Raw genomic sequence first — 57,671 nt, forward strand, 5'->3', positions numbered from 1 at the left:
TTGTTCCATTTTAGAGATTTGTTTAAGATAAGATATAACTCATTGAGATGTGTCATAGTATTCGTCGTTAGAAAACAATTATTGTGACATTATTTCAATGAGTTATCTATTTTTGTCGTGTACAGAGAAAATTTTTATTAGATTCAATATTGCCTTTGATGTGGTTGTCATGCAGTTCAACACTGGCGCCATTTTCTAAAATCACATTGCCATGAACAATTAAACCTTCAAGCTGACAATTTTTTTTGACTTTAATATCTTCACGAATACTTTGGTATTTAATTTCACCATCGCAATTCACGGCAGCAAAAGTCGTAAACGAACATAAAATTAAACTGATCGAGACGAAAAATTTTTTCATGGGCTTACATCTTCCTGAAATAAGCAATTGACCTAAAATTCATGTTAAAAATACTGAAATACAGGCAAAGATGTAAGCCTAGATAATCAGGTTTGCGGCGCATTTTTATTATATTTGTGTAAGTTCTAACTTGATGAATATCTACAGATATGTGGAAAGTGCTAGGGCGTTATAGCTGTATGAATAAAGTGTGAACTACGTAGGGTGCAAAGAGGTACTTGCTCGCCAATAATAGGCACAAAAAAACCACGCTAAAAGCGTGGTTTTTGAATCAGTTCAATCTAATCTGTATTAGATTTTACCAACTAGGTCGATTGAAGGAGCAAGAGTTGCGTCGCCTTCTTTCCATTTAGCTGGGCAAACTTCGCCTGGGTGAGCGTGTACGTATTGAGCTGCTTTAACTTTACGAAGAAGTTCTTGAGCATCACGACCGATACCACCAGCGTTGATTTCAACGATTTGGATTTTACCTTCTGGATCGATAACGAAAGTACCACGATCAGCAAGACCGTCAGCTTCGATTAATACGTCAAAGTTTTTAGCAAGAGTCCAGTTCGCATCACCAACCATTACGTATTGGATTTTTTTGATTTCTTCTGAAGAATCGTGCCAAGCTTTGTGAGTGAAATGAGTGTCAGTAGAAACTGAGTAGATTTCAACACCTAGTTTTTGGAATTCTGCATAGTTGTCAGCAAGGTCACCAAGTTCAGTTGGGCAAACGAAAGTGAAGTCAGCTGGGTAGAAGAATACAACAGACCATTTACCTTTAAGATCAGCTTCAGTTACTTCGATGAATTGACCATTTTGGAATGCTTGTGCTTTAAACGGTTTAACTTCAGTATTAATTAAGCTCATCATTGTCTCCATGATTGAGGTTTGTTTTTGATTTCCAATAGGGTACAGAAATTTTTCTTATTGCTGAAATAGTATTTTTACATAACTAATATCGGAAAATCCGAATTAGTACACTCCAGAACTATTTCAGCAATAACGATTATTTATCATTATTTCATTCGATATAAGCCATATCAATGCCATATAAAGTTGAAAGTAAAATGACAAAATCATCTTTTTAAAGTCTGTAACCAACATGATGCTTGTTGCATAAGATTTCAAGGGTGATCTCTAAAAAAGTTATAAAAAATATTTCAAATTATAGAATTTGTTCATATAAGATGGCATGAACAAAAAATGATTCCAGATTTGATCAGGTGCTCAGTCAATTTTTTCGTATCATTGCCATTCTCAGTCTTGCACTTGCATCACTATGTATTCTTAAAGTTGAAGACACAGGTACAAATTTATGTATCTATGAATACTTGCAACCTCAAAAAGCGACCTACTTTAATGAACTATTTGGAACTTCATCAGATGATCCTATGCTATTGAGTACCATGGGAATCGTTGGAATCTTCTTTTTTTTCCCACTGTTGCTATCATTTAGACGTGCTTGGTATGTGGTTATATTATGGCTATATGCGATTTTTCAATTCATCATCATTTTAATGATAGAAACTGCTTCAATTTCAAAAATTATCTATGACAGTATTGTTTATTGTCATAATGGTTGGTTGTTCGCATGGGTGATCGGGCAGAGTATATTTATTGTTTTTAGTATCATTTATATTTTCTATGGGACTGAAACCTAATGGATAAAGCATCCAAATGGATAAGCTTGAGTTGCCTATTCTAGTCAGCATGTGGGTTTATTTTTCTGTACTGGATGAATCAAGAATGTGCTTTCAATTCAAGGTGCTAGCCCGAATCAAATTATTTATTAAGCTGAAATGAATGGTTTTTCATCGGATGAACCTCTTTTATTTATTTTTATTGCGTTGATTTGCTTTTTATTCTCAATTTTTTGTGCTTAGCAAAATCTGTTCATCATTTCTTGATCATCACTTTATTGATGTTTTTAATTGTGCCATTGAGTATATTTTATACAGTGCCATTTTATCAGCCATTACATGGCAGTATTGAAGCATGTGGCAATTATTGGTTATTGGTCGCAATTTGAGTTTTTTATCATTTTATTCTGTTCGGCTTTACCTATTGGTTTCAGGCACGCAAAAAATAGATTCATCTTTCACTATTTTTACATACAGCGTAAAATATTCGGTTCTATTTTTAATTATTAGGATAATGCATCTGTGCCAAGTCAGTTAAATGTCGATCAATTGGTCATGGTTCGTGATCGCCATCGCTTAAGTCGGCTGAAAAAAGGCAAAGAAGCCAATCCTGAAAAATTTCAAGATTTGTTTGAAAAGTCGAATGCGAAAGTGCGCGAACGGATTGCCCGCATTCCAAATATTAAATTAAATCAAGACTTACCTGTTACGCAGTATGCAGACAAACTGATTGACGCGATTCAAAAGCATCAAGTGATTATTGTGGCAGGTGAAACCGGTTCGGGTAAAACCACGCAGTTACCGCAAATTGCAATGCTTGCAGGTCGTGGTTTAACGGGTTTGATTGGTCATACTCAACCCCGTCGACTGGCTGCACGTAGCGTTTCGCAACGTATTGCAGAAGAAGTGGGCGAAAAGCTAGGAGAGTCGATCTCCTTTAAAGTTCGTTTCAATGAACAAGGTTCACAAGATTCAATCGTTCGTTTGATGACCGACGGTATTTTATTGGCAGAACTGGCCAATGACCGATTCTTAAATAAATACGACACGATTATTATCGATGAAGCGCATGAGCGTTCGCTAAATATTGACTTCATCATGGGCTATCTCAAACAGCTCTTGCCACGTCGTAAAGATCTCAAAGTTATTATTACCTCAGCGACATTAGACGTAAATCGCTTCTCGAATTACTTTAATGGGGCACCTATTTTTGAGGTGGAAGGTCGAAGCTTCCCTGTAGAATTGCGTTATCGTCCGATTTCAGAGCTGAGCATTGTCGGTAGTGATGATGATGAATTTGACGATTTTGAAGAAAATTTACCCCGTGCCGTGGTTTCGGCAGTAGAAGAATGTTTTCAAGATGCGCAGGAAAAAGGTCATCCTGAACATGCCGACATTTTGATTTTTGCCAGCACTGAACAAGAAATACGTGAGTTACAGGAAACACTGCAAAAGTTTGGGCCACGACATACCGAAGTTTTACCTTTATATGCTCGATTGGCTTTGGCAGAACAGCAAAAGATTTTCAATCCATCAGGCGGTGGGCGACGGATTATTATTGCCACCAACGTGGCAGAAACTGCCTTAACTGTGCCAAATATTCGCTATGTAATTGATAGTGGCTTTGCACGGATATCCCGTTATAACTATCGCTCACGTGTACAGCGTCTACCAATTGAGGCTGTATCACAGGCGGCAGCAAATCAGCGTAAAGGTCGTTGTGGTCGTATTGCACCGGGCGTGTGTATTCGACTGTATTCAGAAGAAGACTTTATGAGTCGTCCTGAATTTACCGAACCGGAGATTAAACGAACCAACTTGGCCTCGGTTATTTTGCAAATGCAAAGTTTGGGCTTTGGTGAATTAGAAGACTTCGATTTTATTGAGCCGCCAGATCATCGTTTGGTGAATGATGGTCGTAAGCTTTTGATTGAGCTTGGGGCGATGGTTGAGAAAGGGAAAGCCCCTCTTTCGCAAAGAGGGGTTGGGGGAGATTCTATTGAAAGTAATCCCCCTAAATCCCCCTTTACAAAAGGGGGACTTCCTCCGGCGAAGGGTGGTGGTTTAACCAAAATTGGTCAGCAAATGGCAAAAATGCCAATCGACCCGCGTCTTGCACGGATGATTTTGGGTGGAGCGCATTTTGGCGTATTAAATGAAGTCTTGATTATTGTCGCTGCTTTAGCGGTACAAGATCCACGTGAACGTCCTGCGGATAAACAAATGCAGGCCGATCAGAAACATGCTTTGTTCCGTGAAGCTGACTCGGATTTCTTGTTCTATATCAAATTATGGGAAGCTTTGGTTGCTAACCGTGACATGAGTGAGAATAAGCGTCGAACCTTTGCACGCAACCATTTCCTTAGTTGGTTACGCCTCCGTGAGTGGAAAAAAACCCATGAGCAATTGGTGGATTTGGCTCAAGGCTTAAAACTGTCCTTTAATGAAAAGAAGGCCAATTATGAAAATCTGCACCGTGCGCTATTAACGGGTTTACTTTCATTTATTGCCAACAAAACCGATGAACGTAACGTGTTCATGGCGGTGCGTCAGCAAAAGGCACGTATTTTCCCTGCATCAACCTTGCATAAAACCAATACACCTTGGGTCATGGCTTTTGAGATGGTTGAGACCTCTCAGGTATATATTCGAACGTTGGCGAAAATTGAACCTGAATGGATTCTATTGGCTGCAGGCGATTTATTGAAGCATCATTATTTTGAACCGCATTGGTCAAAAAAATCTGGTGTAGTCAATGCCTATGATCAAATTTCTTTGTTTGGTTTGATTATTGAGCCACGTCGTCAAATAAATTATGAAAAAGTGGATCATCCTGCGGCGCATGAAATTTTCCTACGAGATGCGTTGACGACGGGACATTTGGGTATTACGCCACCGTTCTTAAAACACAATTTATTAAAACTCGAAGAAGTTGAGCGCGTTGAAGATAAACTGCGTCGTCGTGATTTGGTGGTGGATGAGGAAACCATCTACCAGTTCTATGCTGCTAAAGTGCCTGAAGAGGTGGCAAGTCGTCGTAGTTTTGAAGACTGGCGTGCAACGGTAGAACCGCAAAATCCGCGTCATTTATTTATCGATGATGATTCGCTTTGGATGAATGACCGTCCAACGACTCAGCAATTTCCAGACTACCTACGCAATGGTGAGCTGCGTTTGGCTGCAAGTTATCGTTTTGACCCAAGTCATGATGAAGATGGCGCAACGGTTAAAATTCCAGTTCAAGCTTTGCCGCAAGTGGATGAAAATATTTGGTCATGGGGCATACCCGGTTGGCGACAAGACCTGATTGAGGCCTTGCTTAAAGCATTGCCAAAAGATAAGCGCCGTCACTTGGTGCCAATACCTGATACAGCGCGTAAATTGATGGATCGTGTCGATGCCGTGCATTTGCGCGAGCATATTTTTAGTTTCTTGGCGTTCCAACTGCGTGGTGAGCAAATCACAGATAAGGACTTTTCTTGGGAACGCGTTGAGCAATATCTGCTGCCTTTAATCAAAGTCATTGATGAAAAAGGCCGTGTGATTGAGCAAGGTCGTGACCTAGATGAACTCAAAGCTCGCTGTCGTACTGAAACTCATAGCCCAGTCAAACAGTTAAAAGGTGAGTTTAAAACCTTCCCTGATAATTTTGTGTTCGAAGCATCACAAAAAGTCACGGGTGTGCTGGTGAAACAATACCAAGCGCTTGTTCCAGTCAAAGGCTTTGCGGAGTTGGATGCCAAAGACGAATCTGGTGTGGTGATTCAGACTTTCAATGACCAATTTGAAGCAGTCAAACAACACCGCGAAGGGATCATTCGTTTGGTTCATATGCAGCTGGGGGACTTAGTTCGTCAGTTGAAAAAACAGATTTCTAAACCCTTGGCATTGGCTTATTCACCGCTAGGTGACAAAGCAAAACTAGAGCAAATGTTAGTTTATGCCACACTTCAGCTTGCAATAAATGAGCTACCTGTCAATGTGCAGGAGTACCAAAACCTAATTTTAAATGTAAAGAAATCTTTCTTAACCCATGGGCAGCAAGCGTTAGCCGTTTTAACTGAAACCTATATTCAATGGCAGGATATACGTCGGAAATTGTTGGTTTTAGATGATTCTGTGTTTGGAAAGAACATTGATGACATTGAAGATCAACTCGATTTGATGCAACTTTCAGATTTTGTTTATGGCAAAACTTCCGATGTGTGGCTCGAATTTCCAAGATATTTGAAGGCATTAGTCTTGCGTTTAGACCGCTTGCCAAATAACCTACAAAGGGACAATTCTGCCATTGATCAAGTTGACCCATGGATGGAAAAATTATTTAAGTTTAAAAATGACACTCGCCTTAAAGAATTGTATTTCATGGTTGAGGAGTTACGCATCTCTATTTTCTCTCAACCAATGAAGACCAAGATGCCAATTTCTCCATCCCGCTTGCAAAAAGTATGGGATAAGCTCGGAATCAGTTAAGATATAGGTAATTTCTAAAAGGAGTTTTACATGGGCATCCGCATTACGGGTACAGGTCTTTATCATCCAGAAGACGTAATTACTAACGAAGAGTTAGTTGAAGCTTTAAATGCTTATGTGGAACAGTACAACAGCGACAATGCTGAAAAAATTGAAGCCGGTGAGCTAGAAGCGCGCCGTGGTTCAAGTGCAGAATTTATCGAAAAAGCGTCTGGCGTGAAAGCACGTTATGTTGCTGAAAAAAGCGGTATTTTAGATCCAAAACGTTTACGCCCAGTGTTACATGAGCGTCCAAATGATGAAATTTCGCTACAAGCGGAATGGGGCGTAGCTGCTGCAAAGCAAGCGATGGAAAATGCGGGTGTGACTGCTGAAGACATCGATGTTGTGATCTTGTCATGCTCTAACATTCAACGTGCATATCCAGCCGTTTCAATTGAAATTCAAACTGCGTTGGGTATTCAGGGTTATGCCTATGACATGAACGTTGCATGTTCAGCTGCAACTTTTGGTATCAAGCAAGCCTATGACGCGATCAAATCAGGCGCTCGTCGCGTGTTATTGGTAAACGTTGAGATTACATCTGGGCATACAGATTTCCGTATGCGTGACTGTCACTTTATCTTTGGTGACGTTGCAACGGCTTCGATCATTGAAGAAACTGAAACCAAAGCTGGTTTTGAAGTGTTGGATATTGACCTGTTTACACAGTTCTCAAACAATATTCGTAACAACTTCGGTTACTTAAATATGAGTGAAGTCGATGCTGACATCGACAACAACCGTTTCCGTCAAGACGGTCGTAAAGTATTTAAAGAAGTGTGTCCATTAGTGGCGAAAATGATCACCAAGCAATTGGATGACAATAAAATTGCGGCAACAGATGTAAAACGCTTCTGGTTACACCAAGCAAATGCCAGCATGAATGAATTGATTCTGAAACTGGTTGTGGGTAAAGAACATGCTCAGCCAGACCTTGTACCAATCATTCTTGATGAATTTGCCAATACTTCATCAGCAGGTGTCATTATTGCGTTGCACCGTACAGCAAATGAAGTAAACCATGGCGAATACGGTGTGCTTTGCTCATTTGGTGCAGGCTACTCAGTAGGTTCTGTACTTGTTCAAAAACATGATGCTGCCTAAGGTCAGCACATTTGCAGGTTGAACATGATGCAAAATGGATAAAGCGTTTAAGCGCTTTATCCCGCATGTATTTCACGCCGACCTTTTTTGGCGCTGAATATATTGATGCATCAAAACCTGCAATGTATGTAGGGAATCATACAATTTACGGTGTACTCGATTCACCGTTGATTATTGATTATCTCTACAATGAACATAAAGTGGCTGTGGTCAGTATCGCTGATCATAGCCATTTTTATGTGCCCGGTTGGCGTGGCATGGTCAAAAAGTTCGGTGCAGTCCAAGGTATTCAGGACTATGTCAGAACTGTGATGCAACAAGGTTATTCCATTTTAGTTTTTCCCGGTGGTGGTCGAGAGGTTTTGAAGCGAAAAGGCGAAGCCTATCAACTGATTTGGAAGCAACGTTATGGCTTTTTAAAACTGGCGCAAGAATTTAATTATGATATCGTGCCTTTTGCCGCTTTAGGTGGAGATGAAGTCTTTGAACTGGGTTTTGATGCCAGTGTGATTGTTGAACATCGTTGGTTTAAACAACTATTAAAAATACAAAAAATCGATAAATTATTACGTCATGGTGATGTGATTCCGTCTTTACCCAAGCGTATTATCCCCAAGCGCATTCCATTCTATTTTCAATTTTTACCCCGTCAAAGTTTGAGTCATATTCAGAGTGTGGAGGATTTAAAGCTCTATCGAGAGGCACTACAACAAGATATTTACAATGCGATAGAACAGCTTAAGAAAATCCGTTCAGAACAATATTCTACAGATCAATAATAGTGACTACTCTTCAACTTCATTCATTTTTATTCGTCACAGCTCAAAATTATGGTGAATTTTGTCACAACAATAGCTTTTAGATTTTTTTATTGAACGCCTTTGTATTGACCTTTTGTACAGTTATTCGGCTGATTAATGGCAGTAGTCGGAGCATTAAACTTTGACTATAGTGAAGGTTGAAAAATAATCAACGATCGTTAGGGCGGAAGATGGAAAAGAAAAGCTTGACCCCGCAGCTTGAGCATATTGCTCGGCAACTTATTCGAATATCTCCAAGTTTAAAGCAGTTGTATCAAGAGCAAATGGATCTTGCTACAGCACTCAATTCACAAAATATCTTTAAAATTGAACAAGAGCAGCACCGCATTCAACTGTGTAATGGACTGTGGACCTTACAGCTACAAAGTCGTGAATCGATTGGCTATCAGTTTCCTAGAAGTCCATTTAGACCCATCAAAATTGCTGAATTGCATACGACAGTGCCATGTATTGAAGTAGTAGAAGATTTCTTATTTCATGAATTGTATTTTTTTACTGGCGACCTAAAGCCGCAACATTCACTCTTGCTCAGAGAAAAAGCACAGCAATTTAGACAATTGATCTTACAGTCGATTTTTCAACATCTAAATGGGCCAGCGCGTGTTCAGCAGTTTTTAGCACAGATGACAGCAGTTGAAGCGCAAATTTTTGATCAGCTAATGCAAGAGCAGCAGATTTATCAGACACCGCTATTACAAACCTATATCGAATGCCAAATCTGTCTACCACATTGGTTGATGCAAAAGATTGAGCAGATGTTTGCGCTTCATTCACTTACAGAAGCTGAAATATTGCCGATACAACTGTTAATGGATAGTTTGGACGAGATTTGTTTTGCTACGGCACAATTTTTAGATCCGACGATTTATCGGATCATGAGTTTGAGTTATGAAGATCGGTTCAATTTACAAGAATTAAATGAACATATAGAAGATATTATTTTGTTGCTCGACCATGCATATGAGCGTCCCAATTTGTTGGGTTTTATTCGTTTGATGCATCGGGATGTTTGGGCAGAGCAGGACATATTAAGCCACAGTAATTTTGTGCAAGCTACAGCAATTTGGCAAAAAAAATGTGGAAAACTCCCTTTACTCGATAACAACCGTGCAGTGCGATGGATGTTCAAGCAGTCAGTCGAAGTGTTGGATTGGCTGAGTCGTAATTTTCAACACAGTAATGTACGAGTGGCTGTGACGGCATTAAGTTTTGTCGATACGCAGCATATTCATCCCGCATTGATTCTTACAACCTTACAACATTTTCAATTTGTTGCAGCGCGCTTATTTATTCAAAATTGTCATACGATTGCGCATGAACATGATTGGTTTAATCATGAAAAAAATCTACAGTTTGTTTTACAGCGAAAATATCAGCCGCACGATGATCATCGCGTTGTCATTAGCCCATCAATTTTGTATTTAGATGAGTGGTTGATCTTAATGCGACAGGTTTTGGGTGCAGAGGATCAGGCCATAAAAAAAGTCTATCTACCCTTGAGCCGTATTATGCAGGCGTATCTGCAGCATTTATTACGTTGTACGCAGCATTTACCACAGGCTTTGATGGATTTTATTCGTCCAGAAACCCAAGAAAATCGCCAGTTTTTAAATGTTTTACGACAACATAAAATTCAACTGCAGGATTTTCGAAATTTATTTTATTTAAAACATGCCAATTTAAGAGTATCTGTATTTGATGCCTATGTGCGTGACTATGTCAGTGCGACTTATTCTACAGGTCATACAGTGCCTAAAAATATTACGTGGAATGGGGTCTTTCATCAGGCAGTGCATTGGCATGCTAAGCAACAAAAGCAAGAAGTGTTAACTCAATTAAAGCGTAAATTTGAGACAACAGTCTGGCAGCCATTTACAACAGAAGACGAAATCTATTTTCAAGAGTGGGTCTTTGAAGAATTAAAAACCATCGATCGAATTATTGATGAATCTATTCACTTTAAACATTGTTTGGCATCAAGTTATAGCGCCAGTATTATGGTAGGGGCGTATGTGGCTTTTCATATGTACCATCCCATTTTGCATGTATCGATGACTTTGGGCTGTCATGTGCAAAACCACATTTTGGTTTTTGATCAACTCGAGTATTCAAATAATACCCAAGCAGAAATAGAAAAAGTAAATATCGCCAAAGAATTTTTAAATAGGTTCAATAGCTTAAAGTAAGATTGGCGAAATACGGATTTAGTAAACTGTGTTGTGCGCTTAACTTTTGAGTCAAAAATCGTTAGGCTATAGCCGTTCTTTTACGGTATAGGTCTTATGAAACAGGAAACTGCACTCAAGCTGCTCAAAGCAGGCGAAAATGTGTTTTTAACAGGTTCGGCTGGTGCAGGTAAAACTTATACTTTAAATCAGTACATCAATTATCTAAAAGCGCGCAAAGTGCCGGTGGCAATTACGGCTTCTACAGGGATTGCTGCAACCCATATGAATGGCATGACAATTCATACATGGGCAGGGATTGGGATTAAAGATGCGATTTCCGAAGATGAGTTAAAGCGCTTAAAAGAACGTAAATATTTAAAAGAGCATTTGGAAAATGCCCAAGTTTTAATCATCGATGAAATTTCGATGTTGCATGCCAAGCAATTAAACTTGGTGAATAAAGTTTTAAAATTTTTTAAAGACAGTGAAGATGCTTTTGGGGGGATTCAAGTCATTGTTGCAGGTGACTTCTTCCAGTTACCCCCTGTGGGACGCAAAGGTGAATTAAACCGTGACAAGTTTTGCTTTATGTCTGAGGCATGGGTAGAAGCGAAGTTTCGCGTGTGTTATTTGACCGAACAACATCGTCAGGGTAATGACTATCTCAATGATATTCTAAATGCGATTCGTGCTCAGCAAATTACGGGCGATCATTTGCATGCTTTAAGGCAGACAAGTTCACAAAATATAGGTGAAACCTTTACGCGCTTGTATACCCATAATATGGATGTAGATAGTATTAACTATAAACATCTAAATGAAATTGAACAGGAATCTCGCCAGTTTGATGCTCAATGCGATGGTAATGACAAACTGATTGAAACCTTAAAATCTTCAGTGCGTGCGCCGGAAACTTTGACCTTAAAGAAAAATGCCAAAGTGATGTTTGTAAAAAACAACTTTGACGTGGGCTATATCAATGGCAGCCTCGGTGAAGTGATAGGTTTTGAAGAAGATGATGAATATGGCATCTTGCCTAAAGTAAAACTCACTGATGGCACGACCTTGGTGGTAGAACCTGAAACATGGTCTGTCGATAATGATGATGGTAAAACCATTGCCAGTTTCCAACAAATTCCACTGCGTTTGGCTTGGGCGATCACCATTCACAAATCTCAAGGGATGACCCTGGCAGCGGCTGAAATTAACTTGACGCATACTTTTGAGAAAGGTCAGGGTTATGTGGCATTGTCGCGTTTAAAAACATTAGATGGTTTGCGTTTACTTGGTTTTAATGAACAAGCCTTAGAACTCGACAGTTTGGCCATTAAAGCTGATCGACGCTTTCAGGAACTCTCTGATGAAGCGGAAACCAATTTTGCAGAGGCTGATTTAACCGTACAACATAAAGCCTTTATTCGTCATTGTGGTGGAACGCTGAATGAAGTGGAAATCGAGCGCAATGAAAAGAAAATAGCCAAAACTGGTGCAAAACAAAGCTTTGCCACAGCGACTTTAGATCAAACTCGGGAGTTGTTTGAGGAAGGTTATGAAATTCAGGATATTGCTGTGGAGCGTGGTTTAACACCAGCTACGATTATTAACCATTTGGCTCGTCTGCAAAAAGAGCAAGGTTTAGATATCTCGGTGGCACATCCGGGAGAAGACGTGGTTGAGCAGGTGCGTAAAATCTATAAACGTTTGGCGAAACGACAAGACCCAGCACATTATAATGATGACGGCACGGTTAAGTTGCGTCCAATTGTGGAGTTAACCAGTCCACGCATGGGATATGACCAAGTTCGTTTGGCTTTATTATTTGTGGAATAATGGATATATGGTGCATACGAAAAATACTGATGAATAAAGTGTGGTTAATATCGTTCAATAGATTTAACAGTAGACTGTCTAAAGGATTCGTATTTTTCCTAAGCGATGGTTTACACTGTAGCAAGTTAATTTGCTAACGATTTGAATTATGACTTTTAGTGCATGGTATTCACTGCGTAAATTTGTCTATAACAATTTACATAATGATGATTATGAAACTAAATTTAGTCATTTTCTCAACTATGCTTTGATATTGCTGATTTTAGGTAATGCTGCTGCGGTTTTACTCGAATCGGTCAATGATATTTATTTGTCTTATCAAGTTTACTTTGATTTTTTTGAAAATTTTTCAATCATTGTATTTAGTGTTGAATACGTATTGAGGCTTTGGTCGATTGCAGATAAAGACCCATTTTACTCCGCTTGGCGTAATCGTTTGAATTGGGTAAAAAGTGGTGGCGCAATTATTGATTTATTGGCAATTTTACCTGCATATCTAAATTTCTTTGTCCATTTTGATTTGCGTTTTTTACGTATTTTACGATTACTGCGTTTATTAAAATTAACTCGATATTTTGTGTCGTTGCAAATTTTGTTACGTGTCATTGAACGTGAAAAAGGTTCATTTCAAGCTGTTGTTTTTATTTTATTTATTATGATTATTATGGCCGCAGCTGGGGTGTATTTAGTTGAGAGTAAAGCACAGCCAGAGGTCTTTAGTTCTATTCCTGCGTCCATGTGGTGGGCTGTTGTTACTTTAACGACGGTCGGTTATGGCGATGTAACACCGATAACCCCTGTTGGGCGGATATTAGGTGCAATGATTACGATATTAGGGGTTGGCTTGGCAGCATTGCCAGCAGGTATTTTAGCCAATGGTTTGGCACATGAATTGGAGCAACGCAAACAACAATTAGAACTCAGTTTTCGTGAGTTGATTCAAAATCGTGAAATTGATTTTGTACTTGAGCCTGAAAAAATCGAAGAAATCCGAAAAACAGTGGGTTTAACCCGTGAGCAAACACAGGATATTATTTGGCAATTGTTACGTGAGCAAAAAGAGGAATCATTAAAGCAGGAGCGTGAGCAGTATGCATATTGCCCGCATTGTGGAAAAAAATTACCTGATTTGTAATGTGAAAAAAACACATTAGCTAAAGATGATTCAGTAAAACTTGATGAAGTATATTCATGTGAATAAAAAATAGTTAAATAAAATTTATGATGAATATGATTCATAAATATCATGATATGATAAATATAATTTAAAAATACTGATTTTCAGCTCATTCAGTATGTCGTTTGTGGAACTCATTATGTTGGAATTACGCCATCTCAAAACCTTATTGGCACTCAGAGAACACGGTTCTTTGGTCGCTGCATCTAATGATCTGTGTTTAACGCCTTCTGCACTTTCACACCAGTTGAAAGAGCTAGATCATTGGTATGGGGTAGAGGTGGTGAACCGACGCACACGTCCTGTGACCTTTTCGAATGTTGGGCAACGTTTACTACGCCTTGCTGATGATATTTTGCCGCAAGTTCAAATTGCGCAATCGGACATTACACGTATTGTGCATGGTCAAACCGGCCGAATTATTTTTTCTTCTGAATGTCATAGTTGTTTTGATTGGCTGATGCCGTTATTGAATGTCTACCGTCAGCAATACCCCGATGTAGATTTGGACTTTGCCTCTGGCTTTGAAGCCAATCCGCATGAACTATTACAAACAGGCGAGTTTGATCTTCTGATTACGGCAGACCCAATCAATTTAAAAGGTGTGGAATATTTCCCTATCTTTGAATATGAGTCTCGTTTGGTATTGTCCAATACACATCCATTGGTTCGTGCGACAAATGTGACTGTTCAAGAATTAGCAGAAGAAACGCTGATTACCTATCCGGTCGATAAACATCGTTTAGATATCATGGCGAAATTATTTTTACCGGCCAATATTCAGCCTAAACACGTCCGTACCACAGATTTGACCCAGATGCTGATTCAGTTGGTTGCAAGCGGTCGTGGCATTGCGGCATTACCAGATTGGGTGGTAAATGAATATGAACAAAAAGGTTGGGTGACCTCTCGACGTTTAGATTGTGTTTCACCTGAAGGTTTAAGACGAACTTTGTACGCCGGTTATCGTACCGAAGAGGCTGAAAAAAGCTATTTTGAAGGCTTCCTAAAACAGTTGGCCAAATTCTCACAAAAACGCAATCAATATTATTCCAACTAAGGAGGAGCTATGACTCAGAGTCTTTTTGTATACGGGACATGACGTCTAGGTCAGCCCAATGCTCACGTGATGGATCGCATTGGTGGCGAGTGGAAGAAAGGTGTGGTGTGGGGTGAATTAGAAGATAAAGGCTGGGGTGCGGCGATGGGCAGTCCGGGCATTCGTTTATCGAAGGCAGGTCAAGCCATTGAAGGCTATGTTTTTATCTCTGAAAACTTAGCAGCTCATTGGGCTGCTTTAGATGAATTTGAAGGTACTGAATATCAACGTGTTGCTGTCGATGTACAACTGGAAGGCGGAGAATGGATGCAGAGTGAAATTTATGCCTTGAAATAATATCGTGAGGGAGAGTCGTAAAATACGTGGGCCATCCATACATCATGACTTTCCCCAACCTTCGATATATGTATCGATGATTCTGCTTGCTCTGTTGTTTCCTTGAGTGCATTTTCTTTCGAAGACCAGTATTTGAAAGAGTTGTATCTAAAGTGCTTGAATGCACAGAAATCACTTTAAGATTGCTATACAAGTGGATGAATAATTTTTAGAATTGAGCTGTATCTCACATTGAACCCTGTTTGAACTCAATCATGCCGAATACTATAGAACCTTCACCAACTCAACTCATGTCTGTGATTCAAACGCAGACAGCTATTGCCAAACTGGGTTTAGATCTAAATGCAGTGATGACCGTGGTCGCAGAACAGGCGCAGCAGATTACACACGCTAAAGGTGCAGTTGTAGAGTTGGCTGAAGATGGTGATATGGTCTATCGTGCAGTGTCTGGCGGGGCGAGCCATTTACTGGGTTTAAGACTTCATATTGAAAACAGCTTATCAGGTCTATGTATTGCACAAAAACAAACACTGTATTGCCAAGATTCGGAAACAGATGCACGGGTAGATCGCGTGGCATGTCAACGTGTTGGATTGCGTTCGATGGCAGTAGTGCCATTGATTCATTGTGATGAAGGTGTCGGTGTTTTAAAGATTTACTCTGACCAAGTCGATGCCTTTCAGGAAGCCGACTTGCATATATTAAGTTTGATGTCTGAGTTGATCGCTGCGGCGATGTACCATGCGACACATTTCGGTACGACAGAGCTATATAAATTGGCGACGCAAGATAGCTTAACCGGCTTAGCTAATCGGGCTTTGTTTGTCGACTTTTTACGCCAAGGGATAGAAAAAGCACGTGCGCAGAAAAAAGTGTTGGGTATCTTGATGATTGATATGGATGGTCTGAAGCCGATTAATGATCAGTTTGGACATCGCATTGGGGATGCTGCACTGAAAGAAATCGCGCAGCGCATTTTGCGTGAAACGCGTCAAGATGACTTGGTTGCACGCTTGGGTGGTGATGAATTTGCTGTGATTTTAACCAATATTGCCAACTTAGAGCGTGCGCAAACGGCGATGAATCGAATCGCAGAAAGTTGCGGACTGCCATTTGCATTCGAGCAAATGAGCTTGAAAATTGGTGCCAGTATTGGCATGGCTTTATTTCCAGAGGATGCCGAATCCATCGATCAATTGGTCGAAATGGCTGATTTGAAAATGTACGCCAATAAGCGTGAACGGAAACAAGTAAATATTGAATAACTCACTGCTTAAATAATTCACTAATTGTTATGCAGGTGAATTCCTTCACTACCGCCAAATTATTGAAAGTATCAGAAAAAACATTTTTGATGGGAATACGTGTTGTCTCAAACAATTGCAGATGACATCACGGAATATCATTGTTTAATTTAAATCAAAGTGCGCTTAGCATGTGACGGTGCAAGATGATTAAATAATTGAAAAATCATCTAAGGTCATTTGTTTTTTGACTCAAAATAATATTTTGAATTGTTAAGCTGTGCACTATTGCATGGCGAAAAGAGCATGACAATTCAATGAAAGGGATGTCAAAAGATTTATTCATTATTGCGGCAGGTTTTATTGCTGCAATGCATATCGGGAAACTACCGCCCGCAATACCTGTATTACAACAGCAACTCGGCATTAGCTTTATTCAGTCTGGTTTATTGCTCTCACTAGTACAGGGTGCAGGAATGTGCTTTGCATTGTTGATTGGTAGTTATATCCAAAAAATTGGATTTAAACTGTGTATCTTATTGGGCTTAAGTCTATTGACGATAGCAAGTGCATGGGGGAGCTTTGCACAAAGCTTTGATGTCTTGTTGCTACTGCGTGTCATAGAAGGATTTGGCTTCTTATTGGTGACACTCACAGGGCCTGCATTTATCCGTCAGCTTGTACCGCTACAGCACATCAGCGCAAAGATGGGACTGTGGAGTGCTTATATGGGCGGAGGTATGGGCATAGCCTTATTGGTTGCGCCATTTCTAATTGCTCAATATGGTTGGAGTGTGGTTTGGCTCAGTTTCGCTATGATTACTGCAGCATTACTACTCTGTATCGCTATGTTTATTCCTCAGCCTAATGTGGCGCTGAATACAACACCTGTTATCGGTCTCATTCGGGATACCTTGAAACATCCTGCAGCATGGCTTTTGGCGCTCATTTTTGGGACATATGCAGGGCAATGGTTTGCATTGGTGGGTTTCTTACCGATGATTTATGCGCAAAATCAAATTTCAGCCGAATTGGCAGGTGCTTTAACAGCCAGTGTTGCCGTTGCGAATGCAGTGGGCACTTGGGGGTGTGGACTGCTATTACAGCGTGGTTTTCAAGCTAAAACTTTAGTCCAACTGGGTTTTGCTGTTTTGATCATTTGCTCCTTAGGTTTTTATCTCTCTAAAGATGCGTTACCGTTTTTACTGCAATATTTAACGGTGTTTAGTTTTTCGCTTTTTGGAGGCTTGGTTGCTGCGACGGTCTTTGCGCAATCACTGCATTTTGCACCTTATCCTGCGGCAATCAGTACGACGGTCGGCATGATTTTACAATGCTCTGCCATTTCACAATTTGTTCTGCCTCCCGTGATTGCCACCGTAGTTTCACAGACTGGAGCGTGGTTTTGGGCGGGGATCTTGATGTCAGCGTTGTCATTCGTTGGAATCATGCTTAGTCGACGTTTATTTCAAATGCAGCATGGCTCAAATTAACATTTTGTTAAACCGCTATGTCAGCAACGGCCTTATTGTTTAATCCCAATCAGTAGCGACAAGATGCCTGCTGCAATGAGTGGGCCGACAGGTACACCACGCAGCATCGCAACACCTGCGACTGTCCCAATCAGTAGTCCGGCAACCACATCTGGCTGATTGGACATCAGTTTGACACCACGTCCGCCTAGCCATGCGACAAAGACGCCAATGGCGATTGCGACGAGGGATTTCCAACTTAAAAAGGATTTTAAAATTGAATCGCCGGGTATTTTCCCGCTAGCGATCGGTGTGAGTACGCCAATGGTTAAAATAATAATGCCAATGTTTAAGCCATATTGTTGCAGATAGGGGAAAAATTCACTTAAAGGCGTGATGCGGAAAATAATCAAGACACCTGCTGCTATGGTGATCGCTGTATTGTGGCTAAAGATGCCACAAGCCAATAACACCAATAACACGATCAGATTTAAATCCAACTGAGACATAGGATATTCGTGAGAAACTTCAATAAATAATCAATAGTGTAGCGCAGAAACATTAAAAACTGGCGTTCAAGATTATTTCCGCTATTTTTCCTGCAAGTTGGCTCGTGGTTCAGTATAAAATAGCAATATATGGTGTTTATTAGGTTGTTCTATGTTTTTGGAAAAAATGCTGCAATCACAAGGTTTTGGTTCGCGTAAATATTGCCAACAGTTGATTAAAAATGGTGCGGTCGAAATACACGGTGAGATTGTAGATAATCCAAAGCAAAAGCTGGACTTGAATGATTTAACTTACAGTGTGCATGGACAGGACTATACCTATCGTGAGCATGTTTATATCGCGTTAAATAAACCTCAAGGTTATGAATGTTCGCATCAGGCAACCCATCATTTTAGTGTTTTTGAATTATTTGATGATGTGCTGTTAAATCGTGGTCTGCAATGCGTCGGGCGACTGGATCAAGACACCACTGGACTGTTGCTGCTCACGGATGATGGTCAATATCTACAAGCGCTTACACACCCTAAAAAGCATGTTGCCAAAGTGTATTCGATGCATACCGCAGATCCTGTGACACCTGAGCAAATACAACAATTAGAACAAGGCGTGGAGCTTCGAAACGAAAAAGGCATTTTCGCTGCAACCGATGTACAGCTATTGGCTTCACATCAATTGCAAATGACTGTCCATCAAGGGGTATATCATCAAGTGAAGCGGATGTTGGCGGCTGTCGGCAATAAAGTTGAAACATTACATCGTGCTCAAATAGGACAATTAAAGTTTGAAGATATTGCTGAGGGTGAATGGATCTATTTGAATGCAGCGCAAATTGAACAATCGAAATTTCGTGAAAATCTAAATTCACAGTAATAGGTACAGGGCTTTGATACGTCATCATTTGAAGGATGAATGTGCGGTATTAAAGCCCATAAATATGTCTGCTAATTATTTAAAGATGCGTTTCTAATATGCGTTGATGATGTTTTTAATGCCGAGCAAGGCATTAGCGAATAAAGTAATGATAAGTTTGAAATTCATCATCTTTAATGAAGCCCATCGATTCATAGAGCTGATGTGAGTGATAGTTATTTTTTTGAGTTTCGAGGCTGATTCGAAGCGCACCTTCATGTTGAGCAAAGAGAACCGCGGTATCGATCAATTGTTTGGCTGAACCCTGACGACGATATACAGGGCTGACATAGACATCATCTAAAATATAGTAGGTTGAACAAGCCACAGATGAAAAGCCCAAATACAGTAAGATAAACCCAGTAATCACATCATCTTTTAAGCAAATAAAAATTACGCTTTCATTATTTTCAAAACGTTGTCTTAGAAATTTATATGAGATATCAAGATTAGAAGAGGTGCCATAAAATTGGCGATATTCATCAAATAAAACAGCAAGTGGATGAAGGTCTGCTTCTGTTGCGCGTCGAACGATCATTTTTTTCTATACTCCATGCTATTTTTATCAGTCTTGCATGAAGCATATCGAATTTTCGAAATTGGTTGATTTATAAATTGTTTATAAATGCGACAGTGTTAAGTTTTGTCACCTTCACCCAAAATTGCATTGAGCTCTTCAAACAAGTCGAGATGATCATCATCTAATAATGGATCATTATTTAAAATTTCTAATTCCGCAGGGCTAATTTCAGTGGTTGAAATGGCTTGGGCTTCTTGTTGTTTTAATTTGCGTAACTTAATCAATTGTTCAATATTGATATTTTGGTTTTCAATAGAGAAGGGGATTGATTTGGTTAAAACAACTTGTTTAAAGAATAGACGTACAGCCTGTGCAGGTGTAATGCCTAATTGTTTAAACACGGCAAAGGCCTGTTTCTTTTCCTGTGAATCGAGGCGGATTTGGTAGACTTCAGTTTTTCTCATATTCTTAGAAAGCTTTAAAATACTTAACTTTTCGCATTTATTCTAATCAAAACTGTTTTAAATTCAAGAAAGTTTGGCAGTATTTTATCAATTTAATGTAATGACAATCGATTTACAGTGTCAATTCATAGGCAGAACTGAATTGAAAAGCCTGCTCTGTCACAGGATCGATAAACTCAAGATGTTTCGCAAGTAGTTGTAAAGGTTGGCTGAAATCGTCATCTGCCTTATGTTGTACTACTGGATAAAAGGGGTCATTTTGAATTGGAATGCCCAAAGCATTTAAATGTACACGAAGTTGGTGTTGCTTGCCGGTATGGGGATTTAATTCATACTTAGCGCGGTTTCCATGCTGCTGGATCAGCTGAATGAAGGTTTCGCTGTTAGGTTCACCATCTACTATTTGCATTGTATAAAAAGGTTGACCTTTTTCCATGCGATAGCGAGTTGTGATTGGGAAATTTAATTCATCTCGATAAGCTGCAATGGCATGATAGGTTTTTTGAACGTTTCGAGTGGCAAACATTTGTTGATACAGCCCACGGCTTTCGACACATTTGGAAAACAGCACCACACCTGCAGTTTCACGGTCTAAACGATGAATCGGCGTTAGCTGTTCAAGCTGCGTTTGTTTTTTGAGTCGAACCAATAAGGTTTCTTGTACATACTGACCGGTTGGACTCATGGTGAGAAAATGTGGTTTATCGACCACAATGAAATGATCATTTTCAAACAAAATCTGATGCTCAAAAGGAACATGGATTTCATGCGCTAAGAATCGATAATAATAAACATGACGATTGGCTTCAAAAGGACTGTCTATCGTTAAAACGTCACCATTTGCGGCATAGACCAATCCATCCTTAAATCGTTGTTGCCACTCTGCTGCTTGGATATGAGGAAATTGTTCACACAAATATGCATAGACGGTAGAGGCTTGCGTGTGTTGACCGTCAAGGAAGACTTTGCTGGCACTAACACCATTGATCATTGGGGGAGTAAATTCAAAACTGTGCATGAAGAAAGATCTAAAAACTGAGCAAATAAAGCAGAGAACACATCATGAAAAATGCTCAATCTGTAGTGTGAACATATCCATTTTAGCCAGTGCGATGCTATCATATTTAATTCTTATGTACATGTTGTGAGTAATATGCAGTATTCATTCAGTCTGGAACTTAATAGTGAAGTCGATACCCAAAACTTAGCTACCGTACTGGCGACGCATTTTACGACGGGTGTAGCGTATTTAATTGGTGACTTGGGTGCAGGAAAGACCACGTTAACACGTTATTTTTTACAACACTTGGGTCATCAAGGTGCGGTAAAAAGTCCAACCTATACATTAGTTGAACCTTACAATATTCAAGGACAAGATATTTTTCATTTTGATTTATATCGTCTGAATGACCCTTATGAGCTTGAACTTATGGGTATCCGTGATTATTTAGAAACACCGAACGCCCTATTTTTATTTGAATGGCCATCTAAAGGGGGCGACGAAATCCCCGAGGCTGATTTAATTATTAATATTGAAAAGTCTGCGGATGAAACCACCCGTACAGCGACTTTAAGCTCTTCTTCAGAAACTTTGCAAAACGCTTTGGAGCAAAAATTTAACCATGCTGAATGAAATCAGTGCCCGCCGCATTCGAACGCTTGATCCTGCCTTAGCCAACCAAATTGCCGCAGGGGAAGTGATTGAACGTCCTGCTTCTGTGGTCAAAGAATTACTGGAAAATGCCATTGATGCAGGGGCGACTGAGCTGATTGTTCGTATTGAACAAGGCGGCAGTACACTGATTGAAATAATAGACAATGGTCGGGGTATTCACCCTGAAGATCTACCTTTGGCGGTCATGCGCCATGCCACAAGTAAAATCCAAACTGCTGAAGATTTGCATGCCATTGTAAGTTTGGGCTTTCGTGGGGAAGCCTTGGCTTCGATCGCTGCGGTGTCTCGTTTGACATTGACCAGTAGCCAAAATGATGACGGTGTAGGCTATCAGGCCGAAGTAAATGGCACCGCATTTGATTCGCAAGAAATTCAGCCTGTGGCAGCGACGCAAGGCACCACCATCCGTGTGCAAGATTTATTTTTTAATGTGCCTGCACGGCGTAAGTTCCTCAAAAAACCGGGGACTGAGTTTGGACATATCGAAGAAATTGTCCGTCGTTTGGCACTGACCCATTTTGATATACGTTTTGTCCTTGAGCATAACAATAGTATTAAGCTGAACTTGCCTATTGCAGACAGTGGCGCGCTCCGTTTTCAGCGGGTACAACAATTATTAGGCCGTCAATTTACTGAAAATGCGTACTGGATAGATGCTGATAGCGTCAATATGCGTCTCAGTGGTTGGTTAGGCCATCCTTCAGATGCACGTGCGCAGGCCGATATGCAATATGTCTATGTGAATGGACGTATCGTAAAAGACAAGACCGTTTCACATGCACTTCGCATGGCTTATGACGGTATTTTGCATGGGCATCAACATGCCGCTTATTTGTTGTTTATGGAAGTTGATCCAGAAAATATCGATGTGAATGTGCATCCGACCAAGCATGAAATTCGGTTTCTAAATCAACGTGAAGTACATGAGTTTGTCCGCCATTTTGCCAAATCGACATTAGCGCAATTTCAAACCGCGACCGCCGAATTGTCATCTGCAATGAAACTTGATGGGCAGGCACACGAAAATATTATTCCGCAGCCGCGTCATCAGGAACAATTTTCATTACATCAACCTCAGCCAGTTGCAGAGCAAGGCACAAATTTTGTCAGTCCAGAGATCGCGGGCGGGCTTACTGATTTTAGTTCGCCGGCTGCTGTGCAATATGCTTCAAATCATGCGTCAACAGGGCAAGAAGGGTATACACAGCAAAATTCAAATGCATCGAACAATAGCGCCGGATATCAGTCAAATATAGGGGGTTCCAGACAGCTCAATAATGCATTGCAAAGTTATTTAGCGCCTTTACGTCAAACTGAGTCTACAAATGATCCTGATACTTCTTTGGCTGAACATATTCAGCAGAAAGTCGATGAGCATCCTTTGGGGATTGCCATTGCGCAATTGCATGGTATTTATATTTTGGCCCAAAACACCGAAGGTTTAATCATTGTTGATATGCATGCTGCGCATGAGCGCATCGTTTTACAACAAATGAAAACGGCTTGGGATAAACCTGAGTTTTGGACATCACAGCAATTGCTGATTCCTAAAGTCGTCAGTATCAGTCGGATGCAAGCGATGCGCGTCGATGAGCTCAAAGAACAATTGGCACACCTAGGTTTAGAAATAGATCAATATGGCGATGAGCAAGTTATTGTCCGAGGTGTTCCTGCCATTTTGCATAAAGCAGACTTTGATGCGTTGATCCCAGATTTATTAAATGATTTAGACCCAAGTGATCAGGTTGCAGGGTTACTACAAAAGCGCGATCAAATATTGGCAGGCATGGCCTGTCACGGCGCTGTACGCGCACACCGTATTTTAAGTCTATCTGAAATGAATGCATTACTGCGTCAGATGGAACAAACTGAATTTGCCAGCCAATGTAACCATGGACGTCCGACGTGGCGTGCGTTTCCATTGGCACAGCTAGATAAACTTTTTGCTCGGGGAGAGTAGTTTTACATGTCAAATCAATTGCCGGTCATCAACTTAATGGGACCAACTGCAAGCGGTAAAACCGCCTTGGCATGTGAGTTATACGAGCAAGGTGGATTCGAATTAATTTCAGTCGATTCTGCTTTGGTTTTTCAGGATATGGATATTGGTACGGCCAAGCCGAGTAAAGCTGAGTTGGAGAAATATCCACATCATTTGATTGATATTATCAGTCCGCTAGAAGTGTATTCGGCAGCGAACTTTGTGGAAGATGCCTGTGTGCTGATTGATGATATGCATGCACGAGGTAAAACACCGATATTAGTCGGTGGTACGATGTTGTATTACAAGGCTTTATTGGAAGGGTTGTCTTCAAATTTACCAAGTGCAGACTATGCTGTACGTGCTGAAATTGAAGCCAAAGCTGAGTCGCAAGGTTGGGATGCTGTATATGCAGAATTGTGCCATGTCGACCCATTGGCAGGTGAAAAATTTAAACCGAGTGATAAGCAACGAATTATCCGTGCGCTCGAAGTTTTTAAGTTAACCGGTAAACCCATTACGCAGTTACAAGCTGAGCAACCTAAAAACGTACCATACCGATACAATTTTCATAATTACGCATTATTGCCCGACCGATTAGAATTACATGAGCGTATAGCTCGACGTCTAAAAATAATGTGGGAAATTGGATTTTTAAATGAAGTGAAAGCTCTCATTGAAAAATACGATTTAGATGAAAATTTACCCTCTATGCGCTCAGTTGGATATCGTCAAGCTTTAGATTTTTTGAAAAATAGTGATCAAAGTAGCGAAAAACAGCGTGAAATGGAGGATAAGGCACTTTTTGCAACACGACAACTTGCAAAACGTCAATATACTTGGTTAAGATCTTTGCAAGAAACGCATAAATTTACTACATATTTAACTGCGCAGCAGGCTCAAGAAGACTTGCGAAAGTGCTACGGATAAAGCAAAATTTACAGACTACCTTTTTGATAATTTTTAATTGAAAAGTAAAGGTAGCTTTTGCGCTGATTTTTATTATTTTTTGGAGTTATAACATGTCTAAAGGTCAAACTTTACAAGATCCGTTCTTAAATTCTCTCCGTAAAGAACGTATTCCAGTGTCGATCTTCCTTGTAAACGGTATTAAATTGCAAGGTCATATTGAATCTTTCGACCAATACGTTGTTTTATTAAAAAATACTGTAAGCCAAATGGTTTACAAACACGCTATTTCAACTGTTGTTCCAGCACGTAACCCACGTCCTGCTGGTGCTCCTGCTGGTGCTCAAGGCGCTGCTGGCTTCGGTGGTCAACAAGGCGGCTTCGGCGGTGGTCAACAAGGCGGCTTTGGTGGTCAAGGTGGCTTCGGTGGTCAAGGTGGCTTCGGTGGTCAAGGTGGCTTCGGTGGTCAAAGTGGCTTTGGTGGTCAAGGTGGCTTCGGTGGTCAAGGTGGCTTCGGTGGTCAAGGTGGCTTCGGCGGTCAAAGTGGCTTCGGCGGTCAAAATGCTGGTTTTGATGGCGAAACTAAATTTGAAGATGCTCAAGACGACGAAAACAACAATCGTTAATTGAGTTAAAAAAACCTCCCAAATGGGAGGTTTTTTTTGCCTATAAAAAGAGTAGATGGTTTAAATACTGGTTTTTTAATAATTACTACAACTAATAATTACTACAACGCTGAATAATGATAAGAATCGACATAAAAAACCAGCCGAAGCTGGTTTTTTGTTTATTCACTTATTTCTTTTTACGATCTAGAGCAGGGTCTTTAATTTCAACATAGGCATTGTTGCGAATTTCACGTAACCAGCTGTCCAGTTCAGTGTCAAATTGACGCTCACCTAAAATCTGACGTGCCATACGTTCTTGTACTTCATGTGTCATGTCTTGTTGACGTGTATCGGTCACTTGCAGGATATGCCAACCAAACTGAGATTGGAAGGGTTTGCTGATTTCACCTTTCGCAGTTGATTTCATCATCGCTTCAAATTCTGGAACCATAACACCTGGGCTAACCCAACCTAAACTACCACCATTGGCAGCAGAACCTGTGTCATTCGAGAATGTTGAAGCCAAGACTGCAAAATCTTCACCTTTTTGCAGGCGGTTATACAAGCTGTCGATCATTTGTTTTGCGTTTTCAGGACTCACCACTTCAGATGGTTGAATCAAGATATGGCGAGTTTGGTATTGAGGAACAATGGCTTTTTGTTCGCCACCTTTACGGTCGACTAATTTTAAAACATGAACGCCATCACGTACTGAAATCAGTTCAGTGGTTTGACCGACTTGTAAAGGTGCTACACGTGCAGCAAGCTCATCTGGAATATCAGATAAGTTGCGGAAGCCCATATCTGCACCGTCAACTTTAATGTCTTTAGTGCTGTATTTGCTGGTAATTGCTTTAACATCGTTACTTGCTGCCAGTTCTTTACGAATGTCTTCCGCGATTTTAACGGCATTATCACTGCTAGCAACGCGTACATGTAAGACATGAACTTGATTACCTAGTGCTGCTTGACCTTGTGGTGAGCTTAAGAAGTTTTTCACATCTTGGTCACTGATTTGAATGCGAGAAGTGACTAACTGTTGGCGTAGGCGTTGTAACGCGATGTCTTCAGCGATACGTGCACGTAAACCAGCATAGGTATTTGGCGCAACAGCATCTAATTTTTGCTGAAATGCTTCTAAGCTTGGAGAACCTGCGTCTTTTGCAACTTTAAGTACGGCTTCATTGAGCGATTTTTCATCCGCTTTGACATTATATCGTTTCACTTGTTCAAGCTGTGCTTGGCGCGTAATTAGCTGTTCTAAAGCTTGTTGCTGCAAGTATTCGGTCGGTGGGACGGTTTGTTTTTTTGCTTGAAGTTGGTGAGTGATCTCGGCAATGCTTTGATCAAGATCACTACGAAGAATCACGCTATTGTCAACGACAGCTACAATTTCATCTTTAGGTTGCGCAGCAGCAAATACAGATACAGAAGTCGATAGGCAAAGTGCCAAAGCTGACGCTTTAAAAATTTGTTTTAACTGTTTTGTCTTCATTAACGTTCTGTCCAAGATTGATTAATATTGTTAAAACCCAACACTCGGTTTTCAAGCAAAGAGGTTAATTTATTGTTGAAGCCACCTAAACCTTTTAGGGTGAACTCCGCCATAATGGCACGTTTTGGTTTAACATCTGAAGATGTTACATCATCTAAATCGTTATAGTACGAACGACCATACACTGAAACACCCCAGCAGCATGACTCGTAGTTCACACCAAGTAAATATTCACGCGCAATACTGTTGTCGAGGTCATATTGTGCATGACCGATAATACGCCAGTTATTGTGAATAGGTTGAATAAACGATGCTACTGCTTGGTCATAGCTGTCTTGGCGGTTCGGAATGTCTTTACGATAGAAATAACCGACATTGTATAAATTGCCTTTATTTCCTGTGTAATACATTTGAATATCGCGCTGAGCATTATCACCATTCGCCATCCATGCAGAATTGGCATTGACACTGATGCTGTCAGATAGCTGGCTAGAAATGCTCACGACAGGGCCAGTATGGCGTTCGGTATCAAATTTATCAGAGACGTTGTTTAGCGTGACGCGACGGTCTTCAAAATAGAAGCTTTGACCAACACTGGCTTTTAAACGCTCAAGACCTACATCATCAAATAAACTATAGCTTAAACCTAGAGATGCGAAGTTGTTGTCTTCTAAACGGTCATTACCGTAGAAGCGACGCGGGCTAAATAATTGGTCATAGTTAATTGACGCTGTGGTTGAGTCAAAGTTCGGGTTAGTGTCTTGGTTTTTGTATGGAGAATACGCATAGAAGAAGCGAGGCGTTAAGGTTTGTAGATAACGACCTTCGCGCTCCATCACAAGACCCGCATCTAAAGTGAATTGCGGTACAACGACCGATTTACTTTCATTTGATGAACTAATGTTTTGTGCATTAACGGTGTCTTGATCGTAAATGGTGTTGACGTTACGAATCGTTGCTTCAGGAATCACAAATGACCATGGGGTACGATAGTTATAACGTACACTAAAGTCGTTATAAATACGCGCGCCGCTTGGCTCATACATTGGCGAATCGACAGTGCTGCTTGGAATATCGTTGCTACGTAAGTTCTTTTTGAAGTAAGCCGTATCATTGTTAAATTCGTACTGTAAGCCGAGCGGATTACCAGTCTTGTAGTTCAGTAGGAATTGTGGCAAGCGCGCATATGGACGGTCTTCATCACTGACAGTTTTATCCAGTGTTTGGAAGTCTTCCACTTTAAGCTGTGCTTTTAGGCCAGGGATACCATTTTTATAATTGAGTTCCCATGCACGGCGTAAGTTCAGGTCAGTTTTTGAGTTTGGATTATTATTGAGATCTGAGAAATAGTCTTTATCAGATGCATAATTGTATTCTAAATTTGTCGTGAATTGATCGTTAATTTTCCAGTTATGTAGGAAATGTAAGTCTTTACGATCCTGATCATCATACTTTTGGTCGGATGGTAAATAACCCCCCCACACCATCCCTGAACCAAAGTTTTTGGTCAAATAACGGAATTCACCTTCCATCATTGCGCCACGGTCTGCAATATAACGTGGTGTTACTGTAGCATCATAGTTTGGCGCAAGGTTTAGGTAAACTGGTACTGCAAGTTCAATACCGCCATCATTGGTAAAACCAAAGCTTGGGGTCAAAATACCTGTGGTACGGCGGTCATCAATCGGGAAGTTGAAGTAGGGTACAGCCATCACAGGAACATCTTTTACATAAAGTGTTGTCCCCTTGGTTTCGCCACGACCGGTTTCTTGATTCAGCTTAATTTTGTCTGCTTGAATTTTCCACGTTGGTTTTTCATCGGGTGGACAAGTGGTATAAACAGCGTTTTCTAATTCGAGTGTTTCGGTTGAAGTACGTGAAATTTTCTCAGCGCGACCGTGTGCATGCTGCTGTTCAGCAATAAAGAAACTGTTATTTAAATCACCCTGTTGGGTTTTTAAATTGTAATCAATCGAATCACTTTGAGAAATCAGCCCAGACTGTGCCATTTGTACGCGGCCAGAAGCATTGGCGTAGGTTTGGGTTTTATCAATTTTGATTTGATCGGCACGAATTTGACGACCTTCTTGGTCAATCAGAACATTACCTTCAAGAATGGAGTCGCCATTCGGGTCAAAATGACCATAGTCTGCGGTAATGGTAGAGGTTGCATCTTCAGGTGCGACTGCTTTCGTTGTTGGAGCAACTGGGGTAATCCAGGTGCCTGTACAAAACGCAGAACTTAATTGATTGGTGTTGCGAATCTGTGCTTCAGGTGCAGATTTATCGACATAATATTGTTCGAAGAACTGCTGCCCCGGATAAGCTTCTGAAATGCTTTGTTTGAGTTGTTCTGTATCGTCATCCGTGGACGGGTTTGAAACAGGTGCTGCATAGCTTGGTAACGAGCTACCACATAGAAGGGTTAAGATCGCAGTCGCTAAAGGATTAAATTTAAACTGATGCTTCATTTGTCTCATTAACCAGGTATGCTTAATCGCAATTAATTATTGTCGCATCATAGAGAAAAAGTTGATAAGTAGCTACACTTAGCACTTTAAAAACTCAGCCTGTATTAGAATTTATCGCAAATGAATACACAACGTGAACAATTGATACAAACATGGATTTCATCTGTACTCGATTCAGATCAATTTGAAATTAACTTCTTAGCAGGCGATGCAAGCTTCCGTCGTTATGCACGAATCAAATTGAATAATAAAACATTTATGCTCATGGATGCACCACCAGAAAAAGAAGATTGTGGTCCTTTTGTGTCGATTGATGAATTTTTTGATGCACATGGCGTGCGTGTACCACATATCGTGGCCAAAGACCTTGATCAAGGCTTCTTATTGTTAGAGGATTTTGGTGATGTTTTATTGTCCACGTTGTTGAATGATCAAACCGTAGACGCACATTATGCTCAAAGTTTTAAACAGTTGATTCAATTGCAGTCAATTGATGGAACTGCTCATTTTCCTGCATATGCCTATGAAAAGCTGATTTCTGAAATGGAGCTGTTAACCGATTGGTTATTGCCATCTCTACAAGTGCAGCCTACTGAAGAAGAATCGGCACTGATTAAACGTACCTTTGCTATCTTAGCCAATGCTGCATTGGCTCAGCCTCAAGTGATTGTGCATCGTGATTTTCATAGCCGTAATTTGATGGTACTTGATGGTGAGCAAGATCAGGGTGTGATTGACTTCCAGGATGCTGTGATTGGTGCAGATACTTATGATTTGATTTCTATTACACGTGATGCCTATGTGCAGTGGAATGCAGATCGCGTTTATGCATGGTTTAAAACGTTCTATGATTTGCTACCTGCATCGGCTAAAGAAGGTCGTAACTTTGAGCAATTCAAACAAGACGCTGACCTGATGGCGATTCAACGTCATATCAAAATTTTAGGTATTTTTGTGCGCTTATTTGAGCGTGATGGTAAATCGGGTTATCTCAAAGATTTGCCGCGTGTGATGTGGTATTTACTTGAAGAAAGTAAACCGTATGCAGAATTACAACCTTTTATGCAATTTATTCAGGCTAAAGTATTGCCGAAATTTGAAGCCAAATACGGCACTTATGAGGTTGTTGCATAATGAAAGCCATGATTTTAGCGGCGGGTCTCGGAAATCGGATGCGCCCTTTAACATTGTATAAGCCAAAGCCTTTGCTTGAAGTGGGTGGAAAACCACTGATTGTTTGGCATATAGAAAAGTTAAAAAAAATAGGTGTCACTGAAATCATCATCAATTCTGCATGGCTTGCAGATATCCTGATTGGTACTTTGGGTGATGGTTCGCAGTTTGGTGTAGATATTCGTTGGACACGTGAAGCGGAAGGTCTGGAAACAGCCGGTGGCATTATTAATGCTTTACCTTTGCTTGGGACAGAACCGTTTATTTTAGTCAATGGTGACGTTTGGACGACCTACGATTTTTCAGCTTTGCTCAATATTGAGCTAAAAGATGACTTGGCACACTTGGTCTATGTGACTAACCCAACGCAACATCCAAAGGGTGATTTTATCTTGGATGCTGGGCGTAGTTATACCTTTGAGCAAGAACATGCAGGCGAGGCACTCACCTATAGCGGAATCGCAGTTATACATCCAAACATGTTTAATGGATTGGAAGCTGGCAAGCGTCCGCTCGCACCTTTATTGAAACAAGCTATGTTGGATGGAAAAATTTCTGCAGAGAAAATGCAAACTGCGTGGGTTGATGTTGGCACACCTGAGCGTTTAAGTGATCTAGATCTACAGATTCGCCAAGGCATGTACGATTAAGTGCATATTCGCTAAGCGTTAGCTACTGTTCCACGGCTTAGAAATCGGTATACTTCAGTTAATTTTTATTGAGATGTCTTCTTTATGCATCCTTTTTTTCAAGACTTAAAGCAAGGTAGTCAAAAGCTTGGCTTAGATTTGAGTGAAGAAGCATTAAATCTATTGCTGAAATACCAAGATGCCCTAGTGCTGTGGAACAAAGCGTATAACTTGACTGCTATTCGTGATCCTAAAGAAATGTTGGTTAAGCATTTATTGGATAGCTTAAGTATCCTAAATGATTTGCCTGCAGGTCGTTTATTGGATATCGGTACGGGTGGTGGCATGCCGGGCATGATCATTGCACTGTGTCAGCCTGAACGTGAATGTGTGCTTTTAGATGCCAACGGTAAAAAAATTCGATTCTTAAAACAATTTATTGCTGACTTAAAACTAAAAAATGTCATTGCGGTACAAACACGTGTCGAAAATGAAGACAGCATTAATGAACTGGGTCAGTTTGATGTGATTACCAGTCGTGCTTTTGCATCGTTAACCGATTTTGTGGATGCGTCTAAACCGTATATGCATGAGCAAAGTATTATTGCGTCGATGAAAGGCTTAATTCCTGAAGAAGAAGTTGAAACACTGAAAAGTGATTTCAAGATTGATATCGTTGCATTAAACGTTCCACGACTTGATGAGCAACGTCATTTAATTTTTCTTAAACGTATTTAAAATTTTCAAAGGACTGGGGTTACCATGGCTCAAATTATTGCGATTGCAAACCAAAAGGGTGGCGTAGGTAAAACCACAACGGCTGTGAACTTGGCTGCATCTTTAGCCATATTAAAAAAACGAGTTTTACTTGTGGACATGGATTCACAAGGCAATGCCACGATGGGTTCGGGCATTCAAAAAAATGATTTGCTGTATTCAGTCACAGATGTCTTACTCGGCGAAGTGCCGATTGAAACCGCCATATATAAAGCGGAAGTGGGCTATAAAGTTTTAGGTGCAAACCGTGACTTGGCCGGTGTTGAACTGGCGATTGCGGATCAAGACGGTCGTGAGTTTATTTTGCGTGAAGCGTTGGCAAGTGTTGAAAAAGACTTCGACTATATTATTGTCGATTGTGCGCCAAGTTTAAGTTTGATCACTGTCAATGCACTTGCAGCGGTACGTGCGGTGCTGATTCCAATGCAGTGTGAATATTATGCATTGGAAGGTTTGGCTGACTTAACCCAAACCATTGACCGTATTCAGCAAGCTTTAAACCCAGATCTAGAGATCGTGGGTGTGCTTCGTACCATGTACGATGCGCGTAATGCCTTAACACGTGATGTGTCTGCTGAGCTTGAACAATACTTCGGTCAGAAACTTTATGACACGGTCATTCCGCGAAATATTCGTTTGGCTGAAGCGCCTGCGCACGGTTTACCAGTAATTTATTTTGAAAAAAGCTCGAAGGGTGCAGTTGCTTATTTGAACTTGGCAGCTGAGATGTTAAAAAAAACCAAAGTAAAAAAAGGAACTAAAGCATGACCGTAAAAAAACGCGGACTGGCTAAAGGTCGTGGTCTGGATGCCTTACTCGGCTCAATCCAAAAAGAAAAACTACAGCTCGAAGCAAAAGCTTTAGATCATGGACAGTTAAAACAAATTGATGTGCATTTATTGAAACGCGGCGAGTATCAACCGCGTCGTTTCATTAAAGAACAAGATTTACAAGAACTTGCTGCATCGATTGAAAAGCATGGTGTCATGCAACCAATCGTGATTCGTCCTGTCGAAGATGAAAAGCATCCCTACGAAATTATTGCCGGTGAGCGTCGTTGGCGTGCGGCACAGCTTGCAGGCTTAACTGAAGTTCCTGCCATTGTTCGTGACTTGAGTGACCAAGTGGCAATTGCATTGGCATTGATTGAAAACATTCAACGTCAAGATTTGAACCCAATCGATCAAGCCATGGCTTTACAACGCTTCCATGACGAGTTTGGTTTAAGTCATCAAGAGATTGCCGATACGGTAGGTAAAGCACGTACCACAATTAGTAACTTGCTACGCCTCTTATCTTTAGCGGATCAAGTCAAAGACTTTATGCAGCAAGGTTTGCTCGATATGGGGCATGCACGTGCGATCTTGACGTTAAAAGCCAAAGATCAGCTTAAAGTTGCTGAAATGGTGATTGAAAAAAGTATGTCTGTACGTCAAACCGAACAATTTGTTCGTGATTTGAATGCACCAAAACAACAAAAAGCTAAACCAATTGTTTCATCAGACATTCAACAACTAACACAACGTCTCTCTGATCGTTTCAGTGCAGACGTGAAAATTGATCATAATAAACAAGGGAAAGGCAAGCTGGTGATTAGCTACCATACTCTTGAAGAGCTAGATGGCATTTTAAATATTTGTCTAGCTGAATAATTTTTAAATTCGATTTATTGGGGAAAATCAAATGTGGGAATTAGTCAAAGCGGGCGGGTGGTTAATGATCCCGCTCGTCATTTGTTCGATCTTTACGGTAGCCATTACCATTGAGCGCTTTATTCGTTTAAAGAAATCAATTGTGTTACCAAAAGACCTGATGATGAATGTAAACACATCGGTGAAAGATGTCGTGCAGCAGCTAAAGCAAAGTCCAACTTTACAGCAAAGTACATTGGGTCGAGTCTTGGATGCAGGTTATGTCAGTAAAGATCAAAACGAGCAATATGCACGTGCGCAAATGGAAGTCACAGCGTCACAAGAAATTGGTTATTTAGAAAAAAATATCAACTTTTTGGGAACGTTAAGTGCTGTTGCACCGTTACTAGGTTTGTTGGGTACGGTGATCGGTATCATTGAAGCATTCTTAATGATTGATATTGGTACCAATAGTGATCCAGTGTTGATGATGCCTGGTATTTCTAAAGCCTTGATTACCACTGCTGCCGGTATGTTAATTGCTGTGCCTGCATTATTTGCGCATCGTTATTTCCAACGTTTGGTTCAGGAATATGTGGCTGAGTTAGAACAGCAGTCGACATTATTTCATGCCGCTTTGTTTTATAAAAAAACACCTGAAGTAGAAAGTCAGGACATTCAGAAAGCCAGCTGAGTGGAGACTGCGCATGAAATTTAAACGTCGTCAGGTTGAAGATATTCATATCAACCTCACACCGATGATTGACTGTTTGATGTTTATTTTGGTGTTCTTGTTGCTCTCGACTACCTTTAATCAGATGAGTCGAATGAACCTCACTTTGCCAGATGCACAAGGTGTTCCACCTAAAAACTATGATCAAAAAATTGAAGTTGTGGTGGATTCATCAGGCCATTATTCTGTCAATGGTCAGTCATTGGCCAGTAAAGAAGTTTCTGATTTGAATACTGCAATTAAACAGACAGCCAATGATCGTCGTGATTTAATGTTTGTGATTGCCGCAGATGCAAAAGCAACACATCAAGATGTGATTCGGGTGATGGATGTTGCAGGTCAACTTGGATTTGTGAATGTCAACATCAGTACTAAAGTTCCAACTCGAGGTTATTAGTGAAGCACGATTTTAAGGTCTATTTACGCCTATTAAGTTATTTAAAACCTTTTTGGGGAATCGGCCTGCTGGTTTTGCTTGGTTTCGGTATTAATGCTGCGACAGAAGTTTCTGTCGCAAAATTATTGGAACGCATTATTGAAGCCATTCAAAACAAAGATCAAAGCTTTACAACCTTATTTCCACTCTTGGTGGTTTTATTGATGTTCTTCCGTGGACTCGGTTTGTTCATGGGGGGATACTTTACCGCAGTGATTTCTCGAAACTTAATCTTTAATATTCGTCAGCAAGTGTTCGCAAAACTCATGCGTTTGCCTTCGCAATATTATTTAGATAATTCGAGCGGTCATATCACTGCAAAAATTATGTATAACGTTGAACAGTTGACGGCAGCATCATCTGAGTCACTGAAAACGATTGTACAACAGGGTCTGATTACCATCGCATTATTGGGTTATTTGCTGTATACCAACTGGCGTTTAACTCTATGTATTTTAATTTTTGGCCCAATTATTGGGCTGATCATTCGTAAAGCGTCGAAACGCATGCGTAAATTATCCATGCAAGTACAAAGTACCATGGGTGACGTTAACCATGTGGTGCAAGAGACAGTACAAGGCAACTTGGTAGTGAAGGGCTTTGCAGGGCAAGATTATGAACAAAAACGTTTTTATGAAAGCTCAATGGAGAACTTACGCCGCGGCTTAAAAATGGTTGTGGTGCAGCAACTCAATAGCCCAATTGTTCAGCTGATTATGTCGATCGCGCTCAGTATCGTGATGTATATCGCGCTACGCCCAGAGATTCTACAAGATACAACAGCAGGTGAGTTTGTAGCGTATATCACTGCCGCAGGTATGCTGAGTAAGCCGATTAAAACCTTAACGGATGTCAATGAAAAACTACAACGAGGCATGGCAGCAGCTTATTCAGTTTTTGAATTGCTTGATATGCCTGAAGAAGTAAATAACGGCACGCTGAAGCCTGCTTTGAAAGGTGATGTCGAATTTAAAAATGTTAATTTGATCTATGCCGATGGTCACCATGCGATTCATGACTTCAATTTAAAAGTGAATGCAGGGCAAACTGTTGCATTGGTTGGGCGTTCAGGTGCAGGTAAAACCTCACTGGTCAATCTGTTGGTGCGTTACCAAGAGGTATCCTCAGGCCAATTGTTGCTTGATCAGCATGATATTCACGACATAGAGCTCAATAGCTTGCGTACTCAGATTTCGATGGTCAATCAGCAAGTGGTTTTGTTTAACCGTACTGTGCGTGAAAATATTGCTTATGGACAGCTCGAGCATGCAACAGATGAACATGTCATTGCTGCTGCTAAAGCTGCATTTGCACATGATTTTATTATGGATTTACCGCAAGGTTATGACACGCCGTTGGGTGCCCAAGGTTTAAATCTGTCTGGTGGTCAACGTCAACGGATTGCGATTGCGCGTGCGATTTTGAAAAATGCACCGATTTTAATTTTAGATGAAGCGACCAGTGCGCTCGATAACGAATCTGAATTTTTCATTCAGCAAGCATTTGACGCTGCGATGCAAGATCGTACCACGATCGTGATTGCGCATCGTTTATCGACCATTGAAAATGCAGACTGTATTGTGGTGATGGATAAAGGGCGTATTATTGAACAAGGTTCACATGCGGAACTGATGGCACAACGTGGTGCATATTACCAACTTCATCAGCGTAATTTTGAGGAAAATTAAGTCATGTCTTTTGCACAATTGATTCAGGATGCTTGGAATGAACAGGCAAAGTGGCTTGTTGTGTTTAGACCTTTGTCATGGCTTTATCGTGGCGGCTTTTTACTCAATAAAAAACTCTATCAATCAGGTATTAAGCAAAGTTATAAAGCGCCTATTCCAGTCATGGTCATTGGAAACATCACAGTGGGTGGAAGTGGTAAAACCCCATTGCTCATTCACTTGGTCAGTTATTTAAATAGCTTAAAGCTGCGTGTTGGTGTGATCAGTCGTGGCTATGGTGGTCAAGGACCATTTCCGGCCTATGTGGATTTAGATTCGACGGCTGAAATCGTGGGTGATGAACCGAGCTTAATCGTTCAATCTACTGGCGTGCCGATGGCAGTCGGTCCAAATCGCCAGCAAAGTATTGAGTTACTGCTATCTAAGCATGAATTGGATTTGATCATCTGCGATGATGGGTTGCAGCATTGGGCGCTTCAACGTCAGTTGGAGTGGATCGTACTGGATAATAACCGTGGTTTAGGCAATGAAAAATTATTACCCGAAGGTTATTTGCGTGAACCGAAAAAGCGCCTTGCCACTGGAACGGTCATTGAGCATTCAGCAGATCCAAGTTCTCCACTGAATATGCACTTAGAAGCGGCGCAGCCTTATTTGCTCAATAAAGATCTTGTGACGACATTTGATGCAAGTAAAGATTTTTATGCTGTGGTGGGTATCGGCTTTCCGCAACGCTTTTATAAAACCTTAGAAAATATGGGGATTCATCAATTTCAATGTCATGAATTCCCAGATCATTATGAATATGAACTGAGTGATTTGCAGTTTGAAGATGCGAATCCCATCATTACCACTGAAAAAGATGCAGTGAAAATTTTAGCGATCCTCAAAAATAATCCAGATTTTAAAAGAGAAATATGGGTTGTTCCTGTAGATGCAGTGTTATCACCTGCGTGTTATGAAACTTTGCATGCGCAGTTGAAACAACTGGGTCTGAAACTTCCCGAAGGCATTTAATTTATGAAACATATTGTTATTCCTGCACGTTTTTCAAGTTCACGTTTACCAGGTAAGCCATTGCTTGAAATTCACGGCCGTCCGATGATTTTACGTGTGGTCGATCAAGCCAAAAAAGTTGCAGGATTCGATGACCTTTGTGTCGCTACAGATGATGAGCGTATTGCAGCAGTGTGTCGTGCAGAAGGGGTTGATGTGGTACTGACCTCTGCAGAGCATCCATCAGGGACAGATCGTTTAAGTGAAGTTGCATGCATCAAAGGTTGGGCGAGTGATGACATTATTGTCAATGTGCAAGGTGATGAACCTTTGCTTCCCGCTCAATTGGTAAAACAAGTTGCACAATTACTTGTTGATCAACCGACATGTTCGATGTCGACGCTCTGTGAGCCGATTCATAGTCTAGAAGAATTTCAACGTGACAGCATTGTCAAAGTGGTAATGTCAAAGCACAATCAAGCGCTGTATTTCAGCCGTGCGACTATTCCGTATGACCGCGATGGTGCGAAGCAAGCTGAACCAACCTTGCATGATCAGGCTTATCGTCATTTAGGCCTATATGCATACCGCGTAAAACTCCTACAAGAATATGTCACTTGGGATATGGGTGTGCTGGAAAAATTAGAAAGCCTTGAACAATTACGCGTTTTGGAAAATGGTCACCGTATTGCCATTGCTGTGGCAGAAGCGAACCTTCCACCGGGCGTAGATACTCAAGCTGACCTTGATCGTTTGAACCAAATGGATGTTTCGAACTTCGAATAAGGTTAAACAATTTATGCAAAATGAAATTGTGGCGCAAGTGTACCCTTGGCAGAAAAATACATGGAATACATTAACCAGCCGTTTTCCACAATTGGGACATGGCGTGCTTTTGTATGGCAAAAAAGGCTGTGGTAAAGAGGCATTTGCAAAACAATTTCTTGCATGGGTGCTGTGTCAAAAACGTGATGAGCGAACTGAGCCGTGTGGTGAGTGCGGGAGTTGCCAGTGGTTAAAGTCAGATACACATCCAAATTTTGTCCATATCAGTACAGATGAAGACAATAAAAAGCAAAACGCCAAAATTAAAATCGAGAAAATTCGTGATTTATTGCCTTTTGTACAGCAAACCGTAGACGGTTGGCGAGTTGTGTTGATTGAGCCTGCTGAAGCATTAAACATTGCATCATCAAATGCATTGCTGAAAACATTGGAAGAGCCGGGCGAGCGGATTGTGATTATGTTATTGGCAGAGCATTATTTGAAATTGCCGGCAACCATTCGCAGTCGAATGCAGCACTATGCATTGGATCGTATTGAACCCGAACAATCACAGCAATATTTACAGCAGCATTTGCCTGATAGTGGTAAAACCCAACGCAAAGTTCTCATGAACTTAGCCAGTCAAATGCCATTACAAGCAATTTCATTGGCAAGTAGTGAATGGCTAAATATGCGCCAAGAGTTTCTACAAGATTGGCAAAAACTTGTGACACAAAAAAACATGCCGATGGCAATTGCGACCAAGTGGAATAAAGCACTGAGTTTTAGTGATTTTAGTCAAATGTTTGAATACTTGTTGTCCGATATAATTTGTGTCAAGCTAAATCAATCCATAAAAAATATAGATTTGGATTTTGGAGTGTTGGCAGAGCAATATTCGCTCGAAACACTCTTTGGGATTTATACAGAATTACAGCAGTCTAAGCGGTTCATCGAGCAGAACGTACAGGGGAATCTGGTCGTAGATGAGCTTTGCATCAAACTGATGAATGTTTAATTAAGGGGAAACATCATGCAACCACGTATGGGCGGGATCGTTCACGCTAATATTCCAGATGTGGAAACACTTTTTGCGAGCTACATGCCTTATGTCGTTGGTGGCGGTTTATTTGTACCATCAAAGCAAGCTGTGAAAATGGGTGATGAGGTTTTCTTATTGGCGACTTTGCCTGAACAAAGTATAAAAATTCCTTTGACAGGAAAAGTAATTTGGATTTCGCAAAAGCAAAATGGTATTAAACCACAAGGCTTTGGGATTCAATTAAGCGGCGAAAAAGGCGTTTATTTTAAAACAGAAGCAGAACGTTTACTTGCAGGGCTTAAATCTGAGGGGCGTAGAAGTTACACTATGTAGTTACAACAGTGAAGACTTGTAGGTACATATTGTGTTTGTAGATACCCATTGCCATTTAACCATGCTCGATTTAAGCCCTTATGAGGGTAATTTAGATCTTGCATTGGATCAGGCTCGTCAAGCCGGGGTCTCAAAATTTATGAGTATCTCGGTTGATCTAGATGACCATATCGAACTTTCAAAAATTGCTTCACGTCATGCCGATGTGGGTTATTCCGTTGGGGTACACCCATGTGAAGATCCTGCAACGATGGATCGGGCAACAGAAGAATATCTCATTGAATTAGCACAACCTGAAAAGGTTTGGGCGATTGGTGAAACAGGGCTGGATTATTTTCATAGTACAGACTTTATTGCAGAGCAAAAAGAATGCTTTGCCCGTCATATTCACGCATCGCAAGCCGTAAAAAAACCGGTGGTTGTACATACCCGTTCTGCAAAGCATGATACGGTGGATATTATCCGTGCAGAGAAATCTACTCACGGTATTTTGCATTGTTTTACTGAAGATTGGGAAACGGCAAAAGCTGTCTTAGATTGTGGATATTACGTGTCATTTTCAGGCATTGTTTCTTTTAAAAATGCACAAGATTTGCGTGATGTGGCCAAGCAAGTACCATTGGATCGAGTGCTGATTGAAACTGATAGTCCATACCTTGCACCGATGCCCTATAGAGGAAAGTCTAATGAACCAAAATACGTTCCCTATGTAGCCAAAGCCTTAAGTGATGTATATGATAAGTCAATTGAAGAGATGGCTTTCATTACAATGCAAAACTTTGAAAATCTCCTCAATCTTAAGTAAATAATTTGAATTGATATAAGAGTAAGAGAGTATAGGGTGAAGATGGATCGTCAAGCTCAGTTTAGAGCAAGAGAAGCATTAATTTTCCAAGTGGCAGAGCAACTGCTATTGGAAAATGGCGAAGCAGGGATGACACTAGATGCGCTAGCGGCAGAACTCGACTTGGCAAAAGGGACGTTATATAAACATTTCCAAAGTAAAGATGAACTATATATGTTGCTCATTATTCGTAATGAACGCATGTTATTGGAAATGATTAAAGACACCGACAAAGCTTTTCCTGAACACCTTGCTTTCTTTATGTTGCATCACTTACATCACCCAGAACGTACAGTGTTGTTTCACCAAATTGAAGAGCGTTTATCGACAACGGGTGTGGGTATTCAGCACTTGTTTAGTGAACTATATCAAGTGCGCAAACAACACCTACGATTGATCATTCGTATGACTGAGCGTTACTTGGAGTCGATTCAAAGTAGCATGCCAGTACGTGATTATCTTGCTTCGATTTGGTCACTTACACATGGTGCTGCAGCAATTTTGAACTCTAGTTTTTATCAGCGTTATTTGGGTTCAAGAGACACCTTGCGGGTTGCTTATATTGATCAAGCCTTGGCCTTACCAAAACAAGTGCATGCGGTTGCTCAATTCGCTTAAAGGCTGCTTATGAAAATAGCATCACCATCATCGGTTCGTGGCTTCACCCTCGTAGAATTGATGGTGGTGATTGTGATTATGGGCATCATGGCCTCATTGGTGCTTTTGAATATCGGTGGAACAGATCAACGCAAAGCCATGCAAGCACGCGAAGTGTTTGTGATGGATCTGAAACGAATTTTACGCGATGCAAATGATCAAGCTTTGATATTGGCCTTACAGCAAAACGCTGGAACGGATGTCAACACGCAAAGCTATGCGGTACAAGAATATTTACCAGAACAAAAACGTGTAGAAAATAGTATTTTAAATCAGAATAATAAATGGCAAAACTATAAAGATTTTGAAACCCGAGTATTACCTGAAAATGTCTCTTTTACGATTAAGCCTTTAGATCAGCAGTATGCAAATGCCAATAATGATGATTTGTTAAATACCAATGCACCCAAGTTGATTTGGTTGGGCAATGGTGAGGTAAAGCCTGTGCGTATACAGTTTTATTTTGAAGAACGTCCCATTGGTAATGAAATCGAAATCGATCATTTAGGGAAAGTTAATGCGGGCTAAAGGGTTTACGCTACTTGAAGTCATGGTGGCATTGGCGATTTTTGCGACTGCGGCAATGGCTTTGTCTAATGTTGCGATGCAATATACACAGTCGACAGCACACGCAATTTTAAGAAATAAAGCACAATTTGTCGCGTTGAATGAAATCGCTAAGATGGAAATCAATCGTGAATGGATGACGGGTACTGCATCTAAACAAGTCACTGAACAAGGCGAACAATGGCAAATTGACAAAAAAGCCCAAGCCACCATTAGTCCAAATGTACAACGGATTGATATCCAAGTGAGTTTGATGAATGCTGAAACAGGCGATGTTGAAGCAGGGATTAGCAGTTTGGTGTTCTTTAACTATAAGGCTCCGTTGGATGAAAATAATAACTAGAAAAAAACGTACATCTCAAGATATGCCTGTGCTTGTACAGCAAGGAATGAAGAATCAAGCAGGATTTACCTTAGTTGAGCTTTTGGTTGCGATTGCTATTTTCGCAGTGCTGTCTGCTTTGGGTTGGAAGGTTTTTGATTATGTCTCGAAAGTGAAGGAACGAAACGCAACCCATGAGGCAAGGCTTAGTCAGTTGCAAGATGCCCATCAGCAAATTCTCAGAGACACAGTACAAGCTGTGCCCTTAACTGCCAATATTAATGGAGATATTCAACCAGCGTTAGTATTGCAAAATGGCCGATTTAATTTCAGTAAGACAGGTGTCACTGATCCATTAAATCAGGGCATTGCACCTGACGAGCGAGTGGAATATCAATACAAAGCTGATGAAAAAAAATTGTATCGGCTAAAATTTAAAAATCTCAACCAAACGGGGCATGATCAGCCAGATTCGAGTGTGTTACTAGATAATGTAGAGCAATTTAAAATCACGGTACTCAATCCAAATGAGTTAGAGAATTGGCCAGATGCTGCCGCTGATTTGAATAATGAAAAAACCATTCAACTGTTACCGCGGGGTATCAGGATGCAGCTCACAGTGGATGGGACAAACTACGAATGGTTATTCAGTTTGTTAAATACTGATTTTTTATTGGATAAAAATAAGAATGGTTAGCGGTCAGGTAGTAGAGTCATTTGAAGTTCGGAGTTGCTTATGAAACAGCAACGTGGCATCGCTTTGTTAACTATCCTGATGATGGTAGCTTTGGCAACCATAGTTGCAGCAGGCATCGCAAAACAACAAGCCAATACTTCTGAAAATACCGCTTATGTGATGCGCCAAAATCAATCGTTGTTATATGCGAAAAGTGCCGAAGCATTTTTTGCTGAACTTTTGGTGAATGATGCCGAAAATGCAGGGCAGGTGGATCACCTCCAAGAAAATTGGGCTCAGCCTATGCCCGCCTTTCCAGTGGAAGGTGGAACCGTTGCAGGTGTGCTGCAAGACGAATCTGGAAAATTTAACCTCAATAGTTTGGTTTCAGAAGAGGGTGTGGTAAATGACAAAGCAAAATTATGGTTTGAGAAAATATTGCAGCGTGTTGGTTTACCCGCAGAATTAAGTCAAGCCGTGATTGACTGGCAAGATGAAGATGATGAGACCTCTGGCCCAATGGGAGCAGAGCTGGCGTATTATCGTGGTTTAAATAATGCGGCACTACCGCCAAATGCAAAATTCCATAGTGTGGAAGAGCTGAAATCAGTCCGTGGTTTTGACGGTGCTCAATATAAACTAATTGCGCCTTATGTGAGTAGCTTACCTTCGCATGAAACAACGGTAAACATTAATACCGCTCCTGCATTTTTGTTAGCGACTATGGATGATCGTTTAGATGTCAATGCAGTTGAGCAAGCTTTGCAACAAAAAGCTGCCAAATTTGAACATTTCGAAAATATCAATGATTTATGGGCAATGGAGCCATTTGCACAGGTGAGCACAGAAAATAGGGAAGTTTTAAATTCACAATTGGGTGTGCAGTCGAACTATTTTAAAGCGCAAATTGAAATTATTTTAAATGAAAGAAAGCGTCAATTTACCAGTGAGTTAGTGCGAAAAGATAAAGATGTATATGTGGCTTTTCGCAGTATGGCACCATTTTAGGTCTTAAAGGTCGCTAAATTTTCATGATGCCTTTTCCCAATTGTGCTGAATAGCAAAATTAATGCCTCTTGTTAGACTTTTGCATTATAATCTCTAAGAACCCATAGATTATTTGATTGCATTACGACACATGTTAATTCGTAAGTTATTTAAGTTTGAAAACGCGCATATCGTGCGTAATTGCACGTCAGACCGTTGCAAACGTTCCATTCATGGACACAGTTATAAAGTCGAATTATTACTCAAAGCGTCGAAACTTGACCATGGACAAATGGTTTACGATTTCGGTTTGCTCAAAGGGGTAATTAAAGACTTATTTGACAGTTTTGATCACGCGATTTGTTTTTGGCAACATGATGATGCTGAGTACATTCGTGCCTGCAAACAGTTCAGTGCACGTTGGGTTGAACTACCCGTATCGCCTTCAGCAGAACAGTTTTCACGAATCTTCTTTTACTTAGCACAACAAGTTCTAAAATCAACAGAAACTCAAAATGGTGAGGGTGATGTTGAAGTGTATTCTGTGATCGTACATGAGACGGACACAGGCTATGCGCAAAGCTTTTTAGAAGATATCGACAACGCACAAATGGGGCTGTTGCAGTTAGATCAAATCGTCTTTTCCGAACAGGTTCAGTCGGAATGGAACGATCCCCAGATGTATGAAAAATTAAAACAGGGTCAAAAATTTTTAAACCCTGCAGTTGATTTACAAGTTAAAATTTAAGTAAATATTTGGTTTTATTAGGATTAGTTAACAGTGATGTCTTTAACAGAAGAGCAACAAGCAAAACTCGCTAAAGTGCAGCTTGATGCTAGCTGGAAATATGGCCTAAGTGAGTTTTTGCTTAGCCCTCGCATGGATGAGTTAAAAGACTTTCTGCTACAACAAATGAAACAGGATAAAGTGATTTATCCACCGAATCCGCTAATTTTTAATGCCTTAAACACGACGCCTATGGCAAATGTAAAGGTGGTGATTTTAGGCCAAGACCCGTATCATGGGCCAAATCAGGCACATGGCTTGAGTTTTTCGGTACAAAAGGGGGTTGCATTACCACCTTCTTTACGTAATATTTTCCATGAGTTAAATACCGACCTTGGGGTACCTGTGTCAAAACATGGGGACTTAACACGCTGGGCAGAACAAGGTGTTTTGCTTTTAAATGCGGTACTGACTGTTGAGGCTGGGCAACCAACTTCACATCAAAAACGTGGCTGGGAAGATTTTACAGACCATGTGATTGATGTTTTAAATGAACAACGTGAGCATATTGTCTTTATTTTATGGGGGGCATATGCACAGCGTAAGGGACAACGCATTGACCAAAATAAGCACTTGGTGCTAAAAGCCGCGCATCCATCACCTTTGGCTGCAAACCGCGGTGGTTTTTTTGGTTGTAAGGTGTTCTCAAAAAGTAATAATTATCTTAAACAAAATGGCATTGAGCCAATAGACTGGCAGCTGGACGCATGACTTATTCTCCCGTTTCAAAAAATTATCACCCAGATCTGATTGTTGAAGAAGCGAAAAAGGGCTGGCGCATTGTTCGCCTGAATCGCCCAAAATCGCTTCATGCATTAGATGAATCTATCTGTACAGCGTTGCTTGAAGTCTTTCAGGACTTTCAACACGATGATGCAGTAAAAGCGATTTGGTTAGATTCCACTACGCCGAAAGCATTTTGTGCAGGTGGCGATGTACGCAAATTGCGACAATTGGTGGTCAATGATGAAGTTGAAACGGCGAATAAATTCTTTGAACAAGAATATGCCCTAGATTTGCTGCTGCATAACTATGCAAAGCCGATTTTGGTTTGGGGCGAAGGTTATGTCATGGGAGGTGGTTTAGGTCTATTTATGGCTGCACCTTTCCGTTTGGTGACACCTTATTCACGTTTAGCAATGCCTGAGATTAATATCGGTTTGTATCCAGATGTTGGTGCGACGCGTTTCCTCGCTGACCGTGGTGCCATTGGATTGTTTACTGGGTTAACCGGCTCGATTATGACCGCAGCTGGTGCTTATGGTATCGGCTGGGCAACGCATATTTGTGATGCTCAGCGTGATAATGTACTTGAAACTGTCATTAATATTGATTGGGATCATTATCCAGCGGGCGATTTTCGTGCCATTGATGACACTTTAAATAGTATGCATCGTCCTGTGGGGCCGGGGCCATTACAAAACTCGTTAGATGTGATTCAAAGTGTGTGCCGTGGGCATAATTTTGAACATGACTATGAATCAATTATTGGTTTAAGTGATGCGCGCAGTGATTGGTTACGCCAAGCCAGTGAAAATCTACAAAAAGGTTCACCTGCAACCGCCGCATTAACATGGTTGTTGTGGCAGTGGGGCAAGCAAGTGCATTCTTGGAATGAAGTGTTTGAACTGGAAACCCAAATTTCGGATTGGAAAATTCGTCATGCGGACTTTGTGGAAGGTGTGCGCGCCCGCCTAGTCGATAAAGACCTGTCTCCAGAATGGAAAAAAGGTACAGATCTTTCCCTCAAAGGAATTCTGGCTGATGAGCCTCCTGTAACCAATATTGACAGTTGGAATGCGCTGTTAAGACAGTATGGTGTAATTTAATTAATTGATGTCTGAACCAAACTTATATAGTGATGAACACTGGATGCAGCTGGCTTTCGAGCAGGCTGCACAAGCTGCAGAATTGCAAGAAATTCCTGTAGGCGCAGTCATTGTGAGTCAAAATCAAGTCATAGGTGCAGGGTTTAATGCGCCGATTTCTCTGAAAGATCCCACCGCACATGCGGAAGTACAAGCTTTGCGTCAAGCTTGTTTAAATATCGATAATTACCGTTTACCTGATGATGCAACTTTATATGTGACCTTGGAGCCTTGCACAATGTGTGTGGGTGCTTTGGTCCATTCAAGAATTAAACGCGTGGTATTTGCGACGACTGAGCCTAAAGCAGGTTCTTTAGTGAGTTCGCGTCAATTGTTAAATTCAGGCTACTATAACCATATCTTTGAGTTTGAGCATGGTTGCCTGCAAGCGCAATGCTCCCAACAATTAAGTGATTTTTTTAAAATGCGTCGTGAACAAAAACGACTGATGAAGTTACAGGAAAAAGCCACTTTGACTGAACTTCATTTAAAAAATCAAGTAAACTCTACTGACAATTAATATTGTCAAATAAAATAGGGTACACCATGAAATCCATTCAAGTAAAAAAAGAATTTAATGCACCGGTCGAGCAAGTTTTTGACTTACTTTCAAAACATTCGACCTATAACGTGGCTTTTGCACCGATTCAAGTGGTGCGCGTCAAAGATTCTGCAGATCCTGAACGTCCTGATGGTGTGGGTTCTGTACGTCGTATGGGCTTTGGGCCAGTGAAGCCGTTACAAGAGCAAATTACCTTGCTTGAGCCAAACCAACGCATTGAATATAAGATTATTAAAAACCCACTGGTGAAACATCATTTGGGTGTGATTCAATTCGAAGCGATTGATGCTGCGCGTACTTTAGTCACTTATACGATTGAATTACAGGCGCGTGCGCCATTCGTTAGTCAATTAATCCTTGCGCAACTGAAGTCAGCGATTAAAATTGGTTTTTCAAAACTTGCAAAAACCGTATAAACAAAAGTGGAAGAGCAATGACAGTTCAAATCATTACAATTGATGGCCCAAGTGGCTCAGGTAAAGGAACATTGGCAGCAAAAATTGCGGCACATTATCAGTTCCACTTACTCGACTCAGGTGCGTTATATCGTCTGTTGGGATTGTCATTGCATAAGCAAGACTTAATTGATGCATTAGACTCAAAGCTCGATGAATGCGTAAAAATTGCAACAAATTTAGACATACAATTTGTGACAAATGAAGCAGGTGTTTCGGTGCTTTTAGATGGTGAAGATGTCTCAAAAGTTATCCGTACTGAGAGAGTCGGAGAGTTTGCCTCAAAAGTTGCTGCAATTCCTACACTTAGAACTGCGCTTTTAGAACGTCAGCATGCCTTTGCCCAAGCACCTGGTTTGGTTGCAGATGGCCGTGATATGGCAACTACGATTTTTCCCAATGCTCAAGCCAAGATTTATTTAACGGCTTCTGCTCAGTCCCGTGCAGAGCGCCGTGTAAATCAGTTGCAGGCTATGGGCGTGGATGTTAAAATAAACGACATTTTAGCTAATATCGAAGCGCGTGATAAGCGAGATATGGAACGCACAGTCGCTCCACTCAAGCCTGCGCCAGATGCCTATTTTATTGATAGTTCAACTTTGAGTATTGATGAAGTATTCACGCTGATGACGAATTACATCGATCAGCAATTAGCAAACTAAAGAATTTTCAGCAGAAGCATAGCTTGATCAGTCTTATACGGACTATGTAGACGCTTAATTAAACCGGCCTTGTCTGATCCAAGACCGCTGACTTTACTAGGTATATCATGACCGAATCTTTTGCAGCCCTCTTTGAAGAAAGCGAATTAAACCTCAACGTTGAAAAGGGTGCTGTCATCCAAGGCGTTGTAGTAAACATCGATTCTGACTGGGTAACAGTTGACACTGGCCTTAAATCAGAAGGTATTGTTGACCGCGCTGAATTCTTAAATGAACAACGTGAACTTGAAGTTCAAGTTGGCGACACTGTTGACGTAGTTGTTGAAGCTCTTGACAACGGTATGGGTCAAACAGTTTTATCACGTGAAAAAGCTAAACGTGCTGAAACTTGGACTAAACTTGAAAAAATCTTTGAAGACGGCGAAATCGTTACTGGTGTTATCTCTGGTAAGGTTAAAGGCGGTTTCACTGTTGACATCGGTCCAGTTCGTGCGTTCCTTCCAGGTTCTTTAGTTGATACTCGTCCTATTCGTGATACTACTCACTTAGAAGGTAAAGAGTTAGAATTTAAAGTAATCAAACTTGATGCTAAACGTAACAACGTTGTTGTATCTCGTCGTGCTGTTATGGAAGCTGAATCTTCAGCTGACCGTGAAGCTCTTCTTGCTCAGCTTGAAGAAGGTCAAACAGTTACTGGTACTATCAAAAATCTTACTGACTACGGCGCGTTCGTTGACCTTGGCGGTATTGATGGTCTTCTTCACATCACTGACATGGCTTGGAAACGTATCAAGCACCCTTCAGAAGTTGTTGAAGTTGGTCAAGAAGTTACTGTTAAAGTACTTAAATTCGACCGCGAACGTAACCGCGTATCTTTAGGCCTTAAACAATTAGGCGAAGATCCATGGTTAGCGATCATGAACCGTTACCCTAAAGGTTCTATCGTTAAAGCTCGTGTAACTAACTTAACTGACTACGGTTGCTTCGCTGAAATCGCTGAAGGCGTTGAAGGCTTAGTACACGTTTCAGAAATGGACCACACTAACAAAAACATCCACCCATCTAAAGTTGTTCAGATCGGTGACGAAGTTGACGTTATGGTTCTTGAAGTTGATGAAGAGCGTCGTCGTATTTCTCTTGGTATCAAACAAACTCGTGCTAACCCATGGGAAGAGTTTGCTAAAGAACACGACAAAGGTGAAAAAGTTTCAGGTACGATCAAGTCAATCACTGACTTCGGTATCTTCATCGGTTTACCAGGCGGTATCGATGGTCTAGTTCACTTGTCTGACATTTCTTGGAACGAACAAGGCGAAGAAGCTATCCGTCGTTACAAGAAAGGTGACACAGTTGAAGCGGTTATCCTTTCAGTAGACGCTGAAGGCAACCGTATCAGCCTTGGCATCAAACAAATGAACAGCGATCCGTTCAACGATTTCTTAGCTGCTAACGAACGCGGTGCGCTTGTTAAAGGTACTGTAACTGCAGTTGACGCTAAAGGCGCTACTGTTAAGTTAGCTGACGAAGTTGAAGCGACTCTTAAAGCATCTGAAATCAACCGCGACCGCGTTGAAGATGCAACTAAGTTCCTTGAAGTTGGTCAAGAAGTTGAAGCTAAAATCATCAACGTAGACCGTAAATCACGTTCTATCAACTTGTCTATCAAAGCGAAAGACGAAGCTGAAGAAAAAGAAGCAGTAGCTAACTTGAACAAGACAGCTACAGCAACTTCAGACAATGGTCCTAAGACTATTGGTGATTTGATCAAAGCTCAAATGAACCACTAAGTAAGTGTTTGAATTGTATTGTTAATGTAAATTAATTAATATATTTTACACAATTACTGTAACGGTAGCGTAGTAAGTGATTATTACGCTACCGTTTTGTATTTAAACAGGTTATTATCAGGAAACTGATCCTAGGTAGCTTGATAATTAAAGAGGTCGCAGATGACTACTGAAGCACTTAATAAGTCTGACTTAATAGAGCGTATTTCTCTTAAAAACCCACACTTAGCTGAACCCTTAGTGGAAGAGGCCGTTAAGATAATGATCGATCAAATGATCGAAGCTTTGTCTACAGACAACCGAATTGAAATCCGTGGTTTTGGTAGTTTTGCATTACATCACCGTGAACCACGTGTGGGTCGTAACCCAAAAACAGGTAAATCAGTTGAAGTGGCAGCAAAAGCTGTACCACACTTTAAACCTGGTAAAGCATTACGTGATGCGGTAAACGAATCTGCAAACTAATTCAAAACATTGTTAGGGGTGTTTATGCGTTACGTATTGGTCGTAATTCTACTGGTCCTATTTGGATACTCATTGGCTTTGGTTCTGCAAAACGGAACTGAACTTTCAGTCGATTTGTTGTTTACACAAGTGCCTGCAATGCGTTTAGGGCTTTTATTGCTATTAACCTTGTCATTAGGTTTGGTGTTAGGTCTTTTATTGGCAGTGCAAGTATTTCGAGTATTTCAAAATAACTGGGAAATTAAACGTCTACGTAAAGATATTGACCGCCTACGTAAAGAGCAAATTCAAACTGCTCAACTGGCTGCTGCTGAAGCGGCTGCACATACGCGTCATGAAAAGACAGTTTTAGATATTGATGCAAATGAGCGTCCTTCTAACCCGTTATAATTGGGTTTTTGAAGTAAATGAACTACTTTTATGAGTAGATTTAAATTTTATATTTAACACTCTGGTGGATCATCGGAGTGTTTTTTTATGGGCTGAAAAAATAATACGCTTATCTCAAATAAAATAATGAGATAGCTCAATTCAAATTAATCATTTCAAATAACATGAGTTTTATGACTTTCTGATCAAGTTGAATACATCTATAATGCACTAATTTTGTCAAAATGAAGGGTAAGTCTCTTGAGTATCATCGTTGCACTAGATGCTAAAAGCCAATATGACGCACTTACAATTGCAGAGCAGTTAGATCCTGCATTATGTCGAGTTAAGGTTGGTAAAGAGTTATTTACCCATGAGGGTCCAAGTGTCGTTAAGGCCTTGCATGATAAAGGTTTTGAAGTATTTCTAGATCTAAAATTCCATGATATTCCAAACACCACAGCGCAAGCAGTTTGTGCAGCTGCGGATATGGGTGTGTGGATGGTCAACGTTCATGCATCAGGTGGTCGTAAAATGATGGAAACCTGTGTAGAGCGCCTAAAAGCAGGCAATTACAATACTCAGCTGATTGCTGTTACTGTTTTGACCTCGATGGGTCGTGAAGATCTTGCTGATTTAGGTTTAGATGTTGAACCCTTTGAACATGTGAAACGTCTTGCGACTTTAACGAAAGAAAGTGGTTTAGATGGTGTAGTGTGTTCGGCGCAAGAAGCGAAAATGTTACGTGAAACTTTGGGTGCAGAGTTTGCTTTAGTGACACCGGGTATCCGTCCTGCGGGTTCTGCTGCTGATGATCAAAAACGAATTGTGACACCTAAACAAGCCATGCTTGATGGTTCTACACATTTGGTGATTGGCCGTCCAATTACTAAATCGGAGAATATGCGTCAGACTTTAAAAGATATTTTGGCGACACTTTAATATTTACCCTCTCTCTAACTCTCTCCCAAAGGGAGAGAGAAAGTCCTCTCCCTTTGGGAGAGGATTTAGGTGAGGGGGTTAGATAGCCGCCAATATACTTACCAATATAGGTGCAAGTACAGAAAGGATAAAGCCGCTGACCATGGCATGTGGAATAAAATCATTCCCACAGGCTTGTTTGACCATGGGTAGGGTGACATCCATAGCTGTTGCACCCGCAGATGAAATTGCAGAGCGTGGGTAGCGCCAGCCAATAATATACATAAATACAATCGCAAAAATTTCTCTGAATAAATCATTCATCAGCGCGATACTGCCTAGATGCGCATTCTTTAATTCAGTCACGACGATGCCTGTCATCGAATAGAAACCGTAGCCTTGTGACAACATAATCAAATCTTTCAAACTGATTTGTGGCAATAGATAGGCAGCAGCAAAAGCGCCCAAAAGTGAACCGACGATACAGCCGAGTGGAACAAGTAGAATTTTCCAATTTAACCAAGAACGATCGAGCGGTGAGTAGGCGAGATCAAGCCCAATCAGAAACATGAAGACTAAAAGTAGATCCCAAGTACTCATATGTGGCTGAAGACTAAAATGTGCTGCAATTTCGGCAAAAGCATAACCTAAACCTAATGCAATAAAAGCATAGCTAATATTGATGAGTGAGCTTGTCACTAACTGCATGGACACTTTGCCATGACTAGGTTTGTAGCCTAAAAGCTTAAACAAAATATAGCAGCAAATAAAAGCACCCATTGAGGTCAATAGTGCAATAAGTACTGATGAAGAGAGGATTTGCAGAGGTGCTGGAATAGTGTGTAATGTTTCAGAAAATTCGATCGCAATCGCAAATAACAAAATATAAGTAAAGTACGGCAGGAGTTTAAAGGCGATTTTTTCAAGCCAAGTGGGTAGGCGACGTGCAAGAATAAAACCAAGCCCTAAACAGGCTAAGAGCTGGAAAATCAACCAGAAAGATTGCATACAAAAATAGGCAGATAATGAATACCTGCCTATTATGACCTGTTATTGCTTAAGCTGCATGACTAGATTTTGTTTTACTGAGGAGTCGAAAATCGGCTGGATTTATTTTTCGAGTAGCCAGCCAATATTTCCATGTATAAGTTGGCCACAGTGCAAAATTTTTACCGCCATTTTGTTGATACCAGCTCACGCAGCCTGATTGCCATACCGTGCCATCAAGCATGTCTTGTACATGCGTGTTAAATTGATCTTGCACCTGATCTTTGACAGCGATGGCTTGAACATTAGATTTTGAAACCAATTGCATCATTTGTAAGATGTAATCGACTTGTGCCTCAATCATAAAGACCACTGAATTATGGGCAAGTACTGTATTGGGGCCTAATAATTGGAATAGATTTGGAAAGCCTTTGGTGCAAATGCCATAAAAACTTTCTGCGCCAGCTTGCCAAACTTGTTTGAGTTCTTGAGCATTTTCACCAATACATTTAAATGATTTTAAATAAATTCTTGGATCGGTAATAAAGCCTGTGCCATAGATCAGACAATCGATTTCACGGGATTTTCCATCTTTGGTAATAATGGCATTTTCAGTGATTTCTTGTATTGCATCACTGACCAATTCCACATTAGGTCTATTAAAGGTTGGAAAGTATTTATTAGAAATTAAAATGCGTTTACAACCCATGATGTAGTTTGGCGTTAGTTTCTTGGCAAGTTCAGCATCTTTGACTTGGTATTTAATATACAGTTCTGCCAGTTTTTGCGCATACTTCATGGTGGTCGGCTTAACAATTGGCACGACACGTGATTCGTTGGTCCAATACAGGCGAGCACGGTGAATTTTTCGAAACCAATCATATTTTTTAAATAATGATTTTTCTAAACCATGATAACTACGCTCATCTCGTGGAATGACCCAAGCCGCGGTACGCTGAAAAACATACAGTTGCTGTGTTTGTGGTGCGATTTCTGGAATGTATTGGATGGCACTGCCGCCTGTACCAATCGATGCGACTTTTTTACCTTCTAATGGATATTGATGATCCCATTGCGAAGAATGAAACACTTTACCCTTAAATTTTTCAATGCCCGGAATGTGTGGAATTTGCGGGACATGTAGCGGGCCAGATGCAAAAATCACGTATTGAGCGGTAATTTTAACACCATCTTTGAGTTCTAAATGCCAGTCGCAGGTTGATTCATTGTATCGACTTGAAAGCACTTCACTATTAAAGCGACAGAATTGTTTTAAATTATATTCACGGGTGACGTGTTGGATATAATCAAATATTTCAGGTGCTTCGGCATAACGTTTTGACCAATCTGTTTTGGGTGCAAAAGAAAGCGAATACATATGTGATTGCACATCGCAGGCAGCGCCAGGGTAGCGGTTCTCACGCCAAGTTCCACCAAAATCATTGGCTTTTTCGAGAATCAGGAAATCTTGATTGCCTTGTTGGAAAAGCCGTATTGCCATAGCAATACCACCAAAACCACCGCCGATGATAGCGATTTGCGTATGAATTTCCGAATTGGCTTTAGAGGTTTGCATTGTTTTTGTTTGCGCTTCCTGCATCATTTTTTTAATTCCAAGCGAGATTACAGGCTAAGCATACTTGAGTTCATGATCAGAACAATATGATTGAGGTGACAGAAAAATTGATCGAAACGGCAATGTTCATAATTGCAAATTTGTAGTAAAAAAGAAGAAATTTAATGTCATTTTACGATTTATGAAACGATCCATTCTAAGCCTGATGTATTTAATACAAGGAATGCGTAAAGCAGGCGTAGATGTCGATCAACGTTTGCAAACCATTGGGCTGCGTGTCGACGCACTCGATCCCACCTCAGTGATCCATCCGAGTTTGGAGTGGGATGTACTGAAAGTCATTGGTAAAGATGTAGAACCTGAACAAGGGTTATTTATTGGTCAACATTATACGTTGGCGGGTTATGGCCCATTGCTGATGTTATTGGTTACTAGTGATACTTTACGCCAAGCTTTAAATCAGGGGATTCGCTTTCAACAGTTGACGCATCTAACTGGGCGTTTAAGTTTGCAAATCAGTCAACATAAAGTGGCTTTATGCTATCAACCGCAAGATGTGTATGCGCCACTGGGTGCATTATTAGCACAGTCAGAGATTTCAGGAACGTATAAATTCATCCGTGATCTGTACAAAATGATGGGGCTATCTACGCCACAAGTTCAAATTGATTTGCCGTTTGCTGAACCCAAAGATCCCGAAAAATTAAAAATGTTTACTGATTATTATGGCTCTCAAGTTCGATTTGGTGCGCCATTTGCGGCATTTTGGTTTGATGAGGATGTTCTAGATATTCGTATTCCATCCGCTGATATTATTACGTTTCGATTGTATGAGTCGAAGTGTATTGCGGAGTTAGAACGTTTAAGCGCCGATGAAGATGCGCCATCATTGGTTCAACGGGTACAAGATTATTTGGAATTACAAAGTGGTGCGATGCCAAGTATGGCAGCAACTGCTCAAGCATTGAACTTGCCGGAAAGAACTTTACGTCATCAATTGCAACAGTTAAATACCAGTTATAAGCAAATTCGTGAAGATATTATTAAAGATAAAGCACTCCGTATGATTGAATATAATGAATATTCAATTGAAATGATTGCAGAATTGCTGGGTTATTCAGAACCTGCGGCGTTTAATCATGCGTTTAAACGTTGGTTTGGGCATAGTCCGAGACAATATAATAAATAGCCAATGCGCTTTACTGCCAAAGTGTTATATCTTCGAGTTTATTCTTCGTTATAATTCATTTAGCCCAAAAAAGTATTTAATGATATGTCAGATTTTCAGTCACCACACAACACCGCATTTACTCCGATTTCACCGGCTGAGCGTTATGCTCAAGCCTTAGCATCTGGTCAGTTTTTACCAGATCAGGAACAGGCGCAAGCGGTGCATGAGTTGGATCGAGTTTGGCAAGAATTAATCCAACGTTTTAAGGCTTCTAAAAAAGCGTTTCGTCGTTTCCGTCGTCAAACTGCACCGAAAGGGGTGTATATGTGGGGCGGTGTAGGACGTGGTAAAACGTGGCTGATGGATCAGTTTTATGATTCTGTGCCATTTCGACGCAAAACTCGTATGCATTTCCATCACTTTATGCAGTACGTACACCGTGAATTAAATAAGCTTTCAGGTCAGCGTAATCCACTCGACCTAGTTGCAGATCAAATTTATAAAGAAGCAGTCGTGATCTGCTTTGATGAATTCTTTGTATCCAATGTCACGGATGCAATGATTTTGAGTGATCTATTCCAAAAATTATTTACGCGTGGGATCACCCTTGTTGCAACATCTAACATCGCACCAGATGGTTTATATAAAAACGGGATCCACCGTGACCGTTTTATCCCAACCATCGAAATGGTAAAAAAGAACTGTGTGATTTTAAATGTAGACTCAGGCGTAGACTATCGTTTACGTGTATTGAAACAAGCGCAGTTGTTTAAGTCGCCTTTAACACATGAACATAAGTTGTGGATGGCACAGCGTTTTACAGCATTAACGCAAACCCAAACGGTTTCACAAGAGCCAATTATTATTAATCAGCGTATTGTAGAAACCATTGGTCATACGGAAGATGTACTGTGGTGTGAATATTCTGAGCTTTGCCTAAAACCACGTAGTCCAGCGGACTTTATTGAAATTGCCAATATTTATAATACGGTCTTAGTGAGTAATGTGCCGCACATGACGGATTATTTGTCTGAAGGGACTCGTCGTTTTATCTATCTAGTTGATGAGTTTTATGACCGTGGTGTGAAGTTGTTGCTTACTTCAGAAGATACGATTATTGAATTATATCAAGGTGAAAAATTGGCATTTGAAATTGAGCGTACACGTTCGCGCTTATTGGAAATGCAATCTGATGATTATCTACATACCTCTCACCGTCAAATCAATGCACCAGAATCTACGCCAGAAAATTAAGCGTTTCTGTTGGAATGAAAAAAGAACGTCTTGATGGCGTTCTTTTTTTTTGATTTTTAGTTTTAGAAAACATGTATAAATTAAGAAAAGCTGTGGAACGAACAATAGAAGTTAAAGCCAAGTCTCATGATAAAAGCATCATTAAATAAGAAGTATGGCTGTTTAATAATTCATCGATAAAAGCGTTAAATTTAAACTGATTGGTTGAAGTTGTAGCATCGACATTGGCAGCATTTCATGGCTTAATCGAGTGAGTTTGTTTGACGCTTGGGTCTATTTGTTCAGTTTTAGAACAAAATTCTGCACTTAAGTCTAATTTCGACATTTCAAAAACTTTATACACTGTAAAAAGGTATTCAGGCTGATGATGACGTCGTATTTCTGATCTTTATTATGTTGAATGATGAGGGTATTTCATTACATAGAAAATGATCATTATTTAGGAATGTGATAGTACTATTCAGCAAAGTATAAATGGGTATACTAGAATCTCTTGTTATAAAAAATAGCAATATCAGGAAAGACAATGACTGCACGTATTCAAAAAGGCAAGTTAGCGATTGCTAAAGAACTTTACGATTTCATCGAAAATGAAGCACTACCGGGTTCAGGTTTAGACAGTGAAACTTACTGGAAAAACTTTGAACAAGTCGTTGTCGATCTTAGCCCAAAGAACAAAGCACTATTGGCTAAGCGTGACGACATTCAAGCTAAAATTGATGAATGGCACCGCAACAACAAATTTGAACTCGAAGCTTACAAAGCTTTCCTTACTGAAATTGGCTACTTATTACCAGAAGTAGAAGATTTCCAAATCAGCACAGAAAATGTAGACGAAGAAATCGCATTATTGGCTGGTGCGCAATTGGTAGTACCTGTGCGTAATGCACGTTACTGCTTAAACGCTGCGAACGCACGTTGGGGTTCACTCTACGATGCTCTTTACGGTTTTGACGTGATCTCTGAAGAAGGCGGCGCGGAAAAAGGTAAGGGCTATAACCCAGCTCGTGGCGCAAAAGTTATCGAATTTGCTAAAAACTTCTTAAATGAAACTTTCCCGCTAGCTAATGGTTCGCATGCAGATGCAACTAAATATGCGGTAGAAGGCAAAAAGTTGGTTGTAAGCCTAAAAGACGGCTCAACTGCAACTTTAGCGAAAGAAGCTCAATTTGTTGGTTTTAATGGTGACGAAGCTGCACCAACTGAAATCGTACTTTTAAACAATGGCTTACATGTAATCATTGAAGTTGATGCGACAAGCCCAATTGGTTCAACAGATGCTGCTGGCGTTAA

At 40.6% G+C, this 57,671-nt stretch carries 57 protein-coding genes (1 of these 57 running past the window's edge); 47 read left to right on the forward strand and 10 right to left on the reverse strand.

What is annotated here, in order from left to right:
• Positions 1 to 106: 106 nt before the first annotated feature.
• Both FTU05_RS00850 and ahpC read right to left on the reverse strand, forming a co-directional pair.
• Positions 107 to 361, reverse strand: coding sequence for a hypothetical protein (locus tag FTU05_RS00850; RefSeq protein ID WP_180163919.1), 255 nt, complete (start codon positions 359 to 361; stop codon positions 107 to 109).
• Between the two features lie 291 nt (positions 362 to 652).
• A complete protein-coding gene (ahpC, locus tag FTU05_RS00855) occupies positions 653 to 1,216 on the reverse strand; it encodes an alkyl hydroperoxide reductase subunit C (protein WP_078193727.1) in 564 nt (187 codons plus the stop codon).
• 356 nt (positions 1,217 to 1,572) lie between these two features.
• On the opposite strand from ahpC, the gene FTU05_RS00860 reads away from it, so the two are divergent.
• From FTU05_RS00860 to FTU05_RS00910, 11 genes are all read left to right on the forward strand, one after another.
• On the forward strand, positions 1,573 to 2,010 hold the full coding sequence (locus FTU05_RS00860) for a hypothetical protein (RefSeq protein WP_180163921.1): 438 nt from the start codon (positions 1,573 to 1,575) through the stop codon (positions 2,008 to 2,010).
• A 534-nt stretch (positions 2,011 to 2,544) separates the two neighbouring features.
• Complete coding sequence (locus FTU05_RS00865; RefSeq protein ID WP_218953191.1) at positions 2,545 to 6,462, forward strand: DUF3418 domain-containing protein; 3,918 nt, start codon at positions 2,545 to 2,547, stop codon at positions 6,460 to 6,462.
• Positions 6,463 to 6,492: 30 nt separating this feature from the next.
• Positions 6,493 to 7,608 carry a beta-ketoacyl-ACP synthase III gene (locus tag FTU05_RS00870; RefSeq protein ID WP_180026928.1) on the forward strand — a complete coding sequence of 372 codons (1,116 nt, stop codon included), beginning with the start codon at positions 6,493 to 6,495 and terminating at the stop codon, positions 7,606 to 7,608.
• An 11-nt stretch (positions 7,609 to 7,619) separates the two neighbouring features.
• Positions 7,620 to 8,387, forward strand: a complete 768-nt coding sequence (locus tag FTU05_RS00875) for a 1-acyl-sn-glycerol-3-phosphate acyltransferase (protein ID WP_180163926.1) — start codon at positions 7,620 to 7,622, stop codon at positions 8,385 to 8,387.
• A 212-nt stretch (positions 8,388 to 8,599) separates the two neighbouring features.
• Positions 8,600 to 10,615 carry a hypothetical protein gene (locus FTU05_RS00880; protein WP_180163928.1) on the forward strand — a complete coding sequence of 672 codons (2,016 nt, stop codon included), beginning with the start codon at positions 8,600 to 8,602 and terminating at the stop codon, positions 10,613 to 10,615.
• Between the two features lie 96 nt (positions 10,616 to 10,711).
• The gene (locus tag FTU05_RS00885) at positions 10,712 to 12,427 is read left to right on the forward strand and encodes an AAA family ATPase (protein ID WP_180003112.1); all 1,716 of its coding nucleotides are present in this window, start codon (positions 10,712 to 10,714) and stop codon (positions 12,425 to 12,427) included.
• Between the two features lie 148 nt (positions 12,428 to 12,575).
• A complete protein-coding gene (locus FTU05_RS00890) occupies positions 12,576 to 13,562 on the forward strand; it encodes an ion transporter (RefSeq protein WP_180007353.1) in 987 nt (328 codons plus the stop codon).
• 181 nt (positions 13,563 to 13,743) lie between these two features.
• Positions 13,744 to 14,664, forward strand: a complete 921-nt coding sequence (locus FTU05_RS00895) for a LysR family transcriptional regulator (protein WP_078189020.1) — start codon at positions 13,744 to 13,746, stop codon at positions 14,662 to 14,664.
• Between the two features lie 69 nt (positions 14,665 to 14,733).
• A complete protein-coding gene (locus tag FTU05_RS00900) occupies positions 14,734 to 15,000 on the forward strand; it encodes a gamma-glutamylcyclotransferase family protein (RefSeq protein ID WP_257230069.1) in 267 nt (88 codons plus the stop codon).
• A gap of 254 nt (positions 15,001 to 15,254) precedes the next feature.
• Positions 15,255 to 16,265, forward strand: coding sequence for a sensor domain-containing diguanylate cyclase (locus tag FTU05_RS00905; protein WP_180163930.1), 1,011 nt, complete (start codon positions 15,255 to 15,257; stop codon positions 16,263 to 16,265).
• 305 nt (positions 16,266 to 16,570) lie between these two features.
• Positions 16,571 to 17,737 carry a CynX/NimT family MFS transporter gene (locus tag FTU05_RS00910; RefSeq protein WP_257230070.1) on the forward strand — a complete coding sequence of 389 codons (1,167 nt, stop codon included), beginning with the start codon at positions 16,571 to 16,573 and terminating at the stop codon, positions 17,735 to 17,737.
• Positions 17,738 to 17,769: 32 nt separating this feature from the next.
• Here the strand turns inward: FTU05_RS00910 and FTU05_RS00915 are convergent, their stop codons facing one another.
• Positions 17,770 to 18,225: a DUF441 domain-containing protein gene (locus FTU05_RS00915; protein WP_180010292.1), complete on the reverse strand. Its 456-nt coding sequence runs from the start codon at positions 18,223 to 18,225 to the stop codon at positions 17,770 to 17,772.
• A 151-nt stretch (positions 18,226 to 18,376) separates the two neighbouring features.
• Here FTU05_RS00915 and FTU05_RS00920 point away from each other — a divergent pair, with 151 nt between their 5' ends.
• On the forward strand, positions 18,377 to 19,096 hold the full coding sequence (locus FTU05_RS00920; protein WP_180163934.1) for a pseudouridine synthase: 720 nt from the start codon (positions 18,377 to 18,379) through the stop codon (positions 19,094 to 19,096).
• Positions 19,097 to 19,229: 133 nt separating this feature from the next.
• On the opposite strand, the gene FTU05_RS00925 is transcribed toward FTU05_RS00920, so the two are convergent.
• From FTU05_RS00925 to FTU05_RS00935, 3 genes are all read right to left on the reverse strand, one after another.
• Positions 19,230 to 19,673, reverse strand: a complete 444-nt coding sequence (locus FTU05_RS00925) for a GNAT family N-acetyltransferase (RefSeq protein WP_168378877.1) — start codon at positions 19,671 to 19,673, stop codon at positions 19,230 to 19,232.
• Positions 19,674 to 19,771: 98 nt separating this feature from the next.
• Positions 19,772 to 20,119: a type II toxin-antitoxin system RelB/DinJ family antitoxin gene (locus FTU05_RS00930; RefSeq protein WP_078189014.1), complete on the reverse strand. Its 348-nt coding sequence runs from the start codon at positions 20,117 to 20,119 to the stop codon at positions 19,772 to 19,774.
• Positions 20,120 to 20,231: 112 nt separating this feature from the next.
• Positions 20,232 to 21,137: a pseudouridine synthase gene (locus tag FTU05_RS00935; protein ID WP_180007349.1), complete on the reverse strand. Its 906-nt coding sequence runs from the start codon at positions 21,135 to 21,137 to the stop codon at positions 20,232 to 20,234.
• Positions 21,138 to 21,272: 135 nt separating this feature from the next.
• On the opposite strand from FTU05_RS00935, the gene tsaE reads away from it, so the two are divergent.
• The 4 genes from tsaE (at position 21,273) to hfq (ending at position 25,310) form a co-directional block, all read left to right on the forward strand.
• Positions 21,273 to 21,752, forward strand: coding sequence for a tRNA (adenosine(37)-N6)-threonylcarbamoyltransferase complex ATPase subunit type 1 TsaE (gene tsaE / locus FTU05_RS00940; protein ID WP_180007348.1), 480 nt, complete (start codon positions 21,273 to 21,275; stop codon positions 21,750 to 21,752).
• Positions 21,742 to 23,754, forward strand: coding sequence for a DNA mismatch repair endonuclease MutL (mutL, locus tag FTU05_RS00945; protein ID WP_180163936.1), 2,013 nt, complete (start codon positions 21,742 to 21,744; stop codon positions 23,752 to 23,754). The genes tsaE and mutL overlap by 11 nt, the downstream gene beginning before the upstream one ends.
• Positions 23,755 to 23,760: 6 nt before the next feature.
• Positions 23,761 to 24,705 carry a tRNA (adenosine(37)-N6)-dimethylallyltransferase MiaA gene (miaA, locus tag FTU05_RS00950; protein ID WP_180163938.1) on the forward strand — a complete coding sequence of 315 codons (945 nt, stop codon included), beginning with the start codon at positions 23,761 to 23,763 and terminating at the stop codon, positions 24,703 to 24,705.
• 92 nt (positions 24,706 to 24,797) lie between these two features.
• Positions 24,798 to 25,310 carry an RNA chaperone Hfq gene (gene hfq / locus FTU05_RS00955; protein ID WP_180163940.1) on the forward strand — a complete coding sequence of 171 codons (513 nt, stop codon included), beginning with the start codon at positions 24,798 to 24,800 and terminating at the stop codon, positions 25,308 to 25,310.
• Between the two features lie 169 nt (positions 25,311 to 25,479).
• On the opposite strand, the gene FTU05_RS00960 is transcribed toward hfq, so the two are convergent.
• Positions 25,480 to 26,787, reverse strand: a complete 1,308-nt coding sequence (locus tag FTU05_RS00960; protein ID WP_180163942.1) for a peptidylprolyl isomerase — start codon at positions 26,785 to 26,787, stop codon at positions 25,480 to 25,482.
• Complete coding sequence (locus FTU05_RS00965) at positions 26,787 to 29,258, reverse strand: LPS-assembly protein LptD (protein ID WP_180163944.1); 2,472 nt, start codon at positions 29,256 to 29,258, stop codon at positions 26,787 to 26,789. The genes FTU05_RS00960 and FTU05_RS00965 overlap by 1 nt, the downstream gene beginning before the upstream one ends.
• Before the next feature lie 120 nt (positions 29,259 to 29,378).
• On the opposite strand from FTU05_RS00965, the gene FTU05_RS00970 reads away from it, so the two are divergent.
• The 28 genes from FTU05_RS00970 to pyrF all read left to right on the forward strand — a co-directional run bounded on the left by FTU05_RS00970 (position 29,379) and on the right by pyrF (position 51,411).
• Positions 29,379 to 30,392: an aminoglycoside phosphotransferase family protein gene (locus FTU05_RS00970; RefSeq protein WP_180163946.1), complete on the forward strand. Its 1,014-nt coding sequence runs from the start codon at positions 29,379 to 29,381 to the stop codon at positions 30,390 to 30,392.
• On the forward strand, positions 30,392 to 31,081 hold the full coding sequence (gene murU / locus FTU05_RS00975; protein ID WP_180010300.1) for an N-acetylmuramate alpha-1-phosphate uridylyltransferase MurU: 690 nt from the start codon (positions 30,392 to 30,394) through the stop codon (positions 31,079 to 31,081). Before FTU05_RS00970 ends, murU begins: the two co-directional genes overlap by 1 nt.
• Before the next feature lie 84 nt (positions 31,082 to 31,165).
• The gene (gene rsmG / locus FTU05_RS00980) at positions 31,166 to 31,798 is read left to right on the forward strand and encodes a 16S rRNA (guanine(527)-N(7))-methyltransferase RsmG (protein WP_180163948.1); all 633 of its coding nucleotides are present in this window, start codon (positions 31,166 to 31,168) and stop codon (positions 31,796 to 31,798) included.
• Between the two features lie 24 nt (positions 31,799 to 31,822).
• The gene (locus FTU05_RS00985; protein WP_078188958.1) at positions 31,823 to 32,605 is read left to right on the forward strand and encodes a ParA family protein; all 783 of its coding nucleotides are present in this window, start codon (positions 31,823 to 31,825) and stop codon (positions 32,603 to 32,605) included.
• On the forward strand, positions 32,602 to 33,489 hold the full coding sequence (locus FTU05_RS00990; RefSeq protein WP_111885065.1) for a ParB/RepB/Spo0J family partition protein: 888 nt from the start codon (positions 32,602 to 32,604) through the stop codon (positions 33,487 to 33,489). The genes FTU05_RS00985 and FTU05_RS00990 overlap by 4 nt, the downstream gene beginning before the upstream one ends.
• Before the next feature lie 31 nt (positions 33,490 to 33,520).
• Positions 33,521 to 34,162 carry a MotA/TolQ/ExbB proton channel family protein gene (locus tag FTU05_RS00995; RefSeq protein WP_180163950.1) on the forward strand — a complete coding sequence of 214 codons (642 nt, stop codon included), beginning with the start codon at positions 33,521 to 33,523 and terminating at the stop codon, positions 34,160 to 34,162.
• A 13-nt stretch (positions 34,163 to 34,175) separates the two neighbouring features.
• On the forward strand, positions 34,176 to 34,598 hold the full coding sequence (locus FTU05_RS01000) for a biopolymer transporter ExbD (protein WP_180010301.1): 423 nt from the start codon (positions 34,176 to 34,178) through the stop codon (positions 34,596 to 34,598).
• Positions 34,598 to 36,325 (forward strand): lipid A export permease/ATP-binding protein MsbA, encoded by a 1,728-nt coding sequence (gene msbA / locus FTU05_RS01005; RefSeq protein WP_180163952.1) that lies wholly within the window; start codon positions 34,598 to 34,600, stop codon positions 36,323 to 36,325. Before FTU05_RS01000 ends, msbA begins: the two co-directional genes overlap by 1 nt.
• 3 nt (positions 36,326 to 36,328) lie before the next feature.
• On the forward strand, positions 36,329 to 37,342 hold the full coding sequence (gene lpxK, locus FTU05_RS01010) for a tetraacyldisaccharide 4'-kinase (protein WP_180116605.1): 1,014 nt from the start codon (positions 36,329 to 36,331) through the stop codon (positions 37,340 to 37,342).
• A 3-nt stretch (positions 37,343 to 37,345) separates the two neighbouring features.
• Positions 37,346 to 38,107: a 3-deoxy-manno-octulosonate cytidylyltransferase gene (kdsB, locus tag FTU05_RS01015; protein ID WP_180163954.1), complete on the forward strand. Its 762-nt coding sequence runs from the start codon at positions 37,346 to 37,348 to the stop codon at positions 38,105 to 38,107.
• Positions 38,108 to 38,120: 13 nt separating this feature from the next.
• Positions 38,121 to 39,104, forward strand: coding sequence for a DNA polymerase III subunit delta' (locus FTU05_RS01020; protein WP_180163956.1), 984 nt, complete (start codon positions 38,121 to 38,123; stop codon positions 39,102 to 39,104).
• Between the two features lie 15 nt (positions 39,105 to 39,119).
• The gene (locus FTU05_RS01025; protein WP_111885061.1) at positions 39,120 to 39,461 is read left to right on the forward strand and encodes a PilZ domain-containing protein; all 342 of its coding nucleotides are present in this window, start codon (positions 39,120 to 39,122) and stop codon (positions 39,459 to 39,461) included.
• A gap of 31 nt (positions 39,462 to 39,492) precedes the next feature.
• Complete coding sequence (locus tag FTU05_RS01030; protein ID WP_180116607.1) at positions 39,493 to 40,266, forward strand: TatD family hydrolase; 774 nt, start codon at positions 39,493 to 39,495, stop codon at positions 40,264 to 40,266.
• A 42-nt stretch (positions 40,267 to 40,308) separates the two neighbouring features.
• On the forward strand, positions 40,309 to 40,923 hold the full coding sequence (locus tag FTU05_RS01035) for a TetR/AcrR family transcriptional regulator (protein ID WP_180163958.1): 615 nt from the start codon (positions 40,309 to 40,311) through the stop codon (positions 40,921 to 40,923).
• A gap of 9 nt (positions 40,924 to 40,932) precedes the next feature.
• Positions 40,933 to 41,490, forward strand: coding sequence for a type II secretion system protein (locus FTU05_RS01040; RefSeq protein ID WP_180163960.1), 558 nt, complete (start codon positions 40,933 to 40,935; stop codon positions 41,488 to 41,490).
• Positions 41,480 to 41,872: a type II secretion system minor pseudopilin GspI gene (gene gspI / locus FTU05_RS01045; protein WP_078188947.1), complete on the forward strand. Its 393-nt coding sequence runs from the start codon at positions 41,480 to 41,482 to the stop codon at positions 41,870 to 41,872. The genes FTU05_RS01040 and gspI overlap by 11 nt, the downstream gene beginning before the upstream one ends.
• Positions 41,873 to 41,918: 46 nt before the next feature.
• Positions 41,919 to 42,548, forward strand: a complete 630-nt coding sequence (gene gspJ / locus FTU05_RS01050; RefSeq protein ID WP_078193724.1) for a type II secretion system minor pseudopilin GspJ — start codon at positions 41,919 to 41,921, stop codon at positions 42,546 to 42,548.
• 39 nt (positions 42,549 to 42,587) lie between these two features.
• Positions 42,588 to 43,535 carry a type II secretion system minor pseudopilin GspK gene (gspK, locus tag FTU05_RS01055; protein ID WP_180163962.1) on the forward strand — a complete coding sequence of 316 codons (948 nt, stop codon included), beginning with the start codon at positions 42,588 to 42,590 and terminating at the stop codon, positions 43,533 to 43,535.
• Between the two features lie 130 nt (positions 43,536 to 43,665).
• On the forward strand, positions 43,666 to 44,262 hold the full coding sequence (locus FTU05_RS01060) for a 6-carboxytetrahydropterin synthase (protein WP_180163965.1): 597 nt from the start codon (positions 43,666 to 43,668) through the stop codon (positions 44,260 to 44,262).
• Between the two features lie 36 nt (positions 44,263 to 44,298).
• Entirely contained in the window at positions 44,299 to 45,012 is a 714-nt protein-coding gene (gene ung, locus FTU05_RS01065) for a uracil-DNA glycosylase (protein WP_168378900.1), read from the forward strand.
• On the forward strand, positions 45,009 to 46,130 hold the full coding sequence (locus tag FTU05_RS01070; RefSeq protein WP_078188941.1) for an enoyl-CoA hydratase/isomerase family protein: 1,122 nt from the start codon (positions 45,009 to 45,011) through the stop codon (positions 46,128 to 46,130). Before ung ends, FTU05_RS01070 begins: the two co-directional genes overlap by 4 nt.
• A 7-nt stretch (positions 46,131 to 46,137) precedes the next feature.
• Positions 46,138 to 46,689: a tRNA adenosine(34) deaminase TadA gene (gene tadA / locus FTU05_RS01075; protein ID WP_180007334.1), complete on the forward strand. Its 552-nt coding sequence runs from the start codon at positions 46,138 to 46,140 to the stop codon at positions 46,687 to 46,689.
• A gap of 26 nt (positions 46,690 to 46,715) precedes the next feature.
• Positions 46,716 to 47,147 (forward strand): SRPBCC family protein, encoded by a 432-nt coding sequence (locus tag FTU05_RS01080; RefSeq protein ID WP_078188937.1) that lies wholly within the window; start codon positions 46,716 to 46,718, stop codon positions 47,145 to 47,147.
• Positions 47,148 to 47,164: 17 nt separating this feature from the next.
• Positions 47,165 to 47,848: a (d)CMP kinase gene (cmk, locus tag FTU05_RS01085; RefSeq protein WP_180108745.1), complete on the forward strand. Its 684-nt coding sequence runs from the start codon at positions 47,165 to 47,167 to the stop codon at positions 47,846 to 47,848.
• Positions 47,849 to 47,955: 107 nt separating this feature from the next.
• Positions 47,956 to 49,635, forward strand: coding sequence for a 30S ribosomal protein S1 (gene rpsA / locus FTU05_RS01090; RefSeq protein ID WP_078188933.1), 1,680 nt, complete (start codon positions 47,956 to 47,958; stop codon positions 49,633 to 49,635).
• A gap of 162 nt (positions 49,636 to 49,797) precedes the next feature.
• Positions 49,798 to 50,100, forward strand: coding sequence for an integration host factor subunit beta (locus FTU05_RS01095; protein ID WP_067767464.1), 303 nt, complete (start codon positions 49,798 to 49,800; stop codon positions 50,098 to 50,100).
• Positions 50,101 to 50,124: 24 nt separating this feature from the next.
• Positions 50,125 to 50,490 (forward strand): lipopolysaccharide assembly protein LapA domain-containing protein, encoded by a 366-nt coding sequence (locus tag FTU05_RS01100; RefSeq protein ID WP_078188931.1) that lies wholly within the window; start codon positions 50,125 to 50,127, stop codon positions 50,488 to 50,490.
• 240 nt (positions 50,491 to 50,730) lie between these two features.
• Positions 50,731 to 51,411, forward strand: a complete 681-nt coding sequence (gene pyrF, locus FTU05_RS01105) for an orotidine-5'-phosphate decarboxylase (protein ID WP_180010309.1) — start codon at positions 50,731 to 50,733, stop codon at positions 51,409 to 51,411.
• Between the two features lie 78 nt (positions 51,412 to 51,489).
• Here the strand turns inward: pyrF and FTU05_RS01110 are convergent, their stop codons facing one another.
• Entirely contained in the window at positions 51,490 to 52,398 is a 909-nt protein-coding gene (locus tag FTU05_RS01110; RefSeq protein WP_180066660.1) for a lysine exporter LysO family protein, read from the reverse strand.
• 49 nt (positions 52,399 to 52,447) lie between these two features.
• Entirely contained in the window at positions 52,448 to 53,953 is a 1,506-nt protein-coding gene (locus FTU05_RS01115) for an NAD(P)/FAD-dependent oxidoreductase (RefSeq protein WP_180026952.1), read from the reverse strand.
• A gap of 181 nt (positions 53,954 to 54,134) precedes the next feature.
• Here FTU05_RS01115 and FTU05_RS01120 point away from each other — a divergent pair, with 181 nt between their 5' ends.
• The 3 genes from FTU05_RS01120 to FTU05_RS01130 all read left to right on the forward strand — a co-directional run.
• On the forward strand, positions 54,135 to 55,142 hold the full coding sequence (locus FTU05_RS01120; RefSeq protein ID WP_180163967.1) for an AraC family transcriptional regulator: 1,008 nt from the start codon (positions 54,135 to 54,137) through the stop codon (positions 55,140 to 55,142).
• Positions 55,143 to 55,226: 84 nt separating this feature from the next.
• Positions 55,227 to 56,378 carry a cell division protein ZapE gene (zapE, locus tag FTU05_RS01125; RefSeq protein WP_180003057.1) on the forward strand — a complete coding sequence of 384 codons (1,152 nt, stop codon included), beginning with the start codon at positions 55,227 to 55,229 and terminating at the stop codon, positions 56,376 to 56,378.
• A 526-nt stretch (positions 56,379 to 56,904) separates the two neighbouring features.
• On the forward strand, positions 56,905 to 57,671 hold the 5' end (the start) of the coding sequence (locus FTU05_RS01130; protein WP_168378907.1) for a malate synthase G. The gene runs 1,396 nt beyond the window's last position; 767 of the gene's 2,163 nt are visible here — the first part of the coding sequence; the start codon lies at positions 56,905 to 56,907; its stop codon lies off the right edge, out of view.

Origin of the sequence: Acinetobacter sp. YH12049 (assembly GCF_013419875.1) — a bacterium.
Taxonomy (GTDB): Bacteria; Pseudomonadota; Gammaproteobacteria; order Pseudomonadales; family Moraxellaceae; genus Acinetobacter; species Acinetobacter amyesii.

What these genes read in the sequence shown, in the direction of transcription:
- FTU05_RS00935 (WP_180007349.1), bottom strand. Translation starts at nt 21,137, where the DNA reads ATGCACAGTTTTGAATTTACTCCCCCAATGATCAATGGTGTTAGTGCC.
- FTU05_RS00920 (WP_180163934.1), top strand. Translation starts at nt 18,377, where the DNA reads ATGTTTTTGGAAAAAATGCTGCAATCACAAGGTTTTGGTTCGCGTAAA.
- ahpC (WP_078193727.1), bottom strand. Translation starts at nt 1,216, where the DNA reads ATGAGCTTAATTAATACTGAAGTTAAACCGTTTAAAGCACAAGCATTC.
- FTU05_RS01035 (WP_180163958.1), top strand. Translation starts at nt 40,309, where the DNA reads ATGGATCGTCAAGCTCAGTTTAGAGCAAGAGAAGCATTAATTTTCCAA.
- ung (WP_168378900.1), top strand. Translation starts at nt 44,299, where the DNA reads ATGTCTTTAACAGAAGAGCAACAAGCAAAACTCGCTAAAGTGCAGCTT.
- lpxK (WP_180116605.1), top strand. Translation starts at nt 36,329, where the DNA reads ATGTCTTTTGCACAATTGATTCAGGATGCTTGGAATGAACAGGCAAAG.
- FTU05_RS01070 (WP_078188941.1), top strand. Translation starts at nt 45,009, where the DNA reads ATGACTTATTCTCCCGTTTCAAAAAATTATCACCCAGATCTGATTGTT.
- cmk (WP_180108745.1), top strand. Translation starts at nt 47,165, where the DNA reads ATGACAGTTCAAATCATTACAATTGATGGCCCAAGTGGCTCAGGTAAA.
- FTU05_RS00965 (WP_180163944.1), bottom strand. Translation starts at nt 29,258, where the DNA reads ATGAAGCATCAGTTTAAATTTAATCCTTTAGCGACTGCGATCTTAACC.
- FTU05_RS01025 (WP_111885061.1), top strand. Translation starts at nt 39,120, where the DNA reads ATGCAACCACGTATGGGCGGGATCGTTCACGCTAATATTCCAGATGTG.
- tadA (WP_180007334.1), top strand. Translation starts at nt 46,138, where the DNA reads ATGTCTGAACCAAACTTATATAGTGATGAACACTGGATGCAGCTGGCT.
- miaA (WP_180163938.1), top strand. Translation starts at nt 23,761, where the DNA reads ATGTCAAATCAATTGCCGGTCATCAACTTAATGGGACCAACTGCAAGC.
- FTU05_RS00970 (WP_180163946.1), top strand. Translation starts at nt 29,379, where the DNA reads ATGAATACACAACGTGAACAATTGATACAAACATGGATTTCATCTGTA.
- FTU05_RS01060 (WP_180163965.1), top strand. Translation starts at nt 43,666, where the DNA reads ATGTTAATTCGTAAGTTATTTAAGTTTGAAAACGCGCATATCGTGCGT.
- FTU05_RS01000 (WP_180010301.1), top strand. Translation starts at nt 34,176, where the DNA reads ATGAAATTTAAACGTCGTCAGGTTGAAGATATTCATATCAACCTCACA.
- gspJ (WP_078193724.1), top strand. Translation starts at nt 41,919, where the DNA reads ATGAAGAATCAAGCAGGATTTACCTTAGTTGAGCTTTTGGTTGCGATT.
- FTU05_RS00890 (WP_180007353.1), top strand. Translation starts at nt 12,576, where the DNA reads ATGACTTTTAGTGCATGGTATTCACTGCGTAAATTTGTCTATAACAAT.
- FTU05_RS00850 (WP_180163919.1), bottom strand. Translation starts at nt 361, where the DNA reads ATGAAAAAATTTTTCGTCTCGATCAGTTTAATTTTATGTTCGTTTACG.
- mutL (WP_180163936.1), top strand. Translation starts at nt 21,742, where the DNA reads ATGCTGAATGAAATCAGTGCCCGCCGCATTCGAACGCTTGATCCTGCC.
- FTU05_RS00895 (WP_078189020.1), top strand. Translation starts at nt 13,744, where the DNA reads ATGTTGGAATTACGCCATCTCAAAACCTTATTGGCACTCAGAGAACAC.
- FTU05_RS00910 (WP_257230070.1), top strand. Translation starts at nt 16,571, where the DNA reads ATGTCAAAAGATTTATTCATTATTGCGGCAGGTTTTATTGCTGCAATG.
- FTU05_RS01115 (WP_180026952.1), bottom strand. Translation starts at nt 53,953, where the DNA reads ATGCAAACCTCTAAAGCCAATTCGGAAATTCATACGCAAATCGCTATC.
- FTU05_RS01100 (WP_078188931.1), top strand. Translation starts at nt 50,125, where the DNA reads ATGCGTTACGTATTGGTCGTAATTCTACTGGTCCTATTTGGATACTCA.
- FTU05_RS00995 (WP_180163950.1), top strand. Translation starts at nt 33,521, where the DNA reads ATGTGGGAATTAGTCAAAGCGGGCGGGTGGTTAATGATCCCGCTCGTC.
- kdsB (WP_180163954.1), top strand. Translation starts at nt 37,346, where the DNA reads ATGAAACATATTGTTATTCCTGCACGTTTTTCAAGTTCACGTTTACCA.
- FTU05_RS00880 (WP_180163928.1), top strand. Translation starts at nt 8,600, where the DNA reads ATGGAAAAGAAAAGCTTGACCCCGCAGCTTGAGCATATTGCTCGGCAA.
- FTU05_RS00990 (WP_111885065.1), top strand. Translation starts at nt 32,602, where the DNA reads ATGACCGTAAAAAAACGCGGACTGGCTAAAGGTCGTGGTCTGGATGCC.
- FTU05_RS00885 (WP_180003112.1), top strand. Translation starts at nt 10,712, where the DNA reads ATGAAACAGGAAACTGCACTCAAGCTGCTCAAAGCAGGCGAAAATGTG.
- zapE (WP_180003057.1), top strand. Translation starts at nt 55,227, where the DNA reads ATGTCAGATTTTCAGTCACCACACAACACCGCATTTACTCCGATTTCA.
- gspI (WP_078188947.1), top strand. Translation starts at nt 41,480, where the DNA reads ATGCGGGCTAAAGGGTTTACGCTACTTGAAGTCATGGTGGCATTGGCG.
- FTU05_RS00925 (WP_168378877.1), bottom strand. Translation starts at nt 19,673, where the DNA reads ATGATCGTTCGACGCGCAACAGAAGCAGACCTTCATCCACTTGCTGTT.
- FTU05_RS01095 (WP_067767464.1), top strand. Translation starts at nt 49,798, where the DNA reads ATGACTACTGAAGCACTTAATAAGTCTGACTTAATAGAGCGTATTTCT.
- FTU05_RS00985 (WP_078188958.1), top strand. Translation starts at nt 31,823, where the DNA reads ATGGCTCAAATTATTGCGATTGCAAACCAAAAGGGTGGCGTAGGTAAA.
- FTU05_RS00960 (WP_180163942.1), bottom strand. Translation starts at nt 26,787, where the DNA reads ATGAAGACAAAACAGTTAAAACAAATTTTTAAAGCGTCAGCTTTGGCA.
- hfq (WP_180163940.1), top strand. Translation starts at nt 24,798, where the DNA reads ATGTCTAAAGGTCAAACTTTACAAGATCCGTTCTTAAATTCTCTCCGT.
- FTU05_RS01020 (WP_180163956.1), top strand. Translation starts at nt 38,121, where the DNA reads ATGCAAAATGAAATTGTGGCGCAAGTGTACCCTTGGCAGAAAAATACA.
- murU (WP_180010300.1), top strand. Translation starts at nt 30,392, where the DNA reads ATGAAAGCCATGATTTTAGCGGCGGGTCTCGGAAATCGGATGCGCCCT.
- FTU05_RS01110 (WP_180066660.1), bottom strand. Translation starts at nt 52,398, where the DNA reads ATGCAATCTTTCTGGTTGATTTTCCAGCTCTTAGCCTGTTTAGGGCTT.
- FTU05_RS00930 (WP_078189014.1), bottom strand. Translation starts at nt 20,119, where the DNA reads ATGAGAAAAACTGAAGTCTACCAAATCCGCCTCGATTCACAGGAAAAG.
- gspK (WP_180163962.1), top strand. Translation starts at nt 42,588, where the DNA reads ATGAAACAGCAACGTGGCATCGCTTTGTTAACTATCCTGATGATGGTA.
- FTU05_RS00900 (WP_257230069.1), top strand. Translation starts at nt 14,734, where the DNA reads ATGGATCGCATTGGTGGCGAGTGGAAGAAAGGTGTGGTGTGGGGTGAA.
- FTU05_RS01120 (WP_180163967.1), top strand. Translation starts at nt 54,135, where the DNA reads ATGAAACGATCCATTCTAAGCCTGATGTATTTAATACAAGGAATGCGT.
- FTU05_RS01040 (WP_180163960.1), top strand. Translation starts at nt 40,933, where the DNA reads ATGAAAATAGCATCACCATCATCGGTTCGTGGCTTCACCCTCGTAGAA.
- FTU05_RS00870 (WP_180026928.1), top strand. Translation starts at nt 6,493, where the DNA reads ATGGGCATCCGCATTACGGGTACAGGTCTTTATCATCCAGAAGACGTA.
- FTU05_RS01080 (WP_078188937.1), top strand. Translation starts at nt 46,716, where the DNA reads ATGAAATCCATTCAAGTAAAAAAAGAATTTAATGCACCGGTCGAGCAA.
- FTU05_RS00915 (WP_180010292.1), bottom strand. Translation starts at nt 18,225, where the DNA reads ATGTCTCAGTTGGATTTAAATCTGATCGTGTTATTGGTGTTATTGGCT.
- FTU05_RS00865 (WP_218953191.1), top strand. Translation starts at nt 2,545, where the DNA reads ATGGTTCGTGATCGCCATCGCTTAAGTCGGCTGAAAAAAGGCAAAGAA.
- rsmG (WP_180163948.1), top strand. Translation starts at nt 31,166, where the DNA reads ATGCATCCTTTTTTTCAAGACTTAAAGCAAGGTAGTCAAAAGCTTGGC.
- rpsA (WP_078188933.1), top strand. Translation starts at nt 47,956, where the DNA reads ATGACCGAATCTTTTGCAGCCCTCTTTGAAGAAAGCGAATTAAACCTC.
- FTU05_RS00905 (WP_180163930.1), top strand. Translation starts at nt 15,255, where the DNA reads ATGCCGAATACTATAGAACCTTCACCAACTCAACTCATGTCTGTGATT.
- tsaE (WP_180007348.1), top strand. Translation starts at nt 21,273, where the DNA reads ATGCAGTATTCATTCAGTCTGGAACTTAATAGTGAAGTCGATACCCAA.